General features: G+C 60.6%; 56 protein-coding genes and 1 tRNA gene (1 of these 57 running past the window's edge). 30 read left to right on the top strand and 27 right to left on the bottom strand.

The window, feature by feature from the left end:
* Positions 1-34 precede the first annotated feature (34 nt).
* Positions 35-907, bottom strand: coding sequence for a diacylglycerol kinase family protein (locus A0251_RS09980; RefSeq protein ID WP_062816697.1), 873 nt, complete (start codon positions 905-907; stop codon positions 35-37).
* A gap of 25 nt (positions 908-932) precedes the next feature.
* Positions 933-1688, bottom strand: coding sequence for a Nif3-like dinuclear metal center hexameric protein (locus A0251_RS09975; RefSeq protein ID WP_062816696.1), 756 nt, complete (start codon positions 1686-1688; stop codon positions 933-935).
* A 123-nt stretch (positions 1689-1811) separates the two neighbouring features.
* On the opposite strand from A0251_RS09975, the gene A0251_RS09970 reads away from it, so the two are divergent.
* Positions 1812-2924: a trypsin-like peptidase domain-containing protein gene (locus tag A0251_RS09970; RefSeq protein ID WP_062816695.1), complete on the top strand. Its 1113-nt coding sequence runs from the start codon at positions 1812-1814 to the stop codon at positions 2922-2924.
* Between the two features lie 147 nt (positions 2925-3071).
* Here A0251_RS09970 and A0251_RS09965 read toward each other — a convergent pair whose 3' ends face one another.
* The 7 genes from A0251_RS09965 to A0251_RS09935 all read right to left on the bottom strand — a co-directional run bounded on the left by A0251_RS09965 (position 3072) and on the right by A0251_RS09935 (position 10630).
* The gene (locus A0251_RS09965) at positions 3072-4670 is read right to left on the bottom strand and encodes a DUF4139 domain-containing protein (protein ID WP_062816694.1); all 1599 of its coding nucleotides are present in this window, start codon (positions 4668-4670) and stop codon (positions 3072-3074) included.
* A gap of 402 nt (positions 4671-5072) precedes the next feature.
* On the bottom strand, positions 5073-6146 hold the full coding sequence (gene hisC / locus A0251_RS09960; protein ID WP_062816693.1) for a histidinol-phosphate transaminase: 1074 nt from the start codon (positions 6144-6146) through the stop codon (positions 5073-5075).
* A gap of 17 nt (positions 6147-6163) precedes the next feature.
* The gene (gene hisD / locus A0251_RS09955; RefSeq protein WP_062816692.1) at positions 6164-7474 is read right to left on the bottom strand and encodes a histidinol dehydrogenase; all 1311 of its coding nucleotides are present in this window, start codon (positions 7472-7474) and stop codon (positions 6164-6166) included.
* 172 nt (positions 7475-7646) lie between these two features.
* Positions 7647-8291 (bottom strand): ATP phosphoribosyltransferase, encoded by a 645-nt coding sequence (gene hisG / locus A0251_RS09950; RefSeq protein ID WP_062816691.1) that lies wholly within the window; start codon positions 8289-8291, stop codon positions 7647-7649.
* Positions 8292-8302: 11 nt separating this feature from the next.
* Positions 8303-9565: a UDP-N-acetylglucosamine 1-carboxyvinyltransferase gene (gene murA, locus A0251_RS09945; protein WP_062816690.1), complete on the bottom strand. Its 1263-nt coding sequence runs from the start codon at positions 9563-9565 to the stop codon at positions 8303-8305.
* Between the two features lie 40 nt (positions 9566-9605).
* Positions 9606-9860: a BolA family protein gene (locus A0251_RS09940; RefSeq protein WP_062816689.1), complete on the bottom strand. Its 255-nt coding sequence runs from the start codon at positions 9858-9860 to the stop codon at positions 9606-9608.
* A 125-nt stretch (positions 9861-9985) separates the two neighbouring features.
* Complete coding sequence (locus A0251_RS09935; protein ID WP_062816688.1) at positions 9986-10630, bottom strand: phospholipid-binding protein MlaC; 645 nt, start codon at positions 10628-10630, stop codon at positions 9986-9988.
* 183 nt (positions 10631-10813) lie between these two features.
* On the opposite strand from A0251_RS09935, the gene A0251_RS09930 reads away from it, so the two are divergent.
* The 11 genes from A0251_RS09930 (at position 10814) to mgtE (ending at position 19365) form a co-directional block, all read left to right on the top strand.
* Positions 10814-11782: a KpsF/GutQ family sugar-phosphate isomerase gene (locus A0251_RS09930; RefSeq protein WP_062816687.1), complete on the top strand. Its 969-nt coding sequence runs from the start codon at positions 10814-10816 to the stop codon at positions 11780-11782.
* Positions 11783-12286: an HAD family hydrolase gene (locus A0251_RS09925; protein WP_062816686.1), complete on the top strand. Its 504-nt coding sequence runs from the start codon at positions 11783-11785 to the stop codon at positions 12284-12286.
* Positions 12283-12840, top strand: a complete 558-nt coding sequence (gene lptC, locus A0251_RS09920; RefSeq protein ID WP_062816685.1) for an LPS export ABC transporter periplasmic protein LptC — start codon at positions 12283-12285, stop codon at positions 12838-12840. The genes A0251_RS09925 and lptC overlap by 4 nt, the downstream gene beginning before the upstream one ends.
* On the top strand, positions 12815-13381 hold the full coding sequence (gene lptA / locus A0251_RS09915; RefSeq protein WP_062816684.1) for a lipopolysaccharide transport periplasmic protein LptA: 567 nt from the start codon (positions 12815-12817) through the stop codon (positions 13379-13381). The genes lptC and lptA overlap by 26 nt, the downstream gene beginning before the upstream one ends.
* A complete protein-coding gene (lptB, locus tag A0251_RS09910) occupies positions 13378-14103 on the top strand; it encodes an LPS export ABC transporter ATP-binding protein (protein WP_062816683.1) in 726 nt (241 codons plus the stop codon). The genes lptA and lptB overlap by 4 nt, the downstream gene beginning before the upstream one ends.
* A gap of 262 nt (positions 14104-14365) precedes the next feature.
* On the top strand, positions 14366-15832 hold the full coding sequence (locus A0251_RS09905; protein ID WP_062816682.1) for an RNA polymerase factor sigma-54: 1467 nt from the start codon (positions 14366-14368) through the stop codon (positions 15830-15832).
* Between the two features lie 38 nt (positions 15833-15870).
* Positions 15871-16170 carry a ribosome hibernation-promoting factor, HPF/YfiA family gene (hpf, locus tag A0251_RS09900; RefSeq protein ID WP_062816681.1) on the top strand — a complete coding sequence of 100 codons (300 nt, stop codon included), beginning with the start codon at positions 15871-15873 and terminating at the stop codon, positions 16168-16170.
* Between the two features lie 16 nt (positions 16171-16186).
* On the top strand, positions 16187-16660 hold the full coding sequence (gene ptsN / locus A0251_RS09895; protein WP_062816680.1) for a PTS IIA-like nitrogen regulatory protein PtsN: 474 nt from the start codon (positions 16187-16189) through the stop codon (positions 16658-16660).
* A gap of 103 nt (positions 16661-16763) precedes the next feature.
* Positions 16764-17615 carry an RNase adapter RapZ gene (gene rapZ, locus A0251_RS09890; RefSeq protein ID WP_062816679.1) on the top strand — a complete coding sequence of 284 codons (852 nt, stop codon included), beginning with the start codon at positions 16764-16766 and terminating at the stop codon, positions 17613-17615.
* 15 nt (positions 17616-17630) lie between these two features.
* Positions 17631-17900 (top strand): HPr family phosphocarrier protein, encoded by a 270-nt coding sequence (locus tag A0251_RS09885; protein WP_062816678.1) that lies wholly within the window; start codon positions 17631-17633, stop codon positions 17898-17900.
* Between the two features lie 100 nt (positions 17901-18000).
* A complete protein-coding gene (mgtE, locus tag A0251_RS09880) occupies positions 18001-19365 on the top strand; it encodes a magnesium transporter (RefSeq protein WP_062816677.1) in 1365 nt (454 codons plus the stop codon).
* Positions 19366-19431: 66 nt separating this feature from the next.
* On the opposite strand, the gene A0251_RS09875 is transcribed toward mgtE, so the two are convergent.
* Both A0251_RS09875 and pmbA read right to left on the bottom strand, forming a co-directional pair.
* A complete protein-coding gene (locus A0251_RS09875; protein ID WP_062816676.1) occupies positions 19432-20187 on the bottom strand; it encodes a BPSS1780 family membrane protein in 756 nt (251 codons plus the stop codon).
* Between the two features lie 53 nt (positions 20188-20240).
* Positions 20241-21596: a metalloprotease PmbA gene (pmbA, locus tag A0251_RS09870; RefSeq protein WP_062816675.1), complete on the bottom strand. Its 1356-nt coding sequence runs from the start codon at positions 21594-21596 to the stop codon at positions 20241-20243.
* Positions 21597-21632: 36 nt separating this feature from the next.
* Here pmbA and yjgA point away from each other — a divergent pair, with 36 nt between their 5' ends.
* A complete protein-coding gene (gene yjgA, locus A0251_RS09865) occupies positions 21633-22172 on the top strand; it encodes a ribosome biogenesis factor YjgA (protein ID WP_062816674.1) in 540 nt (179 codons plus the stop codon).
* A 175-nt stretch (positions 22173-22347) separates the two neighbouring features.
* Here yjgA and A0251_RS09860 read toward each other — a convergent pair whose 3' ends face one another.
* The 9 genes from A0251_RS09860 to A0251_RS09820 all read right to left on the bottom strand — a co-directional run bounded on the left by A0251_RS09860 (position 22348) and on the right by A0251_RS09820 (position 33543).
* On the bottom strand, positions 22348-23847 hold the full coding sequence (locus A0251_RS09860; protein ID WP_062816673.1) for a C13 family peptidase: 1500 nt from the start codon (positions 23845-23847) through the stop codon (positions 22348-22350).
* A 28-nt stretch (positions 23848-23875) separates the two neighbouring features.
* On the bottom strand, positions 23876-24337 hold the full coding sequence (locus A0251_RS09855; protein WP_062816672.1) for a Crp/Fnr family transcriptional regulator: 462 nt from the start codon (positions 24335-24337) through the stop codon (positions 23876-23878).
* Complete coding sequence (gene tldD, locus A0251_RS09850; protein WP_062816671.1) at positions 24337-25779, bottom strand: metalloprotease TldD; 1443 nt, start codon at positions 25777-25779, stop codon at positions 24337-24339. The genes A0251_RS09855 and tldD overlap by 1 nt, the downstream gene beginning before the upstream one ends.
* The gene (locus A0251_RS09845; RefSeq protein WP_082810832.1) at positions 25769-26617 is read right to left on the bottom strand and encodes a carbon-nitrogen hydrolase family protein; all 849 of its coding nucleotides are present in this window, start codon (positions 26615-26617) and stop codon (positions 25769-25771) included. The genes tldD and A0251_RS09845 overlap by 11 nt, the downstream gene beginning before the upstream one ends.
* Positions 26614-30441 (bottom strand): YhdP family protein, encoded by a 3828-nt coding sequence (locus tag A0251_RS09840; RefSeq protein ID WP_062816669.1) that lies wholly within the window; start codon positions 30439-30441, stop codon positions 26614-26616. Before A0251_RS09840 ends, A0251_RS09845 begins: the two co-directional genes overlap by 4 nt.
* A gap of 2 nt (positions 30442-30443) precedes the next feature.
* Positions 30444-31031: a nucleoside triphosphate pyrophosphatase gene (locus tag A0251_RS09835; RefSeq protein WP_062816668.1), complete on the bottom strand. Its 588-nt coding sequence runs from the start codon at positions 31029-31031 to the stop codon at positions 30444-30446.
* 132 nt (positions 31032-31163) lie between these two features.
* Positions 31164-31655 carry a rod shape-determining protein MreD gene (mreD, locus tag A0251_RS09830; protein ID WP_062816667.1) on the bottom strand — a complete coding sequence of 164 codons (492 nt, stop codon included), beginning with the start codon at positions 31653-31655 and terminating at the stop codon, positions 31164-31166.
* Positions 31645-32499 (bottom strand): rod shape-determining protein MreC, encoded by an 855-nt coding sequence (gene mreC / locus A0251_RS09825; RefSeq protein ID WP_062816666.1) that lies wholly within the window; start codon positions 32497-32499, stop codon positions 31645-31647. Before mreC ends, mreD begins: the two co-directional genes overlap by 11 nt.
* 6 nt (positions 32500-32505) lie before the next feature.
* A complete protein-coding gene (locus A0251_RS09820) occupies positions 32506-33543 on the bottom strand; it encodes a rod shape-determining protein (protein ID WP_035248243.1) in 1038 nt (345 codons plus the stop codon).
* Between the two features lie 241 nt (positions 33544-33784).
* Here A0251_RS09820 and gatC point away from each other — a divergent pair, with 241 nt between their 5' ends.
* The 6 genes from gatC (at position 33785) to A0251_RS09790 (ending at position 39151) form a co-directional block, all read left to right on the top strand.
* On the top strand, positions 33785-34072 hold the full coding sequence (gene gatC, locus A0251_RS09815; protein ID WP_062816665.1) for an Asp-tRNA(Asn)/Glu-tRNA(Gln) amidotransferase subunit GatC: 288 nt from the start codon (positions 33785-33787) through the stop codon (positions 34070-34072).
* Positions 34073-34091: 19 nt separating this feature from the next.
* The gene (gatA, locus tag A0251_RS09810) at positions 34092-35552 is read left to right on the top strand and encodes an Asp-tRNA(Asn)/Glu-tRNA(Gln) amidotransferase subunit GatA (protein ID WP_062816835.1); all 1461 of its coding nucleotides are present in this window, start codon (positions 34092-34094) and stop codon (positions 35550-35552) included.
* Positions 35549-36988, top strand: a complete 1440-nt coding sequence (gene gatB / locus A0251_RS09805; protein ID WP_062816664.1) for an Asp-tRNA(Asn)/Glu-tRNA(Gln) amidotransferase subunit GatB — start codon at positions 35549-35551, stop codon at positions 36986-36988. Before gatA ends, gatB begins: the two co-directional genes overlap by 4 nt.
* A 110-nt stretch (positions 36989-37098) precedes the next feature.
* Positions 37099-37917, top strand: coding sequence for a crotonase/enoyl-CoA hydratase family protein (locus A0251_RS09800; protein WP_062816663.1), 819 nt, complete (start codon positions 37099-37101; stop codon positions 37915-37917).
* Positions 37918-38053: 136 nt separating this feature from the next.
* Positions 38054-38839, top strand: coding sequence for a cyclic nucleotide-binding domain-containing protein (locus A0251_RS09795; protein ID WP_062816662.1), 786 nt, complete (start codon positions 38054-38056; stop codon positions 38837-38839).
* Between the two features lie 129 nt (positions 38840-38968).
* Positions 38969-39151 carry a hypothetical protein gene (locus tag A0251_RS09790; RefSeq protein WP_062816661.1) on the top strand — a complete coding sequence of 61 codons (183 nt, stop codon included), beginning with the start codon at positions 38969-38971 and terminating at the stop codon, positions 39149-39151.
* Positions 39152-39164: 13 nt separating this feature from the next.
* On the opposite strand, the gene A0251_RS09785 is transcribed toward A0251_RS09790, so the two are convergent.
* The 4 genes from A0251_RS09785 to hemA all read right to left on the bottom strand — a co-directional run bounded on the left by A0251_RS09785 (position 39165) and on the right by hemA (position 43258).
* A complete protein-coding gene (locus A0251_RS09785) occupies positions 39165-39923 on the bottom strand; it encodes a molybdopterin-synthase adenylyltransferase MoeB (RefSeq protein ID WP_062816660.1) in 759 nt (252 codons plus the stop codon).
* Between the two features lie 122 nt (positions 39924-40045).
* Positions 40046-40882, bottom strand: a complete 837-nt coding sequence (prmC, locus tag A0251_RS09780; protein ID WP_062816659.1) for a peptide chain release factor N(5)-glutamine methyltransferase — start codon at positions 40880-40882, stop codon at positions 40046-40048.
* A gap of 1 nt (position 40883) precedes the next feature.
* Positions 40884-41969: a peptide chain release factor 1 gene (gene prfA, locus A0251_RS09775; RefSeq protein WP_062816658.1), complete on the bottom strand. Its 1086-nt coding sequence runs from the start codon at positions 41967-41969 to the stop codon at positions 40884-40886.
* Positions 41970-41986: 17 nt separating this feature from the next.
* Positions 41987-43258, bottom strand: coding sequence for a glutamyl-tRNA reductase (gene hemA / locus A0251_RS09770; RefSeq protein ID WP_062816657.1), 1272 nt, complete (start codon positions 43256-43258; stop codon positions 41987-41989).
* A gap of 271 nt (positions 43259-43529) precedes the next feature.
* Here hemA and A0251_RS09765 point away from each other — a divergent pair, with 271 nt between their 5' ends.
* From A0251_RS09765 to pth, 7 genes are all read left to right on the top strand, one after another.
* Complete coding sequence (locus A0251_RS09765) at positions 43530-45233, top strand: tetratricopeptide repeat protein (RefSeq protein ID WP_062816656.1); 1704 nt, start codon at positions 43530-43532, stop codon at positions 45231-45233.
* Positions 45230-45814, top strand: a complete 585-nt coding sequence (gene lolB / locus A0251_RS09760) for a lipoprotein insertase outer membrane protein LolB (RefSeq protein WP_082810831.1) — start codon at positions 45230-45232, stop codon at positions 45812-45814. Before A0251_RS09765 ends, lolB begins: the two co-directional genes overlap by 4 nt.
* Complete coding sequence (gene ispE, locus A0251_RS09755; RefSeq protein ID WP_062816654.1) at positions 45811-46719, top strand: 4-(cytidine 5'-diphospho)-2-C-methyl-D-erythritol kinase; 909 nt, start codon at positions 45811-45813, stop codon at positions 46717-46719. The genes lolB and ispE overlap by 4 nt, the downstream gene beginning before the upstream one ends.
* 21 nt (positions 46720-46740) lie before the next feature.
* A tRNA-Gln gene (locus A0251_RS09750) sits at positions 46741-46816 on the top strand.
* A gap of 69 nt (positions 46817-46885) precedes the next feature.
* Positions 46886-47845 carry a ribose-phosphate diphosphokinase gene (locus A0251_RS09745; RefSeq protein ID WP_062816653.1) on the top strand — a complete coding sequence of 320 codons (960 nt, stop codon included), beginning with the start codon at positions 46886-46888 and terminating at the stop codon, positions 47843-47845.
* Positions 47846-48127: 282 nt separating this feature from the next.
* On the top strand, positions 48128-48769 hold the full coding sequence (locus A0251_RS09740) for a 50S ribosomal protein L25/general stress protein Ctc (protein ID WP_062816652.1): 642 nt from the start codon (positions 48128-48130) through the stop codon (positions 48767-48769).
* Between the two features lie 14 nt (positions 48770-48783).
* Positions 48784-49371, top strand: coding sequence for an aminoacyl-tRNA hydrolase (pth, locus tag A0251_RS09735; protein ID WP_062816834.1), 588 nt, complete (start codon positions 48784-48786; stop codon positions 49369-49371).
* Positions 49372-49453: 82 nt separating this feature from the next.
* Here pth and A0251_RS09730 read toward each other — a convergent pair whose 3' ends face one another.
* Complete coding sequence (locus A0251_RS09730; protein WP_062816651.1) at positions 49454-50194, bottom strand: glutathione S-transferase family protein; 741 nt, start codon at positions 50192-50194, stop codon at positions 49454-49456.
* Positions 50195-50377: 183 nt separating this feature from the next.
* Here A0251_RS09730 and ychF point away from each other — a divergent pair, with 183 nt between their 5' ends.
* Positions 50378-51469: a redox-regulated ATPase YchF gene (ychF, locus tag A0251_RS09725; RefSeq protein WP_062816650.1), complete on the top strand. Its 1092-nt coding sequence runs from the start codon at positions 50378-50380 to the stop codon at positions 51467-51469.
* Positions 51470-51628: 159 nt separating this feature from the next.
* On the opposite strand, the gene cysE is transcribed toward ychF, so the two are convergent.
* Positions 51629-52396 (bottom strand): serine O-acetyltransferase, encoded by a 768-nt coding sequence (cysE, locus tag A0251_RS09720; protein ID WP_062816649.1) that lies wholly within the window; start codon positions 52394-52396, stop codon positions 51629-51631.
* A 49-nt stretch (positions 52397-52445) separates the two neighbouring features.
* Positions 52446-53219: a tRNA (cytosine(32)/uridine(32)-2'-O)-methyltransferase TrmJ gene (trmJ, locus tag A0251_RS09715; RefSeq protein ID WP_062816833.1), complete on the bottom strand. Its 774-nt coding sequence runs from the start codon at positions 53217-53219 to the stop codon at positions 52446-52448.
* A gap of 214 nt (positions 53220-53433) precedes the next feature.
* Here trmJ and suhB point away from each other — a divergent pair, with 214 nt between their 5' ends.
* From suhB to A0251_RS09700, 3 genes are all read left to right on the top strand, one after another.
* On the top strand, positions 53434-54252 hold the full coding sequence (gene suhB, locus A0251_RS09710; RefSeq protein ID WP_062816648.1) for an inositol-1-monophosphatase: 819 nt from the start codon (positions 53434-53436) through the stop codon (positions 54250-54252).
* Positions 54253-54566: 314 nt separating this feature from the next.
* Complete coding sequence (locus tag A0251_RS09705) at positions 54567-56021, top strand: NAD-dependent succinate-semialdehyde dehydrogenase (RefSeq protein ID WP_062816647.1); 1455 nt, start codon at positions 54567-54569, stop codon at positions 56019-56021.
* A gap of 178 nt (positions 56022-56199) precedes the next feature.
* Positions 56200-56887: the 5' portion of an isocitrate/isopropylmalate dehydrogenase family protein gene (locus A0251_RS09700; RefSeq protein WP_062816646.1), read on the top strand. The gene runs 452 nt beyond the window's last position; only the first 688 of its 1140 coding nucleotides appear in the window; the start codon lies at positions 56200-56202; its stop codon lies beyond the right edge, outside the window.

Below are 56887 nucleotides of genomic sequence, written 5' to 3'. Positions count from 1 at the left end.
TTCACGCCCTGCAACCCGGGCGGGTGAAGGGGGCTTATTGAAAGGTCTGCGCCACCCGCATGGGCACAGGCTCCTCTTCCACCACAATCTCCGCCGGCAGTTTCCCGGCCGGGTCACCATCGGCCTGGATCGGCTCATCGGCATTTTCGCAGCGAATCTCCACCCGCTGGGCACGCAGGCTGGCCACACCATCCACCCGCTCCATGCACCCCAGCAACAGCGCGGCGAGACAGCGCAACAGGAAGCTGACGCCCGGCTTCTGGAACAGCAATACCTGCACCTGGGGCCGGAGAATATTGGCCTCACGGCTGAGCACAAAGCTGCCGCCATAGTGGCGGCCGTTAGTGACGATGGCAGAAAAACAATCCAGCGGCCGGCCATCGACCATGACCCGGTAATGGCGCTGACCGTAACGGCGAATCTGGGCAAGCATGGACTGGACATAGGCCAGCTTGCCGAACCGTTCCTTCACCGACAGGTTCACCCCATCCACCACCCAGGCGTCGTAGCCGATGCCGCACATCATGATAAAACGGCGCCCGTTGAGCCGGGCCGGGGTGACCGGCACATTTTTGCCATTGACCACGATCCTGGCCGCCTGCTCCGGCTGTTTGGGCAGCTGCAGCTCCTTTGCCAATACATTGGCGGTTCCGGTGGCAAACACCCCCAGGGACACTCCGGGAGCCAGACCATTGAGGACTTCGTTGGTGGTGCCATCACCGCCCACCGCCACCACGCAATCGCCCTGATTTTCCAGGGCCTGCAGATACGCGGTGGCATCACCCGGCCCTCGCGTGTGGTAGAGACGCACTCGCGCGTCCAGTTTCTCCAGCTCCGCCACAAAACGGCACAGCAGGGTCTCCCGGCCACCCCCGGCGGTCGGGTTGTATACAACAGTAATCTTCATGGGATCAGGGTGTTCCTCGTACTGCTCAGGCCGGGTTATCGATGTCGATAAAGATATGTTCCACACCGAACTGCTCATTGAGCCACTGCCCCAGGGCCTGTACCCCATAGCGTTCGGTGGCATGGTGACCACAGGCAAAATAGTGCATGCCGGTTTCCCGGGCAAAGTGGGTGGTGGGCTCGGAAATCTCGCCGCTCAGGTAGGCATCCATCCCCCGGGTCTGGGCCTTGTCGATAAAGCCCTGGGCGCCACCGGTACACCAGCCGATGGTTTCAATCTCATCGCCCGGGTCGCCCACATGCAACGGGGTGCGTCCCAGCACGGCTTCCGCGTGGGCAGCGAACTCCGCCGCCGACATGGGACTGTCGAGCCGCCCCACATTACCGATCGGCCGCGGCGCATCATCCAGTCCACCCTCCACAGTGAACCCCAGACGCCGGGCAAGCTGGGCGTTATTGCCCAGGGTCGGGTGGGCATCCAGGGGAAGGTGATAGGCAAACAGATTGATATCGTGGCGCAGCAAGGTCTGCAGGCGCTGCTTTTTCATGCCGCGAACCCGCTGATCCTCACCTTTCCAGAAATAACCATGGTGAACCAGAATGGCATCCGCTTCTTCCACGATCGCCGCATCGATCAGGGCCTGGCAGGCGGTGACCCCGCTGACCACACGGCGGATCTGTTCGCGGCCTTCCACCTGCAATCCATTGGGACAGTAGTCCTGAAAGTGATCCGCAGCCAGCTCCTGGTCGAGCAAGGTCAGCATGTAATCGCGCTTGAGCATGACACCTACCGGGCAATGATCTGATAATATTGCGCGCAGTTTACCTATCCAGACCCGGGCTTGTCTCGTTCGTCCCCGTCCCGGTGGCGGGCGAAAGGCAATGGCACGGGCCAAAGCAAGCGCATGGGGGCATTGTCGGTGATCAGAGCCTTTCGTTTTTTTGCCGGACCGATTCTGGCGGGCCTGGCCGTGGGCCTGGCCGTGCTGTGGTGGTATGAGTGGGGTCCGAACGCTCGCCCCGGGCGCTACGACAGCGGCACCGCCAGTTATGCCGGTGCCGTCAACCATGCGGCTCCGGCAGTGGTCAATATTTACACCACACAAATCCTCACCAGCGATGACGTGCCGGAAGACCCGCTGTTTAACCGCTTTATGGAAGAACCCCGCCGGGAACGGGCCCTGAACAGCCTGGGTTCCGGGGTTATCGTGGACGACGAAGGCTACATCCTTACCAGTTATCACGTGATCCGCGACGCAGACGAAATCCTGGTGGCCCTGCGTGACGGCCGCGATGCCCCGGCCCGGGTGGTGGGCACAGACCCGGAGACCGACCTGGCCCTGCTTCATGTGGCACTGGAAAACCTGCCGGAAGTGGAACTCAACGGTAACGGACCGGTGCAGGTGGGCGATGTGGTACTGGCCATCGGCAACCCCCTTGGCGTAGGCCAGACCGTTTCCATGGGGATTGTCAGTGCCACCGGGCGCAGCCATCTGGGCATTGCCACCTTCGAGAATTTCATCCAGACCGACGCGGCCATCAACCGCGGCAACTCCGGCGGCGCCCTGATCGATACCCGTGGCCACCTGATCGGCATCAACACCGCCATCCTCTCCGCTGACGGCAGCTGGCAGGGCATCGGTTTTGCCACCCCGGCCTCCATCGCCCGGGAAGTGATGCGTGACCTGATCGACCATGGCCGGGTGATTCGTGGTTATCTGGGGGTTACCGTGCAGGATATTACCCCATCCCTGGCCGAGACCTTCGGCATGGACGAAGTGCGCGGTGGTGTGATCACGGAAGTGGTCATCGACAGCCCCGCCCACAAGGGTGGCCTGCAGCCCGGCGACGTACTGGTGGGCATCGACGGCACCGCCATGGCCGACGGCTACGAAGCCATGAACCGCATTGCCGGCATGAAGCCAGAGCAGAAAGTCAGTCTGAACATCGTCCGTAACCGCCAACCGCTGACCGTAGATGTGGTGATTGGTACACGGCCGCCGGCAGAAACGGAATAAAGCAGTTAACAGTGAAGAGTGCGCGTGAGCGCTTATCTGTCTCTGAAACGCAAGAGGCCGCGCCCAAGCGATGGACGCGGCCTCTTGCGTTTCAAGTCAACCCAGCGGGCTGTCCCGCCGCTGTTAACTATTCACTGTTAACTGCATTCAAAGCCCTTCCACCCCACTCAAACTTTCCCCTGCCGGATAACGAATCTCAAAGCCCTGCTTGAAGCGTTCTTCGCCCCCCGCGGGAAGAGTGAATTGCCAGCGTTGCAGGCCTTTCACATCATCCACATCCTGTGCATCCGCGGCCTTGCCCTTGGCGGTAACGGTAATATCGTCGTTGCCGGCCACGGGGAGGCGATCCAGCAGGTTTACCGTGATCGGCTTGTCGTAATGGGAAAGGAGGGTGATGTTCTTGATCGCTGACAGGGTACTTTCCTTGCTGATCAGACCGGTTTCCCCTTCCCGGGAAGGCTCCCGGGTCACGGTAATCTGAAGGCGCGGATCGTCGCCAAAGCTCATTTTCACCTTTTCACCCTGCTTGATACTTTGCTGGCGATGGTAGCGGGTCAGACGCTGACCATCACGCAGCAGGGTGACACTGCCCGCCAGCCAGGGAAGCGGGCTGGTATTGTCCCACTCCCCCACCAGCAGCACTGCGGGCTGCTGCCACAGGTAACTTTCCCGGCTCAGGGTTACCGGTAATTCTGCCTGTTGGTAGGAAACCCGGGCACTGGCATCACCACTGGCCAGGGACAACGGCGCGGAAAGCGGTACCCGCATATCAAAGCCATGTGCCACAGGAGCCGCCACCGGCATGCCGCTGACGCTCTCTGCCATATCAGCTTGATACACCGCCGGCTCCGCCATCACCGCCCGCAATGATTGCTTTCGCATCTCCGGCTGAGGGGCTGCCAACCGTACAATCCAGGGCGTCGGATCAGGCAGGTGGCGGTAACCGGCCGGCACCAGACCCAGGGTAGCGCGGACATTCTGCCAGTCCTCGCCGGTCCGGTTATGGATCAGAGCAATGCCGGTCACCGCCACGTTTTCATTGCGGCTGTTCAGATCCACCCGCAGCTGGTTCTGCCAGCCCGCCTGCCCGGTAAAGTACTTTAGCTCAACCTTCGCCGTTGACGGTTTGTCAGCGCTGACGGTGAGAACCAGTTCGCGGCTGCGGGTTTGTCCTTGCCCCAACTGCTGGCGTTCCTGGCGCAGGGCGTCCAGTTTCTGTTGCTGGTCGTGACGTACCACTGCCCGCTGGTTGATGGCCGCCTGCCGCTGTTCAACCGCCTTGCCGATGGACGCCCAGGCGCTGGACCACTTTTCTACCGGCACCTGCGCAAACACCGCTTGCCCCTGGGGAGCCTGCCCCATTAGCGACTGCAGATGGTGAATCTGTTGCTGATCCAATGCATCCGCTGCCTTGGCGGCGGCCATGATCTGCTCCAGTTCGAGGATGGCCGCATCCAACTCGGCCCGCCGGGCTGATACATCGGCTTTGTTGATGGCAAATCCCTGGCGGACACCCTGCAAGCGAGCGCCCTTCACCGTCACCTGCAAGCTGTCCAGATCCAGCTCCGGCAGACCACTGACTACCAGTTGGTGCTCACCAGCGGAGAGGGACTGACTGAGAGTGCGAGTGAGATGGGCCTGGGAGGGGAATAACACCGCCTCGCTCACCGGCGCGGTGAGGTTGAAATCAGCGGCCAAAAGGGACGTGGGCAACAGCGCACAGGCAAGCAGCAACGATCGTTTCATTATTCGGGTCCTTTCCGTTGGACGATACCTGTTAGTACCGCAGGTATTGGGAAAGGTTCAAGCGGCGAGCCTGGCGGCGCTGGTTGCGCGATCTTCCTGTGCAGAAAAAGACTATTTACTACAGAGAACACAGAGATCACTGAGAAAAAGCCAAATCTCCGGTGGCCCGCGTAGGGTGCACTGAGCCTAAGGCGAACTGCACCGGATGGGTTGGGCAATGGTGCAGTTCGCCTTAGGCTCAGTGCACCCTACGTTACGATCACTGTCCGTAGGAGCGTCGCTGGCGGCGCGATTCCAGAGTCTGAGCAAAACCCGTTTCACCACAGAAAACACAGAAGCCCTTGCTTTTCTCGGTGTGCTCTGTGCCCTCTGCGGTAAAAATCAGATTTGCTGCGGCGGAGATCAGAGCAGGGTGTCCAGCGCGTCGATCAACGCCTGGTTCTGCTCTGCAGTGCCCACGGTAATGCGCAGGTAGTCGGCGATGCGTTCAGGCTTGCCGAAGTGGCGCACGATGATGCCCTGCTCGCGCAGGCCCTGAGCCAGGGAGGCGCCACTGTGTTGCGGGTGGCGCGTGAAGAGAAAGTTGGCCGCCGACGGCAGACTGTCGAAGCCGCGCCGGGAGAGCTGTTCGTTGAGCCAGTCACGCTGGTGGATTACCTGTTCACAGCCCTGCTCGAACCATGCCTGATCCTGGAATGCGGCCACACCGGCGGCGATAGCCAGGCGATCCAGCGGATAGGAATTGAAGCTGTCCTTGATGCGGTTCAGACCATCAATCAGCGCCTCATCGCCCACGGCCAGACCGATACGCAAACCGGCCAGGGAGCGGGACTTGGACAGGGTCTGGGTGACCAACAGATTCGGGTAGCGGTTGACCAGGCTGATGGCCGTGTCGCCACCGAAGTCGATGTAGGCTTCGTCAATCACCACCAGGGTTTCTGTATTGGCCTGCAGCAGACGCTCGATATCGCTTAGCGGCATTAACTTGCCGGTGGGGGCATTGGGGTTGGGGAAAATAATGCCGCCATTGGGTTTCAGGTAGTCTTCCACATTGATGGACAGCGTCTCGTCCAGCGCTACCGGCTCATGGTCGATCTGGTAGAGGCCGCAATAGACCTTGTAGAAGCTGTAGGTGATGTCCGGAAACAGCAAGGGTTGGTTCTGGCGGAAAAAACCCATGAACAGATGCGCCAGCACCTCGTCGGAACCGTTGCCGACGAACACCTGGGAACGCTGGATAGCATGGCCCTGAGCAGAATAGTAATCGGCAATGGCCTGCTTGAGCTCACCACTGTCCGGATCCGGGTACAGACGCAGGCGCTCGTCCGCTTGCCCACGAATCGCCTCAATCACCTTTGGCGACGGACCCAGGGGGTGCTCATTGGTATTCAACTTCACCAACCTGTCCATCTTCGGCTGCTCGCCGGGAACATAGGGTTCCAGTTGGTGAACGAAGTCGCTCCAGTATTTGCTCATAGTTTTGTCGTCCGAGGTCAGACGTCTGACGCTTTCTTGATTCGGTATTCGGCGCTGCGCGCGTGGGCGGTGAGGCTTTCGCCGCGGGCCAGGGGTGAGGCGATTTTCGCCAGCTCACTGGCGCCCTCCGGGGAGCAACCGATCAGTGAGCTACGCTTCTGGAAATCATACACACCCAGAGGGGAAGAAAACCGTGCCGTGGCACTGGTGGGCAACACGTGATTGGGGCCCGCGCAGTAATCACCCAGGGCTTCCGGCGTGTGACGGCCCAGGAAGATTGCACCGGCATGACGAATCTGTTTTGCCCATTGCTCGGCGTCATCAATGGAAAGCTCCAGATGCTCGGAGGCAATGGTATTGGCCAGGGCAATAGCCTGCTCCAGATCCTGCACCTGAATCATGGCGCCGCGATGTTTCATGGACGTACGGATAATGGTTTCTCGCTCCAGAGTCACCGCCAGTTTCTCCATGGACTCGGCCACCTGTTGCAGGAAGTCGCCGTCCGGGCTGACCAGGATGGCCTGGGCTTCCTCGTCATGTTCTGCCTGGGAAAACAGGTCCATGGCGATCCAGTCCGGATCGGTCTTGCCATCACAGACCACCAGAATTTCCGACGGCCCGGCGATCATGTCGATGCCGACCTTGCCGAATACCTGGCGCTTGGCTTCCGCCACATAGATGTTGCCGGGGCCGACGATCTTGTCCACCGCAGGCACCGTCTCGGTGCCGTAGGCCAGTGCCGCTACCGCCTGGGCGCCCCCCAGGGTGAATAGCTTGTCCACCCCGGCAATGGCCGCCGCCGCCAGCACCATGTCGTTGATTTCGCCATCCGGGGCCGGCGACACCATGATGATTTCACCCACACCTGCCACCTTGGCCGGCAAGGCGTTCATCAGCACCGAGCTGGGATAGGCGGCCTTGCCGCCGGGCACGTAGATACCGGCCCGATCCAGCGGTGTCACCTGTTGGCCCAGTAATGTGCCATCCGCTTCCCGGTACTGCCAGGAATCCTGCTTCTGCTTTTCGTGGTAGCGACGCACCCGTTCGGCGGCCGCTTCCAGCGCCTGGCGCTGTTCGGCAGGAATACGCTCCAGGGCTGCCTGCAATTGGTCATGCCCCACCACCAGCGCATCCATGGCGGCCACGTCGCGACGGTCAAAACGGTTGGTGTATTCCACCAGCGCCGCATCGCCGCGTTTGCCCACATCACGAAGAATACCGCGCACCCGATCCGCTACTTCCTCGTCCCGCTCTTCGGACCAGGCGGTGAGCGCAGCCAGCTTGGCATCGAAATCCGCGTCTTGGGCGTTAAGCCAGGTGGTTTCCATGGTTGGCACCGTAGTCAAAGTCACAATCTGTTTTTACCACAAAGGGCACAGGATTCAGTGAGGAGAAGGCGGGTCTTTTTCTATCACCAAGATCAACAACGCCTGTCGCAACGCCCCATCAACCAATGGGCTGTTATCTTCGCGCGCATTGTGACCACTGTGGTGAAAGGTGTTAGCCCGCCTTGCGAGCCGCCACCGCCTCGGCCAGCTGATCCAGGATTCCCTGAATATCCCCGTGACGGGTTTTCATGCTGGCGCGGTTGACGATCACCCGGGTGGAGATATGGGCAATCAGCTCGGTGGGCTCCAGGCCATTGGCGCGCAGGGTGTTGCCGGTGTCCACGATATCCACAATGCGGTCGGCCAGGCCCACCAGAGGAGCCAGTTCCATGGCACCGTAGAGCTTGATCACTTCCGCCTGCTTGCCCTGCTGGGCATAGTAGGCCTTGGCCACGTTGACGAACTTGGTGGCCACACGCAGGCGGCTGCCTACTTCCGGGGCATCCTTCACCGCCGCCACCATCAACTTGCAGCGGGCGATATCCAGATCGAGAGGCTCGAACACGCCATCAGCGCCGTGCTCCATGAGCACATCCTTGCCGGCCACACCGATATCCGCCGCGCCGTGCTGCACATAGGGCGGAACATCCGTGGCGCGAATAATAATGATCTTCACATCATCGCGGGTGGTATCGAAGATCAGCTTGCGCGAGGCCTCCGGATCTTCCAGCAGTTCAATGCCCGCCGCTTTCAGCAACGGCAGGGTTTCCTTGAGGATGCGCCCCTTCGACAGGGCGATGGTCAACGGCTTGGTCATTACTTTCCCGATCAGCGCGGAACGCGGCGAATCACCGCACCCAGCGATTGCAGTTTCTCTTCGATGCACTCGTAACCGCGATCAATATGATAGATGCGGTCTACCGTGGTTTCCCCTTCCGCCGCCAGGGCCGCGATCACCAGGGAGGCAGACGCTCGCAGGTCGGTGGCCATCACCGGCGCGCCGGTGAGCTGATCCACACCGCGACAAATAGCGGTATTGCCCTGCACTTCGATATCCGCGCCCATGCGGTTCATTTCCTGCACGTGCATAAAGCGGTTTTCAAAGACGGTTTCCACAATGGTGCCTGTCCCTTCGGCAATCAGGTTCAGGGCCATGAACTGGGCCTGCATGTCCGTGGGCATGGCCGGATACGGGGCGGTTCGCAGCGAGATCGCCTTGGGCCGACGGCCTTCCATGTCCAGCTCGATCCAGTCGTCACCGGTGGTGATTTTGGCACCGGCTTCTTCCAGTTTCTGTAGCACTGCATCGAGGATACCCGGCACCGTGTCCTTGGTCTTGATACGGCCACCGGTAATGGCAGCGGCAATCAGGTAAGTCCCGGTTTCGATACGGTCGGCGATGACTTCATGATGACCGCCGTGGAGACGCTCCACCCCTTCAATGGTGATGGTGTCGGTGCCGGCACCGCGCACCTTGCCACCCATGGTGTTGATGAAGTCGGCCAGATCCACCACTTCCGGTTCCCTGGCGGCATTTTCCAGGTAGGTAGTCCCTTCCGCCAGCGCAGCGGCCATCATCAGGTTTTCGGTGCCGGTGACGGTAACCGTATCCATAACGATGCGGGCACCCTTGAGGCGACCCTCCACGGAGGCATGGACATAGCCGTTCGCCACTTCGATGTCAGCGCCCATGGCTTCCAGGCCACGCAGGTGAATGTCCACTGGCCGTGAACCAATGGCACAACCACCCGGCAGCGATACGGACGCCTTGCCAAAATGAGCCACCATGGGCCCCAGTACCAGGATGGAGGCCCGCATGGTCTTCACCAGCTCGTAGGGCGCGGTGAGTTCCTTGATGGTAGTGGCGTTCACTTCCACGTTCATGCGGTCGTCGATCACCACGTGGACGCCCATGCGGCCCAGCAGCTCGATCAGGGTGGTGACATCCTGCAGGTGCGGCAGATTACCCACGGTGACCGGCTCGTCGGCCAGCAGGGTGGCGGCCAGGATCGGCAGGGCCGCGTTCTTGGCGCCGGAAATACGGATTTCGCCGTCAAGGCGCCGGCCACCGGTGATGATCAATTTATCCATGAACTGTCTCTAGACTTGTCAGAGGGCCAGGCGCAATGCCTCAGCCGATACCCATCTTCTGGGCTTTTTCCCACTCGGCCGGGGTATAGGTAATGATTTGCACCGCGTGGATGGTGTTGCTCTGGATCTGCTCGTTGATGGTGGCGTAGACCAGTTGCTGCTTCTTCACCGGCATCAGGCCTTCAAAGGCCGTGGAAATGACGCGAATCTGGAACCGGTCGCCGCCGCCTTCCACCGCCACATCGGCATCGTCAAAACCGGCTTCGACCAGTGCTTTTACCTCTTCCGGATTCATGCTCGCTCCTCATCGGGGCCGACAGCGGCCCGAACAGCGAGGAGCGGGATTAACCCGCTCCTCGGTGAAAACGGCAATAATACGCGAGCCGACGCCCCCTTGCCACGGCGGCACCGCCGGAAGAATCAGCTCTTCGGGTCGCTGTCCTTGATACCCGCATCAATCTTGGCGTCTGCAGACCAGTTGTCGATCACCTTGTCGATGTCGTTGTACTGTTGCATGCCCTGGGCGAACTGGCTCTGGAAGGTATCGCGCAGATCCAGACCGTTCACGTAGACATTGATTACCCGCCACTGGCCATCACGCAGGAACAGGGTGTAGTAGATCGGTACCGTCTTGCCGGAGTTGGTCTTCACCTCCATGCGTACCCGGGCATAATCGCCTTTGCGATCCCCTTCCTGCATGGGCAGCGTAGTAATCTTCTGGCCTTCATAGAGGGTAATACCGGAGGCATAGGTATTGATCAGGCTATTCTTGAACACGTCCAGAAACCGGTACTTCTGTTCCTTGCTGGACGGCCCGAAGTAATCGCCCATCACCATTCGGGTGATACGCTTGAAGTCCACCAGATCGCCAAGCTCCTCGCGCACCAGCTCCTTGGCCCGGTCCGGATCAGCCTCCAGTTGCTCCCGCTCCGCCTCGATACGGGAGGTCATACGCTCCACCGCTTCCATCACCACCTGCCGCGGATCGCTGTCCGCCGCCGCCAAAGAGGCCATGGCGGTAAACACCATTGCCAGCCAGATCCGGATAACACGCTGCAAATGCATAGAAAACTCCCTGTTAATGTCCGGCGGTTTTACGGTTTTATACCGCTGATGTCCAGTAACACACTGAACCGCATCTGCTTTGTTGGAGTCACAAGATGTCCCAACGGTTCCAAATGAAACAGAATTCGGGTCAACGAGGCGTCCTCAGCAATGTATAATCGACCTCGACCAGAGGAGAGATGAATGAGTCACGATCACATCGACGTGGGCCGGCGGGTACTGGACATCGAGGCCAGAGCCGTTGATTGCCTGAAAGACAGCCTGGATGACAGCTTCTCCGCCGCCTGCGACCTGATGCTGGCCGCCCGCGGACGGGTCATTGTCACCGGCATGGGGAAAAGTGGCCACGTGGGCAGCAAACTGGCCGCCACCCTGGCCAGCACCGGCACACCTTCTTTCTTTGTGCATCCGGGGGAGGCGTCCCACGGCGACCTGGGCATGATCACCCCGGACGATGTGGTGCTGGCCCTGTCCAACTCCGGAGAAACCGCCGAAGTACTGGCCATCCTCCCGGTCATCAAACGCAAGGGCACCGCCCTGATTGGCATGACCGGCCGGCCACAATCTGCCCTGGCGCAGCTCTCCGATGTGCACCTGACCGTGGCGGTCAGCGAAGAAGCCTGCCCGCACAATCTGGCCCCCACCTCCTCCACCACAGCGGCCCTTGCCATGGGCGATGCCCTGGCCATCGCCCTGCTGGAAGCCCGTGGCTTTACGCCCGAAGATTTCGCCATGAGCCACCCCGGCGGCAGCCTGGGCCGTCGCCTGCTATTGAAGGTGGATGACATCATGCACGCTGGGGAACAACTGCCGGTGGTAGCCAGTGGCGCCTCGCTCAGCGAAGCGCTACTGGAAATGACCCGCAAGGGCCTGGGCATGACAGCCATCACCCGGGAGGACGGTACCCTGGCAGGCATCTTCACTGATGGCGATCTGCGCCGCATGCTGGACCGCAACATCGACATCCGCAAGGCCACCATCGACGAGGTGATGGTGGCCCAGCCAATCACCATTGAACCTGGCCACCTGGCCGCAGAAGCCCTGCAGATCATGGAAAGCCGCAAGATCAACGGCCTGATGGTTTGCGACCAGGACCGCAAGCCACTGGGTGCCTTCAATATGCAGGACCTGCTGCGCGCGGGGGTGGTGTAAATGCCAATGCAACTGTCTTCCATTGATGCCCAGAAACTGCGCCTGATGGCCTTCGATGTGGACGGAGTGATGACCGACGGACGCATCTACTTCAGCCCGGACGGCGAGACCCTCAAAGTCTTTAACACCCTGGACGGCCACGGCTTGAAGAAACTGGCCGCCAGCGGCGTGACCCTGGCCATCATCACAGGCCGCAACACTCCCATGGTGGCCAAACGCGCCGCCGACCTGGGCATTAACCATCTGATTCAGGGCCGCGAGGACAAGGGTGTCGCCCTGGCCGACCTGGCGAACCAGCTGGGTATTGCCGCCAGCGAAACCGGCTATGCCGGCGATGACGAACCAGACGTGAGCGCCCTGGAATGGGCCCAGCTCAGCTTTGCCCCGGCCAATGCCCATGATTGCGCCAAGGCGGCCGCCAACCACATTACCGAACGGCGTGGCGGCGAGGGCGCGGTGCGGGAAATTTGCGACGCCATCCTGACACAGCGGAGCCCGGCATGAAGCGCCAGGGCCTGCTCAGCGCCACCGGTGTCCTGATGCTGGGACTGGTGATGCTGATGACGCTCCACGAGTGGGATGACACTCTCCCCGGGCAGGAGGATGGCATCCTCACGGCACCAGCCATTGTTGCCAAAGACATTACGGCGCGGGCTTTTAGTGAAGAGGACGGCCGTCTCCAGTACTATCTGACCGCCAAAACCCTGACACAGTACGACCATAATCCACTCACGGAGATGCAGGAACCGGAGCTGGAAATGGCCAACGACAAGGGCAGCTGGACCATCGTTAGCGAGCAGGGCGTCGTCAAGGAAAATGGCGACCTGATCGTATTTTCCGGCGACGTGAAAGCCCGGAACCAGCAACAGAAGATTACCCTGGATACCCAGGAGCTGCGCTTTTACAGCGACACCAACATCGCCAGCTCTCCCGACAATGTGGACCTGGAATTTGAATCCGGCACCACCCGCGCGGGAGCGCTGGAGGCCGATCTCGACAAGGGCATCCTGACCCTTGAAAAAGGAGTAAAGAGTGAGTTTGACGCACCGGCTTCTTAGAACCATCGCCCTTGCCGCTGCCCTGCCGGTGACGGCGTTGGCGGCGCCTGCGCAAATGCCCGTGTCTGTCACCGCTGATTCCGGGCGCTTTGAGCAGGACGCTGGCAGCGGCCTGTATCGCGGCAATGTGGAGCTGATACAGGGCAAGCGCAAACTGTTTGCCGATGAAATGCGCCTGTTTACCCGTAATGGCGAACTGACTCGCGTGGAGGCCTCCGGCACCCCGGTACGCATGCAAGAAGGCAAGGACCTGCAGGCCCACGCCAACAACCTGGTCTACGACATCCGCAAACGCACCCTGGTGCTCACCGGTGATGCCTACATTGAACATCTGGGCAACACTTTCGAGGGCGCCCGGGTGGAATACAGCCTGGACTCCAAGCGAGTCGACGCCAGCAGTGAAGGCGACAAGCGAGTGAGACTGGTGATCCCCGCCGAGAACCAGACTCCTGGCACCGAACAAGCCCCACCGGCAGACGACAATGCAAACGGCGAGGCGCCTGTGGCGCCCTCCCCCGAGGCGGAGCCAAACACCCCATGAGCCATTTACGCGCCCACCACCTGGCAAAAAGCTACAAGGGCCGCCGGGTCATCGAAGATGTGTCCCTGGATGTGGAAGCCGGCCAGATCGTCGGCCTGCTCGGGCCCAACGGTGCCGGCAAGACCACCTGCTTCTACATGATCGTAGGCCTGGTGGAAGCCGATGCCGGGCGCATCGACATCAACGACGCAGACATCACCCATCTGCCCATGCATGGTCGCGCCCAGCGCGGCATCGGCTACCTGCCCCAGGAAGCCAGCATCTTCCGCCGCCTGACCGTGGAAGAGAACATCATGGCGATCCTGGAAACCCGCAAGGATCTCAGCAAGGCGGAACGTCACGAGCGCATGGAAAGCCTGCTCAAGGAATTCCATATCACCCACATTCGCGATTCCCTGGGCATGAGCCTGTCCGGCGGCGAACGGCGCCGGGCGGAAATTGCCCGCGGCCTGGCCACGGACCCGGATTTCATTCTGCTGGATGAGCCTTTCGCCGGCGTGGACCCGATTTCCGTGAACGACATCAAGGGCATCATTCGCCACCTGAAAGAGCGCGGTATTGGTGTACTGATCACTGACCACAACGTGCGTGAAACGCTGGATATCTGCGATACCGCCTATATCGTCAGCGCCGGCCATATCATCGCCTCCGGCGATGCAGACACCATTCTGGGCAACCAACAGGTGCGGGATGTGTATCTGGGGGCGGATTTCAGGCTGTAAAAGGCAATTAATAGTTAATAATGAATAATTAATAGCTACGCGACAGCCGATTGCACTGTTTGCAAGCGATTAGGCCGCGCCCAAAGCATGAGCGCGGCCTCTTACCTTGAAAAAAAGACAAGCTATTCCGCGACGTTATTAATTATTCATTATTAACTATTAATTGCCTCCCCTAGCACAGAACCACCATTGGCACAAATATTGCTTGCCTTATAGATAGGCTGTTATTCTCAGGTTTTGGGGACCAATCAGCCTGAGCAGTATGAAGCCAAGCCTACAACTACAAATCGGCCAGCAGCTGACCATGACACCGCAGCTGCAGCAGGCCATTCGCCTCTTGCAGCTGTCCACGCTGGACCTGCGCCAGGAAATTCAGCAGGCAGTAGAAAGCAATCCGTTGCTGGAGCTGGCTGACGATTTTGGCGACGAATCCCTGCCTGACACTGACGAAGACCGTCAGGACGAGCAGGAGCTGGATACCGAACGGGAAGATGCCCTGGAAGAGTTCGTGGACGACGAACCAGGCATTGAAACGGAATGGGACGATGTCTATTCCGGCCAGACCAGCAGCGCCTCCGCCGCCCTTCCCGACGATGCCGACGACTGGCAGCAACGCCATAGTGTGGCCGGCAACCTGCAGGACCACCTGCTCTGGCAACTGAACCTGACTCCCATGAGCGATGTGGACCGCATTATCGCCATGACCATCATCGAATCCCTGGACGATCGCGGCTACCTGACCGTGTCCGTGGACGACATCGTGGCGATGATGAATGCTCAAGAGGACCTGCTCACCGAAGGCGATGAACTGGAAGCCGATGAGGTACTGGCGGTGCAGCATCGCCTGCAGCAATTTGATCCGGTGGGCGTGGCCAGTCTCGATCTGGCCGACTGCCTGCGCGTGCAGCTGCGCCAACTGCCCACGGACACTCCCTTCCTGGAGTATGCCCTGGCCCTGCTGGGGCATCTGGAGCTACTGGAAAAACACGACTATGCCGCCCTGCGGCGGGTCCTGCAGATCAGCGAGGAAAATCTGCTTGATGCCCTCTCCCTGCTGCGCACTCTGGATCCTGCCCCCGGTGAGCAGATCGGGGAAAGCCAGGTGGATTACGCGGTCCCGGACGTGATCGTGCGCCAGCACCAGGGCCACTGGCAGGTGAGCCTGAACGAGGAGGTGCTGCCCAAGGTCAACCTGCAGCAGCAGTACGCCGCCATGGCCCGCAAAGCCGGGGGAGAGGATGGTCAGTACCTGCGCAACTGCGTGCAGGAGGCCAAGTGGTTCATCAAGAGCCTGCAAAGCCGCCACGACACCCTGCTGAAGGTGGCCACCCGTATTGTTGAAGTCCAGCAAGACTTCTTCGATTATGGGGAGGAGGCCATGAAACCCCTGGTTCTGGCCGACATTGCCGATGCCGTCGAGATGCACGAATCGACCATTAGTCGGGTCACCAACCAGAAATACATGATGACACCCCGCGGCGTCTTTGAGCTGAAATATTTCTTCTCAAGTCACGTGGGAACAGACGGCGGCGGTGAGTGTTCCTCCACCGCTATTCGTGCCATTATTAAGAAGCTGGTCGCTGCAGAGAATCCCCGCAAGCCGCTCAGCGACAACAAGCTGGCAAGCTTGCTGAATGAGCAGGGAATCAACGTGGCGCGCCGGACAGTCGCCAAGTACAGAGAGGCGATGAGAATACCGTCATCCAGCGCCCGCAAGCGTTTGGTGTAGGCGCCGGGACGGCCCAAGAGCAGGTAAAGGAGCCAGACATGCAAATTAATATCAGCGGTCATCACCTGGAAATTACCGACGCTTTGCGAGCCTATGTGGGAGACAAGTTTTCCCGTCTTGAACGGCATTTCGACCAGATTACCAGTGTCCAGGTGATTCTTTCCCCGGAACCCAAGACCCACAAGGCGGAATCCACTATCCATATCTCCGGGGCTGACGTCTTCGCCACCGCTGAGGCAGTGGACATGTACGCTGCCATCGACAAGCTGACGGACAAGCTCGACCGCCAGATTCTCAAACACAAGGAAAAGGCCGTCAGCCACAAGCACGGCCACTGACCCCAAAGCGACAATTATGCGAGTTCGCGAACTACTCACCGAAGCACGCACCCATAATCAGGTGCAGGCCAGCAGCAAGAAACAGCTGCTGGACCAGGTTGCGCAGCTGGCTGCGGCCGGCTGCGACAGCCTCAACGAACAGGAGGTCTTCGACGCCCTGGTAGCCCGGGAAAAGCTGGGCTCCACGGGCATCGGCGAAGGCATCGCCATTCCTCACTGTCGTCTCGGTCACTGCCAGCAACCCATCGGGCTGCTGCTGAAACTGTCCACTCCCATCGATTTTGATGCCGTTGACGGTCGCCCCGTGGATCTTGTGTTTGTGTTGCTCGTTCCCCAGGAAAACCCGGAACAGCACCTGAAAACCCTCAGCCACCTGGCCTCCCTGTTCAACGACGACGACTACCGTGCCGAGCTGCGACTCAGCAAGGACAATCACCACCTGTATCACACTGCCGTGGAATCCGAAGCGGAGCTGCGACTGGCATCATGACATTACCCATCAAGCTTTCGGGCATAGTGCGTCAGAGCCACCGCCCCTCCTCTGCTGACCGTGGATGCCTGCGTGTGGTGTATGACAGAGGCGCGGTGCAGCCATGAAACTCACCATCATCAGCGGCCGCTCCGGCTCGGGAAAGACCACGGCCCTGCAGGCCATGGAAGACCAGAACTACTATTGCGTCGACAACCTGCCGGCAGGCATGTTGCCCACTCTTGCAGAGCAGCTGAGCCAGGGAGAGCTGCCCATTGAGCGGGCGGCGGTAGGCATTGATGCCCGCAACCTGCCTACCCAGTTGCTGGCTTTTGACGCCATTCTGGATGCGCTGCATCAGCAGCAGGTCAAGACCGAAATCATTTATCTGGATGCGGACGACAGCACTCTGCTGAAACGCTTCAGTGCCACCCGCCGCCGGCATCCCCTCGGCGCGCAACAGGGCTCACTGGAATCCGCCATCCAGCATGAACGGGAGCTGTTGGCCAACATCCGCTTGCGTGCCGATCTGGTGATCGACAGCAGCAATTACGACGTACACAGCCTTCGCAATCTGATGCGTGAGCGGGTCGCCAATCGCAGCGCCGCCCTCTCCCTTCAGCTTGAGTCCTTCGGATTCAAAAATGGCCTGCCCAATGATGCCGACCTGGTGTTTGATGTACGGGTACTGCCTAACCCCCACTGGCGCGCAGATCTTCGCCCCTTTACCGGGCGCGATGAAGCCATCATCGATTTCCTCAAGGAACACCAGGCCAGCCACGACATGCTGGAGGACATCCATCACTTCGTGAGACGTTGGCTGCCGGCTTTCGCCGAGAGCGACCGCAGCTATGTGACGGTGGCCATTGGCTGTACCGGCGGTCGCCATCGCTCGGTGTTTATCACCGAGCAACTGGCAAAACGGCTGCGTGATGAGGGCACCACCCTGCAGGTACGCCACCGCGAACTGGATTAAGGCCTCAGCCGCGCAATGATCGAAACAAAACTGGATATCATCAACAAACTCGGGCTTCATGCCCGCGCCGCCGCCAAGGTGGTCAGTGTGGCATCGCGATACGAGAGCCGCATCCACGTTATTCATAACGGCAAACCCATCGATGCCAAAAGCATCATGGGCCTTTTGATGCTGGGCGCCGCCAAAGGCAGCAGCGTGGTTTTCCAGGTGGAAGGCAATGATGAAGCCGCCGCCATGGACGAACTCACCGACCTGTTCGCCCGCCGCTTTGATGAAGAAGAGTAAAAGGCAATGAATAATTAATAATGAATAATTAATAGCGCAGGATTTGGGGTACCATCCAGAGAGTTATTCATTATTCACTATTAACTATTCATTATATTCCATGCCCGCCGATACCAGCCGTAGTCAACAGCACCACAAAGTCATCAACCGCGCCTTGTCCAGCGGCACCTATACGCAGGTGCGACAGTTGTTCAACAATCTCCCCGGTGCGGAAGCGGCGCATTTGCTGGAATCCTTTCCGCCCCGGGAACGGGAGATTCTCTGGCAACTGCTCAGCAAGGACCAGGAAAGCGAGGTTCTCCAGTATCTGGGTGAGGAAGTGCGGGTTGAGCTACTGCGCAACCTGAGCACTGATGAGCTGGTCTCTCTGGTGGAAGAGCTGGACACCGATGACCTTGCCGACTTGCTGCAGGAGCTGCCTGAGCATGTGACCAGCCAGGTCATGGCCAGCCTGGACGAGCAGAATCGCGACCGGCTGGAACAGGTAATGAGCTACCCGGAGGATACCGCCGGGGGCCTGATGAACACGGATGTGATCACCATCCGCCCGGAAATCACCTTCGAAGTGGTGCAACGCTACCTGCGCCGCCGGGGGGAAATCCCTCGTACCACCGATAACCTGGCAGTGGTCAATCGCCGTAATCAGTTTATCGGGTTGTTACCACTGACCAAGGTTCTGATCAGTGATCCCGGCACCACCGTGCGCGAGGCCATGATCACTGATACCGAATCCATTCCCGCCAACTTGCCTGCTCACGAAGTGGCCAAGATCTTTGAACGCCAGGATCTGGTAACCGCCCCGGTGGTGGACGAAGACGGCATGCTGGTCGGCCGGATTACCATTGATGACGTGGTAGACGTGATCATCGAGGAAGCGGACCACTCACTGATGAGCATGGCCGGTCTGGATGAGGACGAGGACACCTTTGGCTCCGTTTGGCAAACGGCGCGGCGTCGGGCTGTCTGGCTGGGCATCAATCTGCTTACCGCCCTGGCCGCCTCCGCCGTGATCGGTCTGTTTGAAGCCACCCTGGAAAAAGTGGTGGCGCTGGCCATCCTGATGCCCATTGTTGCCAGCATGGGCGGTATCGCTGGCAGTCAGACCCTGACCCTGGTGATCCGGGCCATGGCACTGGGACAGATCCAGTCCAGTAATACCCGCTATCTGCTGGTCAAGGAATTGTCTGTTGGCGCACTGAACGGCCTGCTTTGGGCCACGGTGATCGGCATTACGGCAGCACTGTGGTTTGACGACCCCAGTATCGGCATGGTCATCGCTGCCGCCATGATCATCAACCTGATCATGGCCGCCTGTGCCGGCGCCATGCTGCCGATGATCATGAAGAAGATGGGTATCGATCCGGCTCTGGCCGGCTCCGTGGTGCTTACCACCATCACCGATATCGTGGGCTTCTTTGCCTTCCTGGGCCTGGCCACCGTGCTTTATGCCCATCTGCTGGTCTGAGATTTTCACCCACAAAAAAAAGGCGCCAATGATTGGCGCCTTTTTTTTAAGCCTTTCCGGCGGACATTACTCCACAAAAATCTGCCGGAAGGACACGTAGTAGGCGCCGGCCAGAATCGGCATGACGAACAGCCAACCCAGCAGTAACGGCAAGGCCGCCACCAGCACGATCACCATGGTTACCAACAGGTACACAATCAAGGGAATCACATTGCGGGTGAAACCGGCAATGCTCAGCTTCATGGCTTCCCCCACGCCCTTGTTGCCCAGGAAGATCAATGGCACGGTGAAGTAGAACAGGTAGATAAAGCCAAACATGGCCACCAGACCCAACAGGCCGATCACTACCATCGCCCCGGTACTGGCACCGCCGCTGACCCCCATGGCATAGCCCAGACCACCAAAGACAACCCCAAGCAGCAGCATCACGCCCAGCTGGGCCAGAGCCATCAAAATGAGGGGTGCCGTGCGCTCGGAGAAAGCGGCAAACAGATCCGCAAAATCCGACTTGCCCTCGGTTTCCATGCGATGGAAAATTTTCACGATGCCGGCATAGAGCAGGGGCGTTGCCAGGACTTGCGCGATCATGCCGAGCAGCGGAATGATCTGGAACGCAGAGGTGATCAGCACGGTGACCACCAGCGCCCCCAGAACCACACCCCAGTGCCCCGGCAGCATCTTGTGGCCACTACCGATCCAGCCCAGGGCATCCCCCACACTGATACTGCGTGGCTCTGACAAAATGGTCAGCGCTTGAGCGGGTGGATTGTTGTCGTCAATCAACTCGGCCTTGGGCTGTTGATACGGATTGATTTCACTCACGGTTTACTCCTTTACCGAAAAAAATTTTCATCCATTGAAAATGCCTGGATACGCTATCGCCCGGCGATCTTGATGGGCGACAGCAATAGCGAGCCGCTGGCAATGTTACCCCGATAATCCACATCGGTGCCGCTCCCCTGAATACCCCTGAGCATCTCCCCCAGATGCCCCGCAATGGTAAACTCTTGCAAGGCGCCTTGTATGACGCCGTTCTCAAACCAGAAACCACTGGCACCACGGGAATAGTCACCGGTCACCAGATTCACCCCCTGCCCCATCACTTCAGTGACCAGAATCCCCCTGGGTACACGAGCCATCAAGGCTGCCAGTGATTCGCCGGTATCCGTGATCGACAGGTTGCGCACCCCGCCCCCATTGCCGGTGGGGTCCATCTGCAAACGGCGACCGGCATACAGACCCAACGCATACTGTCGCAGCACGCCATCCTCCACAAAAGACTGGGCCCGGGTGGGCAACCCATCCCCATCGAACGGCGCGGAAGCATTCCCGGCAGCCAGATGAGGATTCTCTGTAAGCGAGAACCCCTTGGGGAGCACGCTGCTGCCGATGCTGTCCTGCAGAAAGGAACTACGACGATAAAGGGCGCCGCCGCTGATCGCCGACACCAGGTGTCCCAACAGGCCGGAGGCCACCTCCGGCGCAAAGATCACCGGTAATTCACCGGTTTCGGGAATGCTGGCCCCCAGCCTGGCCAATGTCCGCTCCCGGGCTTTCTCGCCAATCTCCTCGGCAGCGGCCAGTCGCTCGCCAATACGCCCGCCGTCATACCAGTAATCGCGCTGCATGCCGTTTTCATCTTCCGCCACCACACTACAGACCCGGCTGTGGTGGGTGCCACGATAGCCATGCAAGAAACCTTCAGAGGTCGCGAAGACCCGCAGACTGGCGCCACTGTTGATGGACGCCCCTTCGGAATTGACGATGCGGGCATCATTGCGAGCCACGGTTTCACAGCGCAATGCCTCGTCAATGGCCGCCTGGGTATCCATTGCCCAGGGATGATACAGATCCAGATCCGGCACCTCCCGGGCCAGCATGGAAGCCGGCGCCAGGCCCGCATAACGATCTTCCTCGGTGTAGCGGGCAATCGAGGCCGCCGCCTGGATGGTATCGCGCAGGCTATCCCGATTGTCATCGGAACTACTGGCATGCCCCTTGCGCTGGCCACGAAACACGGTCACCGAGACCCCCCGGTCGCGGTGGAATTCCACGGTTTCCACCTCGCCCTGGCGCACATTCACCGAATACCCCTGGGACAAGCTCACATTCACTTCCACGCCATCGGCGCCCTGCCGTTTCGCCTCTTCCAGCACCCAGGCGGCCGTGTCTTCCGCCTGGCGTAATTGGGCAATATCCAGTACTGCTGTCGTTGCGGGGGAATCAGACATAAAATAGCGGTTCCGTAACCAGAATCAGAAAATGTAATGACCGAGTATAACGACGACCTGCTGACCAGCAAGACACAACAAAAACGCGATGACAGTGCTTTGCAGGAGCTGGGACTCTCGTTGATGGACATGAAGCCGGCGGAGCGAGAGCGACTGCCCCTGGGCGATGAACTGAAAAAGGCCCTGGACGAAGCCGGCCGTATCAATCACCACGAGGCCCGCCGTCGCCATGCCCAGTACATCGGTCGCCTGATGCGCGAATCCAACAGCGAGCAGATCATCCAGGCCCTGGAAGCGTTTCATGATCCGTTCCGCCAGCAGCGGCTGACCAACTGGGTGGAGCAGATCATGGCCTGCGATCAGCCCAGGGACGCTGAAAGCACCCTGCAGCAAGTCCTGGAATTCTTTCCTCACGGTGAGCGCCAGCAGCTGCGAAACCTGAGCCGTAATGCGCTCAAGGCCCGCGTGGCCGACCCGGCCACAGCGTCTGCCGCAGAAAAAGACAAGTTCAAACGCGAGCGGCGCAAGCTGATGAGCTACTTGAACCAGCTGGACAAAACCGCGCCTCTGTATTGAGAGACGCTTACGCCTACACACCAAGCCAACCAGCTGGCGTAGGGCGCACTGAGCCTAAGGCGAACTGCAGCGGCCTTGCATTGTTTCTCGGCCCAACGTTCATTGGTGCAGTTCGCCTTTGGCTCAGTGCACCCTACCCTCATACTAGGTTCAGGTTTTCACTATTAACTGTTAACTATTCACTGTTAACTGCTTTATTGCCCTGCCACCAGCGAACGAACGCCTCTCCCACCGCCTGTTGCGGCATGGAGTGCTCCTCACCATCAATGCCCTGCTCTTCCTCCATCCCGGTCACCTTAACGCTGGTCGCGGCAAACCAGGCGGCAGGGTCGTCGATGCCCGCCGCCATGTCTTCACCGTATAGCGCCTTGCTGAACCAGGTACGATCAGAATCATCCCCGCAACCAAAAGATGTGCGATCCGATGCGGCGGAGGCGAATATCACCCGCCGGGGGGAAGCCAGGGCCTCCACCCATTGGCCGGAATAACAGGCCGACACCACCAGCCACTGGTGCCTGGCCTTGAGGGCATTGAACCACTGTTTTCCATCCGCCACGCTGAGATCATTGAGCGTGAGATTATGGTCATCCAGCAACAGGGCGCCCTCCCGGGAACCGTGACTGACCAGATGCACCATGAGCAGGTCTTCGTTTGGATCCATTAACGCATCCAGGGCTTCGAGGGCTTCACGCACACTGGTTCGGGTCGCCAGGGGCAGGTCGTCGCTGCCACCGTTGACAAGCTTCACATGGCGACGTTTCAGATCGAACACGGATCCCAGCCGCTCTGCCACCCAATCCACCTCGCGGGCAAACACACCTTCCGTGCCATCGCCCCCCACCACAAGCAAGTACACATCACGTACGCCGGGACGCTGTGGGGCAAGGGATGACAACACTGACTGCAAGCGGCTGGACTCGGTATATAAACGCGCTTCAATTTGCGCCGCCTGGGCGTGGCGGTTCTTCTGATAGGCCTCCTCGCTGGCATAGTAACGGCCACGCACGAAATAGCCTTTTTCCACCTGCGCTTGCGAATCACCCTCCGCCGGACGGGTGCGCGTACCGTTGCCGTGGGCATAACCGTTTTCAAACTCGCCACGGATCACCACGCCGTCCGGACGGGTCAGCGTGCCCTGGCCATGGAAGGAAAAATAACGGAACTGCCCTTCATATTGGTAGCCTTCCTCATCCCGGTAACGGCCTTCCACCAGTTCACCATTCTCGAAACGGCCTTCATAGTGTTGTCCCGCCTCGGTGACCCAGAGCCCCTGGCCATGGGGAGCAAGATCATGAAACTCCCCCTGATATGAGCCCCCTTCGGTATAGCTGACGGAGCCCTCCACCAGCTCCCCCTGTTCGAACCGGCCCTGCCAGGTGGCCTCGTCACAGGTAAATTGCCCCTGCCCGTGCAGAACGCCGTCGACGAACTGGCCTTCCTGAACACAGCCCCGCCGGTCCACCAGCTTGCCGTGTCCATGGAGCCGTCCTTCACGGAAAGCCCCCTCGTAGTAGCGGCCATCCGGCCAGGTCAGCGTCCCTTCTCCATGGAAGAGGTCATCCCGTGTCTCACCGTCATACACGGCCCCGTCCGGCAAACGCACCTCCGCCGGCCACTGCACCGGATCACAGCCCGCCAGCGAGACAAGAACCATTACCAGGCAACATACTTTCATCGACAAGCCCGCCGCGTAGTTGATGACGTTACCCAACCGGCAGTTTGAACTGGGCCAGCTGTGAGGAAGTGCGGCGCAGATGCAGGCACAACAAGCGGGCAATGTTTTCCATGATGAGACTGACCGCATGGGGGCTGCGTTTGCGCAATTGTTCCACGCCTTTACGGGTAAGCACGATCAGGGTGGCATCCTCCGCAGCACGGACTGTCGCCGAGCGGGGCTCGTGGTCAACCAGTGCCATCTCACCCATGGAGTCCCCCGGGCGCAGATGGGCAATCACCACCTCTCCGCCAGCCTCGCTGTTCTTGACGATATCCAGGCAGCCACGCACCACGAAGCAGACAAAATCGCTGCGGTCCCCTTCCCGGCACACCGGCTCGCCCGCCGGAACCCGATTCACAAAGACCAGTTTCTCCAGCACCCCAAGCTCTTCATCACTGAGCCCGGCGAACAGACGCATCCGTGACAGCACATCCATGACCTGTGACATCAGGCAGTGCCCCCCACTGTCAGGGCGTCCACGCGGAGCGTGGGTTGACCCACCCCCACCGGCACGGACTGGCCATCCTTGCCGCAGACACCGATACCACTATCCAGGGCCAGATCATTGCCCACCATGGAGATACGACTCATCACCTCCGCCCCGCTACCGATCAGGGTGGCGCCTTTCACCGGGCAGACAATCTTGCCCTTTTCCACCAGATAAGCTTCGCTGGTGGAAAACACAAAACGCCCGGAAGTGATGTCCACCTGGCCGCCGCCGAAGTTCACCGCGTAGATACCCCGGTCGAGACTGGCAACGATATCCTGCGGGTCACTTTCACCGGGGAGCATGTAAGTGTTGGTCATGCGTGGCATGGGCAGGTGCGCATAGGATTCCCGACGACCGTTGCCGGTGGGCGCCACACCCATCAGGCGAGCGTTGGTCTTGTCCTGCATGAACCCCACCAGCTTGCCGTTTTCGATCAGGGTATTGCAGGCGGTGGGGGTGCCCTCATCGTCGATGGTCAGGGAACCGCGGCGATCCGCCAGGGTGCCATCATCCACTACCGTACACAGGGGCGATGCCACCTGCTGGCCAAATTTCTTGGCGAACATGGAGGTGCCCTTGCGATTGAAATCGCCTTCCAGGCCATGGCCCACGGCTTCGTGCAACAGCACACCGGGCCAGCCCGGCCCCAGCACCACCGGCATGGTCCCCGCCGGTGCCGCTACCGCTTCCAGATTCAGCAAGGCGCCACGCACCGCTTCGCGGGCCCAGGTCTCGATACGCTCTTCCTGCAACAGCCAGTCATAGGCCACCCGGCCACCGCCACCGGCACTGCCGCGCTCACGGCGACCATTGCGCTCGGCGATGACACTGACATTGCAGCGGATCAACGGCCGCACATCGGCGGCCAGAGTGCCGTCACTGGCCACCACCATAATCACATCCTGTTCAGCACTGAGGCTGGCAGTCACTTCGACGATGGCCGGATCCAGTGAACGGGCCAGGGCATCAATACGTTGCAACAGGGCCACCTTGTCTTCGGCGGGCCAGCCCAACAGCGGATCAATGGCCGCATAACGGGCCGGCACCGACCGGCTGGAAAGTTGAATCTGCCGATCCTGGCCCTGGCGGGTAATGGCGCGGGCGGCGCCGCTGGCCTGCTGCAGCGCATCCAGAGTGATGTCATCGCTATAGGCGAATCCGGTCTTGTCGCCCTGGACAATACGCACCCCGGCACCGCGTTCGGTGTTGAAACTGGCATCGCGGACGATGCCGTCTTCCAGTACCCAGGCCTCATGGCGACTGTGCTGGAAATACATGTCGGCATAGTCTGCCTGGCCGGTGAGCTTGCCGTTCAGCAGCGACGCCAATTGCGGGGTGTGCAGGTTTGCCGGCGCCAGCAGGACAGACTCGGCAATGGATAGGGCGTCGTTATGTGTCATAGGGTCCTTCAATTCGGAATCGTTGATGCTGTTGAACCGGCATTCTTTGCCGAAGCTCGCTCATGGTAGCAAGGTCCAGCTCCGCCACAAGGGCACCGGGAGCATCACCCAGACTGTCCACCACTGTGCCCCAGGGATCCACCAGCATGGAATGCCCATAGGTGGATCGGCGCGGGCCATGCTGGCCACACTGGTTGGCGCCCAGTACATAGCAACCGGTCTGCACCGCTGTGGCACGCAGCAGCAGCTGCCAGTGCGCTGCCCCGGTGACCGCCGTAAAGGCGGAAGGGTACACCAGCAACTGTGCGCCGGCGTTAACCAGCCGCTGCGCCAGCGCCGGGAAGCGCAGGTCGTAACAAATCGCCATGCCCACCTGCAGACCGCCCACAGAGACGGTGGCCACTTCCTGACCGGGCTCGAAGAAATCCGACTCCCGGTAGCGCCCCTGGGCATCCTGCACATCCGCATCAAACAGATGCAGTTTGTCGTAACGGGCCAGGGGCTCCCCCGTGGCACTGACTGCGATGGAGCAGGTTCGCACCAGGGGCGACGGTACCGGCCGGCCATCCGGCCGCTGCAGGGCGGGCAGGCTGCCACCAATAATGGCCATATCCAGGGACCTGGCCTGATCACACAGCCAGCTCACCAGTTCATCGTAACGTTCGCCCAGGGAACGATAGTCTCCCCCATAGGCAGCGAAGTTTTCCGGCAGCACGGCGAGGCTGGCCCCTTTTTGCCGGGCCTCTGCCAGCAATGCACCCGCCTGGCGAAGGTTATCGTCCGGCTGCTTGCTGCTGGTCATCTGGATGGCCGCTACCGAATAGCGCATTGACGTCATTCGAATATCCCCTCGGTTTCTTTCACCTGCGGGCTGCTCCAGTTGCCGGTTACCCGGTATTCCATGGTGGTAGTCTTGTCCAGCCGGTCGCCCCAGATCCGCTCCACCACAAAAATGCCGGCACAGGCAGCGGGCCCGGCCAGACATCCCGCATACAGGTTACTGGACAATGGCAGGGTAACCTCCATGTTGTGATCCAGGGTTTCCTTTTCCAGATCAATGGCACCTTTCACACGAATCGCCGCGGACGGCGAATCAATGGCCAGATTGGAGGTGGCCACGCGCGGACCATCAATCGAGAAATCGCCGGTAATGCTGTCGCAGCTCATTCCCTTCTTGTACAGGTCCGAGAAATCCAGCCGCAGGCGACGCTGGATGGTGCCGATGTTGAGAATCCCCAGCAAACGCAGGAAAGAGGTTCGGGTGTCGGTATCCGGAATCCGGCATTCGCCGATATCCACCTGGGTTTGCCCTTCCAGTGCCAGATAATCCATGTTGAGGGGCCAGTCGGCCCAACCCAGTACCACCTGGGCACGGGCATCCTCGGACTCAATCAGTGCCGGTAACCCCCAGGCTTTCAGGGATTGGCCCAGGTTGTCAGAGGACAGGCTGCCATTGAAGCGGCTGTAGGGTTTACCGGACTGCTCGGTCCAGTCCAGCGTGCCCTGAAAGCGGCTGGATCGCCAGCGGCCATCCAGCTCAGAAATGCGCACCCCCTCTTTGACGGGCCGCACCTTACCTTGCCACTGACCATAGTCCTGGCCATTGATAACGATATTGTTGAAGTCCGCATCCACCGGCGGCAGCGTCAACGGAGAAACCGGCACAGACTGGCCCTTGTTCCCCAGGGCACCTTCGGGGAGGGTCAGATTGAGACGGGACACGGACAGGGCCAGCGGCGCCTCACCCCGGGCAGTAAAACCGTCCGGAATCCTCACAGACCCCGCTACCGCCCGGCTACTCAATGCCATATCCCAACCGGCATTTGCAGGCAGTACCGACAAGCGGGTATCCGCCACATCAACGCCAAACAGATCCAGACGATCCACCTGCAGACTGACCTTGCTCAGCGACGCCTGGCCGGTACCGCTGCCCCCCCCCCGTCTCGCCTTCAACGAGGGCATCAGTCGATCACCAATAAAGTCTATCCAGGGCTCCACACTGGCTTGAGCCAAACGACCGCGAACCTGCACCCCTTCATCAGGCAACTGCGGGGAGCCGCTACCCAGCAGCAGATCCCCTCGCAGGCGTTTATCCATGCGGAACGCCCCTTGCAGCAGACCGCCATAGTCCAACTCCAGCGACAAACGTCCCCTGGGATTGCTCAGGCGGATATCCAGTGGGCGGGTGGCCTGTGCAGACTTGCCCAGGGGTGCCGGTGCGTCCACGGTAATCCCCTTCAAGGACGATGCCGCACGCAAAAAAAACGCCGTTCCCTGCCAGGGAATCTGGACGGTGAGTCCCAGGGGCAACTGCCCGGACAACGGCGCCAACCAGGGGAACCCCAGCCAGTTTGCGGCCTGCTTCATGGGCACACTGCCATCGAGCTGAAGACGGCTGCGGCCATCGCGGGTCAGCCACTGGCCCGCAAACTGCCCACCCAGGGCCCGGGCCTGCAGCTGGTCAATCTGCATGCCATTGCGCGAGTGAAAATAGACCGGTGCCGAGGCATCCGTGATCTGCAGTTTCCGCGGCGCATTGTGCAAGGTGGCGTCGCTGACCTGGGCATCCACAATCACCACCGGTGCGCCGCTGTCTTTCTGCAAGGGAATGTCCAGCAGCAGGTAGCCGGCCATACTGCCGTCACGGAAACGCCAGTCCAGCAACTCGTCGGGCAGGGGTTTGCGAAGTGGCGTGTCCTGAAAAAGCGTATCCAGATCCTGGATCGGCCCACGGGCCTGCCCGGAGATCACCAGTCGGGGCGTCTCACCGGTTTCAACGTCTGCCACATCCACATGCACGGCTTTCAGATCGCTGCCCAGTATCCTGCCGGTGCGAGCCAGACCACGCACCTGGCGGCCATTGATCAGCACATCCGCCGACACCCCGCTGGCCATCGGCCAGTCGGGCAGGTAAGACAGGCGCACATCGCGGGCCTGGTAACGCATTTGAAGGGTCCGGTCCTGCTGCTGACTCTTGTCGATCTTCACCGGCCCCTGGTAAAGGATCTGTCCGCGCTGCAAGTGCCCGCCCTGGATCGCCTGCCCAAGCCAGCCCGAGAGCCCCTCGGGCAATCGCTTGAGCGGGATATAATGGTTGGCACGGGTGCCGTTACCCTCATAGATTTCTGCCGCCAGACGCAATTGCGGAACCTGTTCCGGCAACAGACTGAGCTGCATCATCGCCTCGCCATGGGCATCCGGATTGACCACCCGCAACCGTCCCGAGCGCACCCTCAGCGCCTCGCCATGGCGCTGCCAACTCAGCAGGCCACTGATCTGTCCCGCCAGAGCATGATCATAAAGCCGCGGAAATTGCAGGCTGAGATTGTCACCGTGCAGGTGCGCCAACCCTTCGGTCGCACTGCCAGACACCCACCCGGACAACCCCTGGACACCGGGTGTACGGTCCTGAGCCTGACTCGACAGGTCAGTAAAACGTAACTGGAACTTCTCCATTTGCCTGGCACGGCCCTGCACATAGACGCCGTCCAGCAGACCACGCGGTGACTGGTCCGCCAGCCGTTCGCGAATCCGCTGCACATTGTCGGGCAAGGTAAACGGCCACTGCTGAAACTGCTGACTGAGGCCATGAAGGGGCAGTTCACTTCCCCGGAACTGCCATTGGCGTTGCTCTCCCCGGGTCTGCCAACGCAGCGCCATATCTCCCAGACTGAGCGCCCCGGCCGGCGAATCACCGGACAGGCGAGACAACGACAGTGTCGCCTGCTTCCCGTCCCTGACCAACGCCAAGCGGGCTGACAAGTCCGTCATGGGCCAGGAGATATCGCCCTGCTCCAGGGTCAGTGTGGGCAGGGTCAGATTGATGAAGGCATCGTAGGGCTGCCCCTTCCTCAAGGTAGACCACACCTTCAAACGGCCATCAAGCCCCGCAAGCTGCATCGACCAGCCCAGGTCACCGGGCAGCCATTCGTGCAGCTGCTCCCCCTTCAGACTGGCGTAGAGATCCGCTTCCACGTCTTCCAGGGAAAACGCATCACCATGCAGATGAATGCGTGCCTGAACCGACAAGGGCCGGTCCCGGGCTTCCAGATTCACCGCCAACCGATGCTCGTCTCCGCGGTTTATCAAGGTGGCCTCCAGCTCGGAGGCTGCCAGTGGCGGCATGCCAGGCCAGTCCAGAGAAAGACGGGCATCGCTGATCACCAGCAACTGCTGGCGGTAAAACAGGGTCAGGATGCGCTCCAGCGGCGGACGTTGTTGCGGGTCATTGCTGCCCAGGGCATCCAGACCACGCAGGCGTATGCTGCCGTCTTCGCCACGCACCAGATTCAGCTCAACGCCCTGAATGCGCAGCTCCTTGAGCACCAGATCCCGATGCCACAAGGAGCGGAATACGTCGACACCCAGCACCACTTCGTCCAGTTCCAGGGCAGTATCCCCTTCCGGAGCCGGCAGCCGGATCTGACGGGCGATAAACTGGGGCACCAGCCCGGACATTTGTCCGTCCAGTTCGGCAATGGTCAGCGGCGTCTGCAGACGTTCTTCAAAAAGGGTTTCCAGCCGTTCCCGGTAATCCGGTACCAGCAACATCAACTGGCGACCGACTACCACATAGGTGGCGATCAACAGCAGCAACGCCACAATCAACCACCAGAGAGGGGGATACAGTCGATGCCAGCGATTCGGTCGAGTTGAGGCCATAGTCAATTGGGTTGCCAGTAACGGATGCCGACCTGATCCAGCAATGCCACCACCTGTTCCAGCGGCAGGCCGACCACCCCACTGTAACTGCCCGTCAGCGAAGCCACCAGCGCCGCGCCCAGACCCTGAATACCATACCCGCCAGCTTTGTCAGCGCCTTCACCGGTGGCCACATAGGCCTGCAGTTGCGCCTCACTGAGTTGGCGAAACTGCACCCGGGTGATGGAATACCGCACCGCCATATGGTCCCGGTGCAGTAATGCCAACGCAGACATCACCTGATGTTCGGCACCATTGAGCGCCTTGAGCATGGCCAGCGCCTGTTGCTCATCCGCCGGCTTGCCAAGAATCTCATCCCCCAACACCACCGCCGTATCAGCCCCCAGTACAGCACCGTCCGGCAGATCACCGGCTCCCGCTGCACCGGCCAGGGCCTTCTCCCGGGCCATACGACAGACATACTCCAGGGGCGGCTCCTGCGGCAACGGGGTTTCATCGATATCCGGGGCGGACAGCATGGAAAAGGGAACAGCAATCTGCCGTAGCAGCTCTGCCCGACGAGGCGAACCTGAGGCGAGGTAAAGAATCATAGGATCAATGAATAATTAATAGTGAATAATGAATAATTGACGTCACCAGAGCGCGACTCCAAAGCTGTCTATTTGCTTCCCTGCCAGATTCGCGTCGTTATTAATTATTCACTATTAATTATTAATTGGTGTTTATCGTACTAGAAAACGCAGCTGTACCCAGCGCAACAGCGCACAGACCGGTCGCCAAAGCACCGCGCTGGTCAGGGAAGCATAAAGAATGGTGTAAGGCGGATACAGGGTACGACCCACGGATTCCTGCACCAGATAGGCCAGCAGACTGACGGTGCCTACCAGCAGGAAAACCACGGCACACTGCTGCAACGAGGTGAACACCCGCATGCGTTTATAGGCGGCCAGCATCACAAAGGCGCCCAGGGCATAGGCCAGGCCCCATTGTCCCAGCGTGGTGCCGACCAGCACATCGTGATACAGCCCAACAAAGAAGCCCCACAACACGCCAATGCGGTTGGGCAATTCCAGCACCCAGTAGACCAGCACCAGCAGCATCCACTCCGGGCGCACCCAGTTAACGCTATCAGGCAGAGGAACCACTTCCAGCAATGCGGCGATCAGCAAGGTAACGACAATGACGCCTGTACCGGCGGGACGATCATGGATCATTGGCGGCCTCCGGGTCGGGAACCGGAATCAGGGGCTCATCGGTGGACTGCACCAAGAGGACATGACTGGCACGATCCACGCGCGCAGTGGGACGGGCAGCGATTTCAGCAAAAGGTGCGCCGGACTGATGGCGCACGCTGGTCACTGTCGCCACGGGATAGCCGCGCGGGTAGCGCTGCCCCAACCCGGTACTGACCAGCAGATCGCCCTCGCGAATATCTGCGGTATCGGGCACGTAGAGAAGCTTGAGACCATCTGACTGCCCGGTGCCGGCCAGCACCGCACGGACCCCGTTGCGATTCACCTGCACACTCATTGCATGGCTGGCATCGGTCACCAGCAGGACCCGGGCGCTGAGCGGGCCCGCATCCACGACCTGGCCGATCAGCCCCTGGGCATCCAGCACAGCCTGACCCCGGAAAACCTGCTCGCCCTTGCCTTTGTTGATCACCAGCTCTTGCCGGTTGGGGTCCGGATCCACACCAATGATCTCCGCCACCAGCACATTGGCATCCAGATCCGCAGAGGAATTGAGCAATTCGCGCAGACGCACATTTTCCGCTTCAAGCACTGCCAGCCGCTGGACGCGCTGCTCAAGAATCAGCGCCTGTCTCTGCAAGCGCCGGTTTTCATCGATCAAGGCCCCACGGCTCTGGGTCTGCTCGGACAACCATTCCCCCGAATCCACCGGAAGATGGGCGAGGTAATGGATCGGAGCGGTGAGATAGCCGAGCACATGCCGTACCGGCGCAGCCCAGGGGGTACGCTGGTCCAGGACCATCATGATGACGGCCAGAACCAGCGCGATCAGGAGTCGATAGGTGGGATTGGCCGGTGCAGCCATGGGTTATTAGCCCATGGCCAACATATCGAAACCCTGGCTGTCCATCAGCTCCAGCGCCTTGCCGCCACCACGGGCCACACAGGTCAGCGGGTCATCCGCGACAATCACCGGCAGGCCGGTTTCTTCACTGATCAACCGGTCGATATCACGCAACAGGGCGCCACCACCGGTAATCACCAGGCCACGCTCGGCGATATCGGAGGCCAGTTCCGGCGGCGAGGCTTCCAGCGCATTTTTCACCGCATTGACGATGGCCGCCAGCGGCTCTTTCAGCGCTTCCAGGATTTCCTCGGAATTCAGGGTGAAGCTGCGCGGCACCCCTTCAGCCAGGTTACGGCCACGCACATCGATCTCGCGGATTTCGGAACCGGGATAGGCGGTACCAATCTCGTGTTTGATACGCTCAGCGGTAGATTCACCGATCAGCGAGCCGTATTCCTTGCGCACAAAGGCGACAATGGCTTCGTCAAAACGGTCACCACCGATACGCACGGACTCGGAGTACACCACGCCGTTCAGGGAAATCAGGGCGATCTCGGTGGTCCCCCCACCGATATCCACCACCATGGACCCGCGCGCTTCCTCTACCGGCAGGCCGGCACCGATGGCGGCGGCCATGGGCTCCTCAATCAGGTACACATCGCGGGCTCCGGCGCCATAGGCCGAATCCTGGATGGCCCGACGCTCCACCTGGGTGGATTTACAGGGGACACAGACCAGCACCCGGGGCGCCGGCGGGAAAAACCCGGTGTCGTGGACCTTCTTGATGAAGTACTGAAGCATTTTTTCGGTGACATCGAAATCAGCGATCACCCCATCCTTCATGGGACGGATGGCAGTGATATTGCCGGGAGTCCGGCCCAGCATGCGCTTGGCATCGGCCCCCACGGCAGCGACACTCTTCTGGGCACCATGATGGCGAATGGCCACCACGGACGGCTCGTCCAGTACGATGCCGCGGCCACGTACATATATAAGGGTGTTGGCGGTCCCCAAATCGATGGACAAATCGGTGGAGAACATCCCCCGAATACGCTTGATCATGGACATCTCTGGCGTGTTTCCTGAAATTTTCGCGAAAAAACGACACCGGGCGGGAAAAAACCGGGCATCTCACAAGATGGCGCAACTCTAGCAACGGCAGGGGCATTGGGCAAGCTGACACTGGCCCTTTTACACTGGCTGGCAGTGGCCCCGGACAGGCGGTCTATGGTACTTTTTGCGGCTTTCCAGACCCGCATTAGCTTATCTCTGCCCACCGCAGAGAATCCCAACGGAGAGAATCATGGCCATTGATTCCAAGGTGGTAGCCCAGGTGGCCCATCTGGCGCGCCTGAAAGTGGACGAGGCAGACAGCGCTGCCCTGTCCGACCGACTCAATGACATCCTGGCCATGGTGGACCAGCTGCAGCAGGCCGATGTGACTGATGTGGCGCCCATGGCCCACCCGCTGGACGTGACCCAGCCCCTGCGAGAAGACGAAGTCAGCGAGCCCAACGTGCGCGACAAGGCACTGGACATCGCCCCCGCCGCCGAAGACGGCTGTTTCCTGGTTCCCCGGGTGATTGAGTAAACAGGTGATGAGCAACGCCATGCACAACAAGACACTGACAGAACTCAAGGCCGGTCTGGCTGCCGGGGACTTCTCCTCCCGGGAGCTCACCGAGCATTTCCTGGCCCGCATCCAGCAACACGACAGTGAACTCAACAGTTTCATTACCGTGACCGCCGAGCAGGCCCTGGCCCAGGCCGATGCCGCTGATCAGGCCATTGCCGCCGGCAATACTGCCCTCCTCACCGGCCTGCCCATCGCCCACAAGGATATCTTCTGCACCGAGGGCGTGCGCACCAGCTGCGGCTCGAAGATGCTGGATTCCTTTATTGCCCCCTACACCGCCACCGTGGTGGAAAAGATGGCCGCCGAAGGTGCCGTCATGCTGGGCAAGACCAACATGGACGAGTTCGCCATGGGCTCCTCCAACGAAACCAGCTACTACGGCCCGGTGAAGAACCCCTGGGACCTGGAACGGGTCCCCGGCGGCTCCTCCGGCGGTGCGGCGGCCTGTCTCGGTGCCCGTCTGGCCCCCGGCGCCACTGGCACCGACACCGGCGGCTCGATCCGCCAGCCGGCGGCCCTAAACAACATTACCGGCCTCAAACCCACCTACGGACGCGTTTCCCGCTGGGGCATGATTGCCTTTGCCTCCAGCCTGGATCAGGCCGGCCCCATGGCCCAGAGTGCAGAAGACTGCGCGCTGATGCTGCAGGCCATGGCCGGTCACGACCATCGTGATTCCACCAGCCTTAATGAAAAGGTGGATGATTATCTCGGCGCCCTGAACAACGACATCCGTGGCCTGACCATCGGTATCCCGGAAGAATTTTTCCCGGACACCCTGGACGGCGCCATCGCCGACAACAGCCGCGACGCCATTCGCGAACTGGAAAAACTGGGCGCCAAGGTGGTCTCGGTATCACTGCCCAGCGTCAAACTGTCGGTACCGGCCTACTATGTGATCGCCCCGGCGGAAGCCAGCTCCAACTTGAGCCGCTTCGACGGCGTGCGGTTCGGCCATCGCTGTGACGACCCGAAAGATCTGGAAGACCTGTACAAACGCTCCCGTTCAGAAGGGTTCGGTGATGAGGTTAAGCGCCGCATTCTGGTCGGCGCTTACGCCCTGTCCGCCGGCTACTACGACGCCTATTACCGTCGCGCCCAACAGGTCCGCCGCCTGATCCGTGACGACTTTGCACGCGCCTTCGAAAAAGTCGATGTGTTGATGGGCCCCACCGCCCCGGAAACCGCCTTCAAACTGGGCGCCAAGAAAGACGATCCGGTAAGCATGTACATGGCCGACGTCTTCACCATCGGGGTTAACCTGGCCGGCCTGCCGGCCCTGTCCATGCCCACCGGCTTTATCAACGGCCTGCCCACCGGCACACAGATCATCGGTAACTATTTCCGCGAAGGTCAGATCCTCAACGTGGCGCACAAGTATCAGCAGGCCACCGACTGGCATAAACAGGCTCCGTTTTTTGGAGGTGAGCAATGAGTTGGGAAGTCGTGATCGGTCTGGAAATTCACGTCCAGCTCAACACCGTCAGCAAACTGTTCTCCGGCAGCAAACTGTCCACCGGTGCCGAGCCGAACACCCAAGCATCGCTGGTGGATCTGGGCATGCCCGGCACCCTGCCGGTGGTGAACAAGGAAGCAGTGCGCAAAGCGGCGCTATTTGGTCTGGCCATCAACGCAGATATCTGCCGTCACAGTGTGTTTGAACGGAAAAATTATTTTTATCCGGATCTTCCGAAAGGCTATCAAACCACCCAGCTGGCCGAGCCCATCGTGGGTGCCGGCGAGGTAGAAATCCAGCTGGAAAACGGTGAGAAAAAAACCGTGCGCATTCATCATGCGCACCTGGAAGAAGACGCCGGAAAATCTTTACATGAAGACTTCCATGGCATGACCGGCATCGACCTGAACCGGGCCGGTACGCCGCTGATCGAAGTGGTCACGGAACCGGATATGTCCAACGCCGAAGAAGCGGTGGCCTTTGCCCGCAAACTCCATGCGATTGTCACCTCCATCGGTATCTGTGATGGCGACATGTCCCAGGGCAACATGCGTTTCGATGTAAACGTATCTATTCGCAAGCCCGGTGATGAACTGGGCACCCGCACCGAAACCAAAAACCTGAATTCCTTCCGTTTTATGGAACGGGCCATCAAGCTGGAAGTGGAACGGCAAATTGATGTGCTGGAAGACGGCGGCGAGATTGTGCAGGAAACCCGTTTGTACAACGGCGACACCCACACCGCACGCTCCATGCGCAGCAAGGAAGACGCCAACGATTACCGTTATTTCCCCTGCCCGGATCTGCTACCGGTGGCTATCACCGATGCGGACCTGGAAGCACTGAAAGCGGCCATGCCGGAACTGCCCAATGCGCGCAAGGCACGGTTCATGGACGACTATCAGCTGTCCGAGTACGACGCGGATCTGCTATCCGGCTCCATCGCCACTGCCACCTTCTTTGAAGGTGCCGCCAAGGCCGGCGGTGACGCCAAGCTGGCAGCCAACTGGGTGATGGGCGAACTGGCCGCCAGGTTGAACGCGGAAGACAAAGATATCAGCGACAGTCCGGTCAGCGCCGAGCAACTGGGCCAGCTGATTGCCCGACTGAAAGACGGCACCATCAGTTCCAAGATTGCCAAGCAGGTCTTTGAAGCCTGCTGGGCCGGCGAAGGTGACCCGGATACCATCATTGAGGCCAAGGGCCTCAAACAGATGAGCGACAGCGGTGAGCTGGAAAAAATTGTCGATGACATCATCGCCAATAACGCGCCCCAGGTTGAGGATTACCGCAACTCTGATGATGCCAAGAAAAAGAAAAAAATCGGTTTCTTTGTGGGCCAGGCAATGAAAGCGACACAGGGCAAGGCGAATCCGCAGCAACTGAATCAACTGCTGCGAGAGAAACTCCAATAACACCCTATCCGTAGGAGCCATGCTTGCATGGCGAATCTGCTCGCACCCCCTTCGGGTGTTCGCCATGCGAGCATGGCTCCTGCAGCACAGGTATCCACCCGAGGTGCTCCATGACCACTCAAACCTTCCAGAACCGCGTCACCCTGGAAAAGAAAAACGACATCGCCTATGTCACGCTGAGCCGCGCTGAAAAATACAACGGCCTGGATTTCGCCATGATGGAAGGTCTGGTGGAAGCTGCCAAAGCCGTACGCAAAGACAAGAGCCTGCGCGTGGTGATCATGCAGGGCGCAGGCAAGGCGTTCTGTGCCGGGCTGGATTTCGGCACCGTCATGAAGCAGCCACTGAAATTGCTGAAAGGCTTCACCAAATACGGCGTAAAGAAAACCAACCTGTTCCAGGAAGTCTGCTGGTGCTGGCGAGAGCTGCCCATTCCGGTCATCACGGTGCTGCACGGTTACTGCTACGGCGGCGGCATGCAGATCGCCCTGGCCGCGGATTTTCGGATCAGCACGCCGGACTGTGAAATGTCGATCATGGAAATCAAGTGGGGGCTGATCCCGGATATGACCGGCAGTGTCACCCTGCGCGAACTGGTTCCCATGGATGTGGCCAAGGAACTGACCATGACCGGTCGCCTGTTCAAGGGCGAAGAGGCCAAAGCCCTGAATCTGGTCACCCGGGTGGCTGAAGACCCGCTGGCGGAAGCGGAGCAACTGGCCGAGGCGATCAAGACTCGCTCCCCGGATGGCATCAGCGCTGCCAAGGCCCTGTTCCAGCAAACCTGGAACGTGCCGGAAACCCAGGCATTCGATACGGAAAGCAAACTTCAGTTCAAGCTGCTACGCGGCAAGAACTATCGTCGCGCCCTCCAGGCGGGACAGAAAAAGGAAGCTCCGCAATTTGGTCCGCGGGAACGGGACTACTGATACCCCATACCGGTGGGGGCAAGACAGGGACACCTGCCCCCCGACCGGCACCCCCGGCACCTGACAACTCAGCCCTGTTTCGTAGCCTCAACTTGCTGCATACTCAGGCGAAAATACGAGTTTGTTGAGGCACTGCATGATTTCCGTGGCCGAAGCCAGTGGCGGCTTTTCCGCTCTGACCCGCATGTACAAACGCCTGGTCGATGACTTCATCGGTCAGCTACCACTGCAACCCCAGTCCTTCCCTCTGGCACCCACAGACAATGCCTTCAAGCAAGGCATGTGTGCTGACACCACCTACGTCGTGAAAGGCGGCATGCTGGGCATGCGCTGTCAGGAACGCAAATTGTTTACCTGGGATGAGGGGGACATGATTCTGCCCGATGCCGCCGGCAACGACGAAGTGACCTACTACGCGGAAAGTGCCGTGCTGCTGGCCGCTTACCCCACCGTGAAACTGGTCGAAACCGTCCTCGCCGACGAGCGGCTGGCGCGGCTGTGGACCCGTATTCTCACCATCCAGCAGGCCATGCTGCTACGCCTGCTCGCGGCCCATGTCCCGGAAGAAAGCCATACCACCACCGGGTTTGCCTATTTCGAGCCCGGTGACGTGATTATCCGCCAGGGTGAACCGGCGGATTACGTGTTCAGTCTGTTCGAGGGTCAGGCAGATGTGCTGGTAGACGACGTTGTGGTCGGCCATGTCAGTGAAGGGGAAGTGCTGGGCGCCATTGCCCTTCTCACCCATTCCCCGCGCAGTGCTACGGTGCGCGCCAAACACCGGTGCTCCGTGGTCAAGGTGCCCAAGCACCAGTTTAAAAACCTGATCCGCACCAATCCCGGCATGATTCACAGCCTGCTTACCGATATGGCCCGGCAAATCACCGATCTCAATAATCAGGTGGTCCAGCTGTCCGCGTGAGTGCCGCTGCCTGGCCCAGTCAGGTGCATTGTCCCCCTCGGCAAAGGGGCCTATATTGGCAGTAAGGAGGTTGGCCTGAACACCTTCTCGCAGGGTCGACCTTTGTGCTCAGCCAGGGAGGCCAGGACCATGCGACACATCCTTTCCATAGCCATCATTCTCTGCCTACTGATTCTGGTGGCCGTCTATTTCTTGTCTGACCCGGACCCCGAGACCAGCAACCCGACCCTGAACATGGCGCCGGAACAGACCCTGTCCCAGGATTCCGCGCCGGCTCAGGACGATGAGCCTGCGCGCCCCCAGGGGCAATGAGGCTATTGGCGTATCACGCCGGAGGGATCTGGCGGGAGGAGCAGACCGGACAAGCGGGATCTCGCTGAAAACGCATCTCCCGCCAGGATAGCGTGCGGCCATCGAACAGCCGCAGGGTGGCAGGCAGGGATGTCCCCAGCAGCACCTGTATGGCCGCCAACGCCTGCAGCGTGCCGATGATGCCCACCACCGGCCCCAGGATACCCGCCTGGCTGCACGCCAGATCACCGTCCGAGCCCTCCCCGTAGACACAGGCGTAGCAGGCACTGCCCGGTTGGCGCAGGTCAAACACCGCCAACTGACCGTCCATGCGGATGGCAGCACCACTCACCAGCGGCCTCCGGTGAGCCACACAGGCCTCATTGATACGCTGACGCGTTGCAAAATTATCCGTGCAGTCCAGCACCACACTGGCCTCGGCCACCTGCCGATCCAGCCAGTGCGTATCGGCTCGCAGCCTATGGGCCTGGATCGCAATCTCCGGATTCAGCGCCAGCAAATGTGCCTTCAGGGCCTCGGCCTTGGGCCGACCCGTATCCTCATCACGGAACGCCACCTGCCGATGCAGGTTGCTCGGTTCCACCACGTCATCATCCACCAGCACCAGTTCACCGACCCCGGCGCCCGCCAGATACAAACCCGCCGGATTGGCCAGCCCGCCACAGCCCACCACCAACACCCGCGCTGACGCCAGGGCTTCCTGACCGGCCAGATCAAATTCCTCCACCATCAACTGGCGGCTGTAGCGAAGTAGCTGATCGTCGTTAAGCATGGCTGTCTCGCTGGCACACAACACGCTTCACGCTTGCACGCAAAACATTGAGATTCGATGGTGCAGTTCGCTTGAGCTCAGTGCACCCTACGGTTTGATTTTCGGGTTTTCGCTATTAACTCTTAATTATTAACTATTAACTGCCTTCCCACCGTCACCCGCTCATTGCCGCCCAGGTCACGCTCGGTGCGCACCCCGTCGAAACGTCCTGCCTCCATCAGCGCACGCACCTGCGCACCCTGCTGGTAGCCATGTTCCAGCAGCAGCCAGCCACCGGCAACCAGACGGGCCGCGGACTGGGTGATAATGGTGGCCAGGTCCGCCAGGCCTCGCTGATCCGCCACCAACGCAGAGCGAGGCTCAAAGCGCACATCTCCCTCATCGAGATGATGATCCGCCGGATCAATGTAGGGAGGGTTGCTGACAATCACATCGAAAGGTCCCCGGCAATCCTCCAGCCAGCTTCCCTGTTGCAAGGTCACCTGCGCACCCAGCTGGCGGGCATTGCCCCCGGCCACGGACAGGGCCGCCGCACTCAGGTCGGTCAGGGTCACCTGCCACTGGGGACGCTCCAGGGCCAGAGTCACGCCGATGGCACCGGTTCCCGTGCCCAGGTCCACCACCCGGGCCGGGCCCGCAGGCCCCAGTTTCAGAGCCAACTCCACCAGGGTTTCGGTATCCGGTCGAGGGATCAGAGTGTCAGGGGTAACGCTGAAATTGCGGCCAAAAAATTCCCGCTCGCCGGTCAGGTGAGCCACCGGTTCGCCCCGTTCCCGCCGTGCCAGCAACGCCAGAAAGCTCTGCTGCTGGTGCGCCTCCAGTTCCCGTTCCGGCCAGGTAAACAGATAGCTGCGCGGGCGCGCCAGCACATGGCAGAGCAGCACCTGGGCATCCAGGTCCGGGCTGGGGGACGATGCCAGCCGCTCCCTTGCCTGGCGCAGGGCCGCATCAATGCGCATCCTAGCTGTCGCCCAGGGTCGCCAGCAGGTCCGCCTGGTGTTCGGACATCAAGGCACCCAGCAACTCATCCAGATCCCCTTCCATGATTTCACCGAGCCGGTAAAGCGTCAGATTGATGCGATGGTCGCTTACCCGGCCCTGGGGATAGTTGTAGGTGCGAATACGCTCGGAACGGTCACCGGACCCCACCAGGGATTTGCGCTCCGCCGCCTGTTCCGCATGGGCGGCATTCTGCTGGGCATCGTAGAGTCGGGCGCCGAGCAAGCTCATGGCCTTGGCCTTGTTCTTGTGCTGGCTGCGCTCATCCTGACATTCCACCACCACGCCGGTGGGCAGGTGGGTAATACGCACCGCAGAGTCGGTGGTGTTCACGTGCTGACCGCCAGCACCGGAGGACCGGTAGGTGTCGATGCGCAGGTCTTCGTTGCGGATCTGGATATCTCCCAGGTCCTCGGCTTCGGCCATGATGGCCACCGTGCAGGCAGAGGTGTGGATACGCCCCTGGGATTCCGTGGCTGGCACCCGCTGCACCCGGTGGGCGCCGGATTCAAACTTGAAGCGGGAATAGACCCCATCGCCGATGACCCGGGCAATCACCTCCTTGTAGCCGCCGTGCTCCCCTTCACTGGCACTGACCAACTCCACTTTCCAGCCATTCTGCTCCGCATATTTGCTGTACATGCGGAACAGGTCACCGGCAAAAATGGCGGCCTCGTCACCGCCGGTGCCGGCGCGCACCTCAAGAAACACATTGGCTCCGTCGCGGGGATCCTTGGGCAACATCAACTTCTGCAGCTCACCGGCCAGGGCATCCATCGTTGCCGTCGCGTCACGGGCTTCTTCCTGGCCCATTTCACGCATGTCCGGATCGCTGTCATCCTGCATGGCCCTGGCCGCTTCCAGATTGGCGGCGGCCTTCAAGTAATCCCGGTAACACTTCACCACCGGGTCAATTTCCGCATACTCCCGGGAAAGGTCACGAAACTTCTTCTGGTTGCCAATAATCTCCGGGTCCGACAACAGACCGGACAATTCCTCAAAACGGTCAGCCAGCTTTTCCAGCTTGCCTTGCAAAGACGCTTTCATAGGACCCTCAAAGGGATTTATTTCGGTTCGGACGGACTGTCCGGATCATCAAGGAGCAGCTCCCGGGCCAACAGTAATGACTCCGCTCGGCCCTCCGCTGCCAACTTGCGCAGGGTCACACTGGGGGTGTGCAGCCATTTGTTGACCAGGGAATGCTGAAACTTGCGCAGGACCTGCTCCGGGTCCCCGCCGTTCTGCAGTTGTTGCAGGGCTTTTTCCAGCTCGTTCTCAGCCAGAGCCGTATGCTGCTGCCGATACTCGCGCAACACGGTCACTGCATCCAGTTCGCGACGCTGGCGTCGGTGGCGAACGATGGCATCACGGATCAGCTCGGCGGCTTCCTGAGCTGCCTGCTGGCGGGCACGGACATTTTCCTGAATGGCTTCCTGCAGGTGATCCACCGTGTACAGGTAGACGTCATCCAGCTCCCCCACTTCCGGTTCGATATCCCGGGGCACGGCAATATCCACCATGAACATGGGCTTGTGGCGGCGCTTCTTCAGCGCCCGCTCCACCATTCCCTTACCCAGAATGGGCAGCGGCGCCGCCGTACAGGAAATCAGGATATCCGCCCGTTCCAGGGCCACCGGTAGTTCTTCCAGACTGATGCCCCGTCCGCCGACGCTGGCCGCCAGCTCCGCAGCGCGCTGCTGGGTACGGTTGGCGATGGTGATTTCGCTGACCTGCTGCTCATTCAGGTGACGGGCTACCAGCTCGATCATTTCCCCTGCCCCGATCAGCAGGGCGCGGCTTTTCTTCAGATCGGCAAAGATATGGCGGGCAAAGGACACGGCCGCATAGGCCACAGAAACCGGGTTGGCACCAATACCGGTTTCTGTACGAATGCGCTTGGCCACCGAGAACACTTCCTGGAACAACCGGGAGAGTTCGCCATTGAGCAACCCGGCTTCATGGGCACGGGCATAGGCTTCACGCATCTGCCCGAGAATCTGTGGCTCGCCCAGCACCAGCGAATCCAGGCCGCCAGCCACCCGCATCATATGCTCAAGCGCCTGCTCGCCCTGGTGCTGATAGAGCGCGGACACCAGTTTATCTACCGGCAAGTGGCGACTGTGCGCCAGCCAGGCAGCAAAATCCGGCACCGTCTCATCCACCAGACAGTACAACTCGGTGCGGTTACAGGTGGAAAGCAGGGCCGCTTCACGGACCCCGGGCATGTCTCGCAGGCTGGCCAGCGCCGCTTCCGCCTGCTGCGTGGAGAACGCCAGACGTTCACGTAACTCCACATCCGCGGTGGTGTGATTTACGCCAACAGCGACTAGATTCATAGACTCTCGTGCCCGCAGCAGACCCGGGCCACTTTCCTCACCGGTTTATACGCATGTCGACAGTTCATGGAACTCTCTGTCCGCCACATTCGTCGGAAGGCAATAGCCCGGTGAAAACAGGCCACGCAAGGGTCAGGCATTTTGCGTTAAAGCGCCCCCCAAAACAATGATGGCCCGGCGAATCAATGGCATAGGAACCGCTTATCCGTTTGGGCAATCCCGGATCGCTGTGCCATGATACCCGGACCATAAAACAGGCATACCCCCTTTAATGACGCGATTCCTTTTTCTGCCACTTTGCGGCGTCCTGTTACTTAACGGCTGCGCCAGCAAGACACCGGCCCCGACAGCTGCCGAGTCACAGCCTCCTGCGGCCAATCCGCCCGCACCGAGCTATGACAGCGAGACCCTTTCCGACCTGCTGGTGGCGGAAGTGGCCGCCCAGCGCCAGTCCCTGGGCGTGACACTGGCCTATTACAGCCAGGCGGCCCGTAGCACCGGGGACCCACAAGTGATCAGCCAGGCGGCCCAACTGGCCCATTACCTGGAAGACCATCAACAGGCCCTGGCCCTCAGCGAGCTATGGCTGGAACAGGCTCCGGCGGACGAAGAAGCCCTGCAACTGGCGATCCTTTCGGAAATCCGCCTGGGAAACATCCCCGCCGCGAGCCGCTACCTGGACATGTTGTTAGGCGAACATGGCGGTGAAGCGCTGGGCAGGCTGGTCAGCCAGGCCCGCGGACTGGATGCCCAGGGTAACCGGCAGCTGGTCGAGGCGCTGGCCCAGCTCACCGACCGGTACCCGGATCAGGCCCCGCTGTGGTACGCCCGCGCCCTCTGGCTCGAGCACCAGAACGATTACGCGGGCGCCCTAGAGGCGGATGAACGGGCCCTGGACCTGATGCCCCGGCATGAAGAAGCCCTTCTGCTCAAGGCCCAGCTGCTGCACAAATTGGGGGAAGAAAAACAGGCCCTGCGGCACCTGAAGAAACTGGTTCGCAAATATCCCCAGGCGCGACGCCCCCGCATTACCTATATCCGCATGTTGCTGGCCACCGGCGATACGGATAACGCCGAGAAACAGCTGGTCCGCATGGCGGAGCAATACCCGGAAGATCTGGATCTGCGCTTTTCCCTGGCGCTGCTGGCCCTGGAAGCCGGAGCCAGCGATGCCGCCCGGGGGCAACTGCAGGCCCTGTTGGCGCAGAACTACCGGCCGGATGACATGCATCTCTACCTGGGACAGGCCGCCGAGCAGGCACAGGATCTGGACCGGGCCGTGGATCATTACCTGAAAGTGCAGGGTGCCCAGGCGGTCCGTGCCAATGTCCAGGCCGCGCGCCTGCTCTACCAGCAGGGCAACAGCGACCAGGCAAGCGCCCTGATGGCCAGCCTGGCCAGACAGCACCCGGAGCTGAGCACCAGTCTTACTATCACTGAAGCAGAAATGCGCAACGATAGGGGGGATCCCCAGGGGGCGCTGATCCTGCTCGACCAGGCCGTCGAGGCAGAACCGGACAATACCGAGCTCCTCTACAGCCGGGCCATGATCGCAGAGAAAACCGGCGATCTGGCAAAACTGGAACGCGACCTGCGACGGGTGCTATCCATCTCACCGGATGATGCCAGCGCACTCAACGCTTTGGGCTACACCCTGGCCAACCGCACCCAGCGCCTGGACGAGGCCTACGACTATATTTCCCGAGCGCTGGCATTACGGCCGAATGATCCGGCCATCCTGGACTCCATGGGCTGGGTGCTTTACAAGCGCGGTGAACTGGAAGCGGCCCGCGACTATTTGCGCCGGGCCTACGAAAAATTCCCTGACCCGGAGGTTGCCGCCCATTACGGTGAGGTTCTCTGGGTACTGGGTGCCCAGAATCAGGCCCGCCAGGTATGGCGCGATACCCTGCAAAGCAATCCGGACGCCCCCCATATCCGTGAAGTCATGGAAAAATTCGGAGCTCGCCTGTGATCCTCAGCCCCATGCGAATCCTCACCCTGGCACTGATGGCCCTGACGGTGAGTGCCTGTCAGCTGCGCCCCACTCCCTCAGCCACCTTTGACCATCCCGACCAGATCGACCGCTGGGCCATGAGTGGCAAGCTCGGCTACCGAACCGCCAATGACGGCGGCAGCGCCTCCTTCGACTGGACCCAGCAGCCCAATCGCGGCCAGATCCGCTTTTCCGGCCCCCTGGGTTTTGGTAGCGCCGACCTGCGCTGGGACAGTGGCCGGGCCGAACTGATTACGGCCAAGGAACAATACCAGGCCCGCAGCCCCGGTGAACTGGCCTGGCACCTGACCGGCTTCTGGCTCCCGGTCTCCGCCCTGCAGTACTGGGCTCGGGGCCTGCCCTGGCCTGGCGCCCGCGGCGAGGCCGACTATGACCAAAGCGGCCATCTGCAAACCCTGCAACAGCTGGGCTGGAGCCTGGAGTTCGACCGCTATCAGCCGGTGGCCGGAGTGACGCTGCCTTATCGCATCAAGGCCAGACAGAACGGCAACCGCTTCACCCTGCTGATCAAGGACTGGCAGCCCGGCCCCCGACAATGACCATGCTCACCCTCCCGGCTCCCGGCAAACTCAACCTGTTCCTGCACATCACGGGTCGTCGACCGGACGGTTACCATGAGCTGCAAACCCTGTTCGCGCTGCTCGACCAGGGAGACACCCTGCATTTCACCCCGGCTGACTCCCTGACCCTGGAATGCGACCACCCGGAGGTTCCCAGCGACGACAGCAATCTGATACTGCGCGCGGCCCGGCTCCTGCAGACCCATGCCGGCTGCCACTCCGGGGCTCGCATCCGCCTGGAAAAACACCTTCCTATGGGCGGCGGCGTTGGCGGCGGCTCCTCTGATGCTGCCACTACCCTGCTGGGGCTCAATGCCCTGTGGGGCCTGAATCTGCCCGAGGACACCCTGGCGGAACTGGGGTTATCACTGGGGGCGGATGTGCCGGTCTTTGTCCGTGGCAAAAGCGCCTGGGCGGAAGGCGTCGGAGAGCAAATCACCCCGGTTTCACTGCCGAACGATGATTTTTTGGTCATTCACCCGGGAATTCATGTGTCAACTGCTCGAATTTTCGGCGACCGGCAATTGACAAGGGATACCCCCGTCAGTAAATTACCGGCCTCGCTTGAGGTGGTGCTGACCCGCGACTTTCGCAATGACTGTGAAGCGGCAGCAATACGGCAATTTCCGCAAATCGGGGAGTTGCTTCACTGGCTCAGGCAGCATACGGGAAATGCCCGTATGACCGGCACCGGCGCTTGTTGTTTTGCACGCCTCACCGGACCGCAACAGGGGCAGCATTTGCTGCAACAGTTGCCACAACACTGGACAGGTTTCGTCGCTCGAAGCTGTAATACTTCTCCTCTCCACCAGACACTGGGAGAGACACTGGCGAAGTTTCGAGAGACACAGAATTCAGGCAACTCTGCACAAACGAGTAAATAGTGCAGACCTGAGACCGAGTGTTGGGGTATAGCCAAGTTGGTAAGGCAACGGGTTTTGATCCCGTGATTCCCAGGTTCGAGTCCTGGTACCCCAGCCATTTTCTTGCCCGGAGCCCTCCCCCCTTTCCTCGGAGGCTCCCGAAATTCACGACTCAAGAGGGACGCCAGTGTCCAAACTCGTCGTTTTCACCGGTAACGCTAATCCCGAACTGGCCCAGGCCATGGTCAAACACCTGAACCTGCCCATTGGCAATGCCGATGTGGGCACTTTCAGTGATGGTGAAGTGGCCGTGGAAATCCAGGAAAACGTGCGCGGCAAAGACGTCTTTATCGTGCAATCCACCTGCAATCCCACCAACAACAACATCATGGAGTTGTTGGTGATGGCCGATGCCCTGCGTCGCTCCTCTGCAGGCCGGATTACCGCCGTGATGCCCTATTTCGGTTACGCCCGCCAGGATCGCCGGGTGCGTTCCGCCCGGGTACCTATCACCGCCAAGGTGGTCGCCGACATGATCACCGCCGTGGGTATCGACCGGGTTGTCACCGTCGACCTGCACGCCGACCAGATTCAGGGCTTCTTCGACATTCCGGTGGACAACGTCTACGCCACCCCGCTGATTGTGGCGGACATTGAGCGTCAGAATCACGATGACCTGATGGTGGTATCCCCGGATGTGGGCGGTGTGGTCCGCGCCCGGGCGCTGGCCAAGCAGCTTAACGACGCCGATCTGGCCATCATCGACAAGCGCCGCCCCAAGGCCAACGTGTCCCAGGTGATGCACATCATCGGTGAAGTAGAAGGCCGCACCTGTATTCTGGTGGACGATATGGTCGATACTGCCGGCACCCTGTGCAAGGCCGCCCAGGCCCTGAAAGACCATGGTGCCGCCAAGGTCTACGCCTATATCACCCACCCGGTACTGTCCGGCCCGGCCATCGACAACATCGCCAACAGCGCCCTGGATCAACTGGTGGTCACGGACACCATCCCGCTGTCTGAAGCGGGACGCGCCTGTGCCAACATCCGCGTGCTCAGCCTGGCCCCGATGCTGGCCGAAACCATCCGCCGGGTGAACAACGAAGAGTCCCTGAGCGCCATGTTCGACCGGCTGGAACTGGTGTAAATCAGCGGCAAGCATCAAGCTACAAGCTTCAACACGGCATGAATTGTTGCCAGCTTGAAGCCCCTGAGGCCGCGCACAGCTCCTGTGCGCGGCCTCTTTCATTCCGGGCTACCCCGATGCCAAACCGTGTTGCAGCTTGTAGCTTGCGGCTTGAAGCCCTTTCCGCTGGCACGCAACGCCTTTTTCATGCATAATCGCGCCCCCGCGGAATCCTCCGTGGTTCTATCAACCTCTCCGGCAGACCTGGTCGCGGGACGCCCGAGAGCTTACTGGAGACATATCATGTCCAATGATTTCCTGCTGAATGCAGAAGCCCGCAGCGACATGGGGAAAGGTGCGAGCCGCCGCCTGCGTCGTCTGCAAGAACGTGTTCCCGGCATCATCTATGGTGGCGACGCCGAGCCGCAGATGATCAGCGTGGAGCTGCGTGAACTGAAAAAGGCTCTGGAAACCGAAGCCTTCTACAGCCACGTGCTGACCCTGAAACTGGATGGCGCCAATGTGCAGGCGGTACTGCGTGACATGCAGCGCCACCCGGCTAAAGGCCACCCGACCCACGTGGACTTCCTGCGTGTGGACAAGACTCACAAGATCACCATGAATGTGCCCCTGCACTTCATCAATGAAGAAAGCTCCATTGGTGTGAAGAAACAGGGCGGTGAGATCCACCACAATATTTCCGAGGTGGAAGTCAGCTGTCTGCCGCAAAACCTGCCCGAGTTCATCGAAGTGGACATGGCAGCGGTCGAACTGGACAGCATTGTTCACCTGTCTGATCTGAAACTGCCCAAGGGCGTGGAGCTGACCCAGCTCTCACTGGGCGATGATCACGACCAGCCGGTAGCCGCTATCCATGCGCCGAAAGTTCGTGCGTCTGCTGACGACGAAGACGGCGAAAGCGAAGAAGCCGCAGGCGAGGAATAAGACGCACTGTGGCTGTGGCGGAACCGGTTCGACTGATCGTAGGCCTGGGTAACCCGGGCCGCGAATACGAGGACACCCGCCACAATGCCGGCGTCTGGTATGTGGACGCCCTGGCCCGCCGCCAGGGCGTTTTCCTTTCCGAAGACAAGAAATACTTCGGCCTCACCGGCACCTTTACCTTCGAAGGCGAAACCATTCGTCTGCTGGTCCCCACGACCTTCATGAACCGCAGTGGTCAGGCCACCGCCGCTCTGGCGAACTTTTTCAAGATACCTGTCACCCAGATGCTCGTCGCCCACGACGAACTGGACCTGCCCCCCGGCTGCGCCCGCTTCAAGCAAGGCGGCGGCCATGGCGGCCATAACGGGCTGCGCGACATCATCAGCAAGCATGGCAACAGCCGTGATTTCTATCGGCTGCGCATCGGCATCGGCCACCCCGGCTCCGCTGACCGCGTCACCCCCCATGTGCTCAACAAGCCCTCCCAGGCCGATCGCGACCTGATCGACCGCGCCATCGACGAAGCGGTCTATCACACCGCCGACATGCTGCGTGGGGATTTGAACGGGGCCATGAACCGGCTCAACGGGTTCAAGGCTTAAAGGCAGGTACGAGTTGCGAGCAGCGGGTTTCGAACACCGTAAACCGGCGCCTACCTCGCTCCCCGTAACTCGTCACTGATTCTTACCTATCTTCCGCGTACCTCGCCAGCAACCACTCTCCGGCTGGCCGGGATCGCCATTTTTCGATCTGTTTGCGCAACGCTGGCGACAGTGTTGTTTCATCGAACAAGTCCCAGGGCGAACCTTTCGGGCTCACCAATGGCGCCATCATGCTGGCAGCCGTGATATCCGCCAGACTGAAGCGATCGCCGACCAGATATTGCCCCTTGCCTTTCTTCAGCTCGCTCTCCAACAGTGCCAAGCCCTCCTCAACGCGCTGTTCGGATCGCATCACCCATTGCGGATTGATGGCATAGCCGCGCCGGATGGCCTCCCGAACCAGCGGCCTGGCCATCCGTTCCAGGGGGCCGGGCAAGCCGCAATCGCCCACCAGGGCTCTCATCACTTCCGGCCGATCAAGGACCTGGCCGTACACCCAACGCCGAACATGGACGCCATAGCGATCGAACTGCTGCTCCAGCTCAATCACCCGGGCGCGGGCATCACTGGCCCGGGGCAACAGTGACGGCTCCGGGTAATATTTCTCCAGGTAATAGGCAATCCGGGTGGAGTCACTGATCCTGCGTTTACCGTCGCGCAGCAGGGGCACCGTATTGGCGCGGGCCAGCCACTGGGTACGCACCCGGTGGGCCACGGGCAACAGATTGGCCGTTCGGTACGCCAGGCCCTTGTGGTCCAGCTGCCAACGGGACTTCTCGCAGTAATGAGAGATCGGGAACTGGTAAAGGATGCGCTCGGCCATGGTGACTCTTGTTCAGTTGACGGAGTTGCAGTCTAGCCCGCCCCCGCCATGTCGGTAGCGGCAACAGCGCCTGGTACAGTCGTCCCGCCAGCAACCCCCGGGTTCGCCGCGAAATGCCCGGCGGTGGTCGCTTTTTGAACCCGCCTTGAGTAGCATTGCGCCCTCGAAAAACGGAGGTCTGTTATGGGTTTCAAATGCGGTATCGTCGGTCTGCCCAACGTGGGCAAATCCACCCTGTTCAACGCGCTGACCAAAGCGGGGATTGATGCCGAGAACTTCCCGTTCTGCACCATTGAGCCCAATACCGGTGTGGTTCCGGTGCCAGACCCCCGTCTGGACAAGCTCTCCGCCATTGTCAGCCCGGAGCGGATCATGCCCGCCACCATGGAATTCGTGGATATCGCCGGCCTGGTGGCCGGGGCGTCCAAGGGCGAAGGCCTGGGCAACAAGTTTCTGGCCAATATCCGTGAAACCGATGCCATCGCCCATGTGGTGCGCTGCTTCGATGACGAGAACGTGATCCATGTGTCCGGCAAGGTGTCCCCCCTAGACGACATCTCCGTGATCAACACCGAGCTGGCCCTGGCCGACCTGGATACGGTGGAAAAAGCCCACCTGCGGGCCACCAAGGCCGCCAAGGGACAGGACAAGGATGCCAAAGGCCTGCTGCCGGTACTGGACAAGGTGCTGCCCGTTCTCAACGAAGGCGAACCGGCCCGCTCCGTGGATCTGAACGATGATGAGCGCAAAGCCATCAAGAGCCTGAACCTGCTGACCCTGAAGCCGACCATGTACATCGCCAACGTGGACGAAGGCGGCTTTGAGGACAACGCCCTGCTGGACGCCGTGCGCGAACTGGCCGAAAAGGAAAATTCCTCCGTGGTGCCTATCTGCGCCAAGATCGAATCGGAAATTGCCGAGCTGGACGACGAAGAAAAGGCCGACTTCCTGGCCGACCTGGGCATGGAAGAGCCAGGCCTGAACCGGGTCATCCGTGCCGGCTTCAACCTGCTCGGTTTGCAGACCTACTTCACGGCGGGCAAGAAGGAAGTGCGCGCCTGGACCGTCCGTGTTGGCGCCACCGCCCCACAGGCCGCCGGCGTGATCCACACCGATTTCGAAAAAGGTTTCATCCGCGCCGAAGTCACCGCCTATGAAGACTACATCGAGCATAACGGCGAAGCCGGCGCCAAGGATGCCGGTAAATGGCGCCTGGAAGGCAAGGAATACATCGTCAAGGATGGGGATGTCGTGCACTTCCGGTTTAACGTCTGAGTCGCAAGTTAAAAGTTGAAAGTTCAAACACGGGCCAAGTTCGCCATGTGTTGAAACGAAAGAGGCCGCGCCCAAACATTGGGCGCGGCCTCTTTGCTTTCCGCTCACACTAAAACCGTCTCGCGTTTCAACTTTGAACTTTCAACATGAAACGGCTCTTCAATCTGTTCCGCCGGCATTCACTGGCTCGAAATCCTCGTCCTTCAATTCCGGCAGTTTCTCGTCACAGCCCTGAATGCCCTGCTTCTTCAGATTGGTGCAGACCCGGTCCAACTTGTTGTCGACCGCGTGCATGTGATCGAGCAGCAGGTGGATGGCTTCGGCTACCGGGTCCGGCATATCGTTGCTGACCCCATAGGCCTGGAATCCGATTTTTTCTGCCATCTGCTGGCGGTTCTTTTCCTGTTCCGTGATCGGCTTGCTGACCACCCGGCCGGGGATACCGATGACGGTGGCGCCTTCGGGGACTTCCTTGGTGACCACCGAGTTGGAACCGATCTTGGCATTCTTGTGCACGGTAAACGGCCCCAGCACCTTGGCGCCGGCACCGACCACCACACCGTCCTCCAGGGTCGGATGGCGCTTGCCCTTGTTCCAGCTGGTGCCGCCCAGGGTGACACCGTGGTAGAGCGTCACGTCATCGCCGATTTCCGCGGTTTCGCCGATCACCACGCCCATGCCGTGATCGATAAAGAAGCGTCGACCGATCTTGGCACCAGGGTGGATCTCGATACCCGTCATCCAGCGGGCGAAAGTGGAAACAAATCTCGCCAGCTGCTTGAAGTTCCGTTTCCACAGGGCGTGGGCGAGGCGGTGGAACAGCACGGCGTGCAGGCCCGGGTAGTTCAGCAACACCTCCAGGGTGTTACGTGCCGCCGGGTCCCGGTGGAATACCGACGCGATGTCCTCGCGTACTCGATCAAACATAGATACCTCGTCTCAGGCGTAACCGGTTGGATACCACGGGGAGCGGGAACTATTCCCCGTCATTCCGCGGCATTTTTCTTTCCAGCGCCACCAGCACACCACGCAGAATGCTCATTTCCATTTTGTCCGGTCGCGCGCGCATAAACAAACGGCGCATGCGCGTCATGACCTGGCCCGGCTGCTGCGGATTCAGAAAACCGCTTTGCGCCATGACCTTTTCCAGATGATCGAGAAAACCGGTCACGGCCTCGTTACTGGCCAGCGGCTCATCCCAGAACATCTCCGGCAACGGCATGGCCTCACGGCGGGAACGGGCTTCCTTCAGATCAAAATCGTCCCCCAACAGAGCCATGCGCAGCTCGTAACTGATTAATTGGACCGCCGACGCCACATTCAAGACCCCGTACTCGGGATTGGTGGGCACACTCACATGCAGATTGCAGCGGCGCAGCTCATCGTTGGTGAGCCCGCGGTCCTCGCGACCGAACAGCACCGCAATACGGGTGTCATCCGGCTCGTGGGACAATTGCGCCGCCAGTTGCCGGGGCGTGAGACACGGCCAGGGGATGCGACGCTGGCGGGCGCTGGTGCCGATTACCAGGGTGGCACCCTCCAGGGCTTCGTCCAGGGTCTGGCAGACCTGCGCAGCTTCCAGCACATCGCCAGCCCCGGAGGCCCGGGCGGTGGCTTCCACGGACGGATAATCCCGCGGCTGTATCAGCCTCAGGTCCGACAGCCCCATGGTTTTCATGGCCCGGGCTGCGGCACCGATGTTGCCGGGATGGGAGGTTTCCACCATCACAATACGCACATTTTCTAGCATGTAAGGTACCTGTACACGGGTCTGGCCGGAAAAGGCGGCAATGTTATCATGAGAAACTGCCAATTATCCCTCGCCCGAGAGGCCCAGGTGCCCGGGAAAGGCAATTAAGCGGTTTCCAACGCTGCCCTGAACGCACCGGCTCTGCTACAATCCGCGCCCCGGCAAGGCACCCTGCCCGCCGGCGCTCTTTGACAACTTTTTTGAGGACAGATGCATGCATGCGCCGCAAGTGAACATTGCCCTGCGAGCCGCCCGTCAGGCGGGTAACCTGATTCGTCGTGCCGCCGAAAGCAATGACCCGTTATCTGTCAGCAAGAAAGGCATGAACGACTTCGTCACCGAGGTGGACCGTGCTGCCGAACAACGCATCATCGAAGTCATCCTCAAGGCCTACCCGGATCACAGCATTCTCGCCGAGGAATCCGGCGAAATCCGCGGCAAGGGTGACGGGGCAGACTTTCAGTGGGTGATCGACCCCCTGGACGGCACCACCAACTTCATCCATGGCTTTCCCCAGTACTGCGTCTCCATCGCCCTGAAATACAAAGGGAAACTGGAACACGCCGTGATCTATGATCCCAACCGGGATGAAGAATTCACCGCCAGCCGTGGTCGTGGCGCCGCCCTCAACGGTCGCCGTATCCGCTGCACCAACCGTCCCGGCCTGGAAGGCTGTCTGATCGGCACCGGTTTCCCGTTCCGTAAAGACCAGGCGCCGCATATGGACGCCTACCTGGGCATGTTCGCCGACATCGCCGCGTCCACCGCCGGCCTGCGCCGCCCGGGCTCTGCCGCCCTGGACCTGGCCTGGCTGGCCGCCGGTCGCCTGGATGGCTTCTTCGAATTCGGCCTGTCCGAGTGGGATCTGGCCGCCGGCGCCCTGTTGATCACCGAAGCCGGTGGCCTGGTAGGCGACCTGAGCGGTGGCCACAAATTCCTGGAAAGCGGCGGCATCGTCGCCGGCAGCCCGAAGGTCTTCAAAGGGTTGCTGCAGAAGATCAAACCGCACCTGAACGACGGATTGCGTCGGTAGATTTTCTTTCGGACGTCGCGGTAGTCGCGCCGCTTGAGGCGCGAATCGGCAAAATCCGAGGCGAGTACCGATAAGCGAGTCGCGAAAGGCGATACGGACTTCGGTTGTGATTTTCGTTACTCGCTTCTCGGGACTCGCTCCGTCTCATTCGCGCCCCAAGCGGCGCCCCTACAGCCGTATTGTTGCAACCCCTCCCTGCGCCATCCCGTCTTTTCCTTAGACCCCGAACCGATTTTTTGCTTCCGGCATGGACATCTCTCCTTGCTTTGCTAGCGTAATACGCAACACGGTGCAAAAAGCTCGGGAGATGTACGATGACGGTTACCCTCACTGACAACGCCCTGTTTCGCCAGCAGTGCTATATCAATGGCCACTGGTGCGATGCGGATGACGGCGCCACCTTCACCGTGACGAACCCGGCCACTGATGACAGCCTGGGCACCTCACCGCGAATGGGAGAAGCAGAAACCCGCCAGGCCATCGACGCCGCCCACGGGGCTTTTCCTGCCTGGCGGGATCTGCCCGCTGCACAGCGCGCCACGCTTCTTGAGGCCTGGCATGATCTGATGATGGAACACCAGGACGATCTGGGCCGGCTGATGACCCTGGAGCAGGGCAAGCCCCTGGCCGAGGCCAAGGGCGAAATCGCCTACGCCGCCTCCTTCCTGAAATGGTTCGCCGAAGAGGCACGGCGCGCCTACGGTGACACCATCCCGGCACCCAAAGCCGGTCAGCGAATTGTGGTAATCAAGCAACCCATCGGTGTGACCGCAGCGATTACCCCCTGGAATTTCCCTTCCTCCATGATCACCCGCAAGGCCGGCGCCGCCCTGGCCGCAGGCTGCACCATGGTGGTCAAACCCGCCAGTGCCACCCCCTACTCCGCCCTGGCACTGGCCGAGCTGGCGGAGCGCGCAGGGATTCCCGCAGGCGTGTTCAACGTGATTACCGGCAGCGCCGGGGCCATTTCCACTGCCCTCACCGACTCTCCCATTGTCCGCAAGCTGAGCTTCACCGGCTCCACGGAAGTGGGCTCCAAACTGATGGCCCAGTGCGCCAAACACATCCAGAAGGTGTCCCTGGAACTGGGAGGTAACGCCCCCTTCATCGTCTTTGACGATGCCAACCTGGACAAGGCCGTGGAAGGGGCCATGGCCAGCAAGTTCCGCAACACCGGTCAGACCTGCGTCTGCGTGAACCGCTTCCTGGTGCAGGACAGCATCCACGATGCCTTTGTGGAGAAGCTGAAAACTGCCATCGAAGCCATGAAAGTCGGCGACGGCCTTGAGGAGGGCGTCAGCCAGGCGGCCCTGATCAACCGGGATGCCGCCGACAAGGTCATGGAGCATCTGGAAGACGCCCTGGGCAAGGGCGCCAAGGTGGTTACCGGCGGCCAGCGCCATGAGCGCGGCGGCAGCTTTGTACAGCCCACCCTGATCACCGGCGTGACCACCGATGCGCAGCTCTGCCAGGAAGAAACCTTTGGCCCGCTGGCCGCTGTGATTCCATTCCGCACCGAAGAAGACGCCATTCGCATCGCCAACGACACCCCTTACGGTCTGGCCGCCTATTTCTACAGCGACAACATCCACCGTTGCTGGCGCGTGGCCGAAGCGCTGGAAAGCGGCATGGTAGGTGTCAACGAAGGCCTGATTTCCAACGCGGCCGCCCCCTTCGGTGGCGTCAAGGAATCCGGTCTGGGCCGGGAAGGCTCCCACCAGGGCATGGATGAATACCTGGAAGACAAGTACCTGTGTATGGGTAGCTAACCTAACAACAGCTTCACGAGACACACTGCAAGCTGAGCATTAACGCATCGCTTGCAGAAACCGGAGCGCTTCACCTCCGCGCGCACAGGCTTGCATCGCGGGCATCCATTGCCGCCACTGCCAGGACAGCCCGTATTGCAGCGTGGAGAGAGCGACCTGCAGCTGATAAGGAGGCGGAATGGGACAAGCGTTAAACATCGCCCTGCTTCCCGGTGACGGCATCGGCCCGGAAGTGACGGATGTGGCAGAGGCGGTCCTGAACCTGCTGATCCAGCGCTACCAGCTGCCGTTAGGATATACCCGCTTTGACTGGCCGTCCCACGCCTGGCATCAGGCCCATGGGGAGATGATGCCCGGCGACGGCGTGGCGCAGCTTCGCGAGTTTGATGCCATGCTGCTGGGCGCTCTGGGGGATCCGGGCCCGCTGGAAGACCCTTCCCGTTTTGTCCTGTCCGATAGCGTCTCGTTGGCACCGTTACTGGCCCTGCGCAAACAGCTCGACCTGTGGGCCTGCGAACGCCCGGCCCACTGGCTGCCCGGGGCGCCCCAGTATCTGGCCGATCCACGCGCCCGCGAAGTGGATATGCTGGTGATTCGCGAAAACAGCGAAGGCGAATACAGCGGCCAGGGCGGGCGGCTGGCACCGGGCACTGCTCAGGAAGTGGCCACCCAGGTGGAGGTGTTTACCGCCCGCGCCACCGAACGACTGATCCGCCATGCCTTCCATCGGGCCCGTCAACGGGCCGCCCAGCGCGAAACACCCCGTCAGTTCAAGAATGGCAAGCACGCCCAGGTATGCCTGATCACCAAGCGCAATGCCCAGCCTTTCTGGGGCGATCTGTATACGGATACCTTTCAGCGCATCG

Origin of the sequence: Alcanivorax sp. NBRC 102024 (assembly GCF_001602235.1) — a bacterium.
In the GTDB taxonomy this organism is placed as follows: Bacteria; Pseudomonadota; Gammaproteobacteria; order Pseudomonadales; family Alcanivoracaceae; genus Alcanivorax.
Note: the sequence above shows the minus strand (reverse complement) of the source record. Positions and strands in the feature narration are given on the sequence as shown.

What these genes read in the sequence shown, in the direction of transcription:
- A0251_RS09980 (WP_062816697.1), bottom strand. Translation starts at nt 907, where the DNA reads ATGAAGATTACTGTTGTATACAACCCGACCGCCGGGGGTGGCCGGGAG.
- A0251_RS09975 (WP_062816696.1), bottom strand. Translation starts at nt 1,688, where the DNA reads ATGCTCAAGCGCGATTACATGCTGACCTTGCTCGACCAGGAGCTGGCT.
- A0251_RS09970 (WP_062816695.1), top strand. Translation starts at nt 1,812, where the DNA reads ATGGGGGCATTGTCGGTGATCAGAGCCTTTCGTTTTTTTGCCGGACCG.
- A0251_RS09965 (WP_062816694.1), bottom strand. Translation starts at nt 4,670, where the DNA reads ATGAAACGATCGTTGCTGCTTGCCTGTGCGCTGTTGCCCACGTCCCTT.
- hisC (WP_062816693.1), bottom strand. Translation starts at nt 6,146, where the DNA reads ATGAGCAAATACTGGAGCGACTTCGTTCACCAACTGGAACCCTATGTT.
- hisD (WP_062816692.1), bottom strand. Translation starts at nt 7,474, where the DNA reads ATGGAAACCACCTGGCTTAACGCCCAAGACGCGGATTTCGATGCCAAG.
- hisG (WP_062816691.1), bottom strand. Translation starts at nt 8,291, where the DNA reads ATGACCAAGCCGTTGACCATCGCCCTGTCGAAGGGGCGCATCCTCAAG.
- murA (WP_062816690.1), bottom strand. Translation starts at nt 9,565, where the DNA reads ATGGATAAATTGATCATCACCGGTGGCCGGCGCCTTGACGGCGAAATC.
- A0251_RS09940 (WP_062816689.1), bottom strand. Translation starts at nt 9,860, where the DNA reads ATGAATCCGGAAGAGGTAAAAGCACTGGTCGAAGCCGGTTTTGACGAT.
- A0251_RS09935 (WP_062816688.1), bottom strand. Translation starts at nt 10,630, where the DNA reads ATGCATTTGCAGCGTGTTATCCGGATCTGGCTGGCAATGGTGTTTACC.
- A0251_RS09930 (WP_062816687.1), top strand. Translation starts at nt 10,814, where the DNA reads ATGAGTCACGATCACATCGACGTGGGCCGGCGGGTACTGGACATCGAG.
- A0251_RS09925 (WP_062816686.1), top strand. Translation starts at nt 11,783, where the DNA reads ATGCCAATGCAACTGTCTTCCATTGATGCCCAGAAACTGCGCCTGATG.
- lptC (WP_062816685.1), top strand. Translation starts at nt 12,283, where the DNA reads ATGAAGCGCCAGGGCCTGCTCAGCGCCACCGGTGTCCTGATGCTGGGA.
- lptB (WP_062816683.1), top strand. Translation starts at nt 13,378, where the DNA reads ATGAGCCATTTACGCGCCCACCACCTGGCAAAAAGCTACAAGGGCCGC.
- A0251_RS09905 (WP_062816682.1), top strand. Translation starts at nt 14,366, where the DNA reads ATGAAGCCAAGCCTACAACTACAAATCGGCCAGCAGCTGACCATGACA.
- hpf (WP_062816681.1), top strand. Translation starts at nt 15,871, where the DNA reads ATGCAAATTAATATCAGCGGTCATCACCTGGAAATTACCGACGCTTTG.
- ptsN (WP_062816680.1), top strand. Translation starts at nt 16,187, where the DNA reads ATGCGAGTTCGCGAACTACTCACCGAAGCACGCACCCATAATCAGGTG.
- rapZ (WP_062816679.1), top strand. Translation starts at nt 16,764, where the DNA reads ATGAAACTCACCATCATCAGCGGCCGCTCCGGCTCGGGAAAGACCACG.
- A0251_RS09885 (WP_062816678.1), top strand. Translation starts at nt 17,631, where the DNA reads ATGATCGAAACAAAACTGGATATCATCAACAAACTCGGGCTTCATGCC.
- mgtE (WP_062816677.1), top strand. Translation starts at nt 18,001, where the DNA reads ATGCCCGCCGATACCAGCCGTAGTCAACAGCACCACAAAGTCATCAAC.
- pmbA (WP_062816675.1), bottom strand. Translation starts at nt 21,596, where the DNA reads ATGTCTGATTCCCCCGCAACGACAGCAGTACTGGATATTGCCCAATTA.
- yjgA (WP_062816674.1), top strand. Translation starts at nt 21,633, where the DNA reads ATGACCGAGTATAACGACGACCTGCTGACCAGCAAGACACAACAAAAA.
- A0251_RS09860 (WP_062816673.1), bottom strand. Translation starts at nt 23,847, where the DNA reads ATGAAAGTATGTTGCCTGGTAATGGTTCTTGTCTCGCTGGCGGGCTGT.
- A0251_RS09855 (WP_062816672.1), bottom strand. Translation starts at nt 24,337, where the DNA reads ATGTCACAGGTCATGGATGTGCTGTCACGGATGCGTCTGTTCGCCGGG.
- tldD (WP_062816671.1), bottom strand. Translation starts at nt 25,779, where the DNA reads ATGACACATAACGACGCCCTATCCATTGCCGAGTCTGTCCTGCTGGCG.
- A0251_RS09845 (WP_082810832.1), bottom strand. Translation starts at nt 26,617, where the DNA reads ATGACGTCAATGCGCTATTCGGTAGCGGCCATCCAGATGACCAGCAGC.
- A0251_RS09840 (WP_062816669.1), bottom strand. Translation starts at nt 30,441, where the DNA reads ATGGCCTCAACTCGACCGAATCGCTGGCATCGACTGTATCCCCCTCTC.
- A0251_RS09835 (WP_062816668.1), bottom strand. Translation starts at nt 31,031, where the DNA reads ATGATTCTTTACCTCGCCTCAGGTTCGCCTCGTCGGGCAGAGCTGCTA.
- mreD (WP_062816667.1), bottom strand. Translation starts at nt 31,655, where the DNA reads ATGATCCATGATCGTCCCGCCGGTACAGGCGTCATTGTCGTTACCTTG.
- mreC (WP_062816666.1), bottom strand. Translation starts at nt 32,499, where the DNA reads ATGGCTGCACCGGCCAATCCCACCTATCGACTCCTGATCGCGCTGGTT.
- A0251_RS09820 (WP_035248243.1), bottom strand. Translation starts at nt 33,543, where the DNA reads ATGATCAAGCGTATTCGGGGGATGTTCTCCACCGATTTGTCCATCGAT.
- gatC (WP_062816665.1), top strand. Translation starts at nt 33,785, where the DNA reads ATGGCCATTGATTCCAAGGTGGTAGCCCAGGTGGCCCATCTGGCGCGC.
- gatA (WP_062816835.1), top strand. Translation starts at nt 34,092, where the DNA reads ATGCACAACAAGACACTGACAGAACTCAAGGCCGGTCTGGCTGCCGGG.
- gatB (WP_062816664.1), top strand. Translation starts at nt 35,549, where the DNA reads ATGAGTTGGGAAGTCGTGATCGGTCTGGAAATTCACGTCCAGCTCAAC.
- A0251_RS09800 (WP_062816663.1), top strand. Translation starts at nt 37,099, where the DNA reads ATGACCACTCAAACCTTCCAGAACCGCGTCACCCTGGAAAAGAAAAAC.
- A0251_RS09795 (WP_062816662.1), top strand. Translation starts at nt 38,054, where the DNA reads ATGATTTCCGTGGCCGAAGCCAGTGGCGGCTTTTCCGCTCTGACCCGC.
- A0251_RS09790 (WP_062816661.1), top strand. Translation starts at nt 38,969, where the DNA reads ATGCGACACATCCTTTCCATAGCCATCATTCTCTGCCTACTGATTCTG.
- A0251_RS09785 (WP_062816660.1), bottom strand. Translation starts at nt 39,923, where the DNA reads ATGCTTAACGACGATCAGCTACTTCGCTACAGCCGCCAGTTGATGGTG.
- prmC (WP_062816659.1), bottom strand. Translation starts at nt 40,882, where the DNA reads ATGCGCATTGATGCGGCCCTGCGCCAGGCAAGGGAGCGGCTGGCATCG.
- prfA (WP_062816658.1), bottom strand. Translation starts at nt 41,969, where the DNA reads ATGAAAGCGTCTTTGCAAGGCAAGCTGGAAAAGCTGGCTGACCGTTTT.
- hemA (WP_062816657.1), bottom strand. Translation starts at nt 43,258, where the DNA reads ATGAATCTAGTCGCTGTTGGCGTAAATCACACCACCGCGGATGTGGAG.
- A0251_RS09765 (WP_062816656.1), top strand. Translation starts at nt 43,530, where the DNA reads ATGACGCGATTCCTTTTTCTGCCACTTTGCGGCGTCCTGTTACTTAAC.
- ispE (WP_062816654.1), top strand. Translation starts at nt 45,811, where the DNA reads ATGACCATGCTCACCCTCCCGGCTCCCGGCAAACTCAACCTGTTCCTG.
- A0251_RS09740 (WP_062816652.1), top strand. Translation starts at nt 48,128, where the DNA reads ATGTCCAATGATTTCCTGCTGAATGCAGAAGCCCGCAGCGACATGGGG.
- A0251_RS09730 (WP_062816651.1), bottom strand. Translation starts at nt 50,194, where the DNA reads ATGGCCGAGCGCATCCTTTACCAGTTCCCGATCTCTCATTACTGCGAG.
- ychF (WP_062816650.1), top strand. Translation starts at nt 50,378, where the DNA reads ATGGGTTTCAAATGCGGTATCGTCGGTCTGCCCAACGTGGGCAAATCC.
- cysE (WP_062816649.1), bottom strand. Translation starts at nt 52,396, where the DNA reads ATGTTTGATCGAGTACGCGAGGACATCGCGTCGGTATTCCACCGGGAC.
- trmJ (WP_062816833.1), bottom strand. Translation starts at nt 53,219, where the DNA reads ATGCTAGAAAATGTGCGTATTGTGATGGTGGAAACCTCCCATCCCGGC.
- suhB (WP_062816648.1), top strand. Translation starts at nt 53,434, where the DNA reads ATGCATGCGCCGCAAGTGAACATTGCCCTGCGAGCCGCCCGTCAGGCG.
- A0251_RS09705 (WP_062816647.1), top strand. Translation starts at nt 54,567, where the DNA reads ATGACGGTTACCCTCACTGACAACGCCCTGTTTCGCCAGCAGTGCTAT.